Consider the following 57,671-nt stretch of genomic DNA (forward strand, 5'->3'; position numbering starts at 1 on the left):
GGATAGACCCGGGCACCACGGTCAACGTGGCTCAGGAACGTGACGGCGTCACCATCGACGTCTCCGGCGACAAGATCCGCCTGCCGCGCGAGGTGGCGTCGCGGGTGTTCGTCGCCGCGCGCTGACTCAGCCGTCGGTGGTGTTCATCTGCTGAGCGAGGGCGAAGAGCTTTCCGTTCATGGCCTTCACGGTCGCCGCGTCGGCGCCCTTCTCGAAGGTGTATTTGAGCGTCTGGAGCTGCTTCGCCTCGCTCAGCCAGCCGATTTCCACGGTCGGGCCGTGCCCGTCCTTGGCCTTGCCGGTGAGCCGATAGGCGGCCTTGCCCAGTTTCTTGAGCTTGGTCGCCTTCGCCGGCATTCGTTCCTCGGTGAAGATCTCCGCGTCCGCCTTTGTCGTTTCGACCACGGAGAGTGACAGGTCGGGCCACTCTTGGTCGACGTTCTGCACGACGCACGTCGACGTCTCGTCGACCTGGTCGGAGGCGGCCACCGAGAACTTGACGCCGAGGGTGCCCTCGATGAACTCCCAGTCCCAGAGGATGCAGGCACCGCCGGCCGATGCGGCGGGCGGCGCGACGACCTCGACCGGGGGCAGCGTGGACGCGGAGGCTTCGTCGTCGCGTGGGCCGCAGCCGGAGACGGCGAGCAGCAGAGCGACAGCAGGCACGGCGAAACGCGTACGCACTAGTGATCCTCCCGGGTCCGCGCACACCTTATTGGGCGCGGGGCGCGAGCGGAAGGGTCGGGTCGATGGTTACCGTCCGTTCAACTTGACGACCGATGTCAAGTGGCGGGAGGATGGCCGTATGAACGCCCTGGCCGAGCAGCTGCTCCGCCTCGTCGACGTGCGCCTGCTCGACCCGCTGGAGATCCTGCTCGAGGACGACGAGATTCCTGGCGGGCTGCGTACCGTCCTGCGCCGCCGTGCGGAGCTCTGGGCCGACAGCATCGAAAACAGCGACCACGCGACCGCCGTGCGCACGATCGCCCGGATCATCGCGACGCTCTACCCGGACGAGCACGCCTTCACCCCGCCCGCCGACTGGTGGCGCACCCCGCTCGGCCAGGCGGTGATCCGCCGGGTCGGCCATCCGTACGCGGAATCGGTGACCTACGCGACCGCCGGCGCGATGCTCGGCATCAGTCGTCAGGGAGTGCACGACCTGGTGCGCCGCGGCCGCCTGCCCCGCCACCCGGACGGCGGCGTCCCGGTCACCGCCGTTCGCGACCGTCTGCTGACCCAGCCGTCCGACGACCCAGCCATCTGACAAGACCTACCTGCCTCCTGATGGGGAGATCCGATGATCAACGACCGTCTCATCGACGCCGGGGACCTGCCCCTTGCCGTGCGCGACTTCGGCGGCGACCAGCCTCCGCTGCTGCTCCTGCACGGCGCCGGTGGCAACCTGGCGCACCTGACCACGCTGGCCCGCGAGCTGCGCCCCCGGCACCGGGTGATCACCGTCGACCTGCGCTGCCACGGCCGCTCCGGCGACGGGCCGTGGACCTGGGACGCCGTGCTGGGTGACCTGGCCGCGGTGTGCGTACAGATGGAGTTGAATCGACCGGCGGTGGCCGGTCATTCCCTGGGCGGGATGATCGCCGCTCTCTGGGCGCAACGGCACCCGGAGACGCCCGGCGTGGTGAGCCTGGACGGCAACCCACCGCCCACGAGGCCCGAGCACCTGCCCGGCCTCGACCCGGAGAAGGCAGCGGGCGAGCTGGCCCGGCTGCACACGGTCTTCGACGCGATCGAGGCCTCCGCCGGCCAGGTCATCCCCGCCGACCAGCTGCCCGACCTGGTGGAACGCCAGCAGATGGCGGCCCGTGACATGGGCGCCAACGAGAAGGTGTGGATCGAGGGATTCCGGCGCAACCTGGCACATGTGAACGGCGAGACATCGATCCGGCCGTCCGCGGGGACCACGTCCGAGCTGCGCGCCCTGATGAACTCGCTGGACCTCGGCCCGGTCTACGCGGCGACCACCTGCCCCGAGCTGGTGGTCCTGCCGACCCGCAGCGTGCCCGAGCAGGAGCCGTTCGCCGAGCTGTACGAGGCGCACCGGCGCTATCTGGTGGAGCAGGCGAAGTCCGTGCCGCACCTGCGGTACCTGACGCTTGCCGACGCCTCGCACGCCATGGTGGTCGAGCAGCCGGTCGCCCTCGCCCAGATCATCGGCGACTTCCTGGCCGAGCAGCGCTGACGCTTGCCGGCCGCCGTCACTCGAAGTCGGACAGCGACATCGAGACGACGTTGATCAGGATGATCGCCAGGCCGATCAGAATCGGCCACAGCACCGCCCCGGTGAAGGCGCCGGCGGCGGTGTCGCGGCGCGCGTGCCGGCTGTGCCACTGACCGAGAACGATCACTGACAGCAGCCCGGCGCCGAAGAGCGCCCCAGCGACCGCGATCTGCCGCGTGAAGGCCAGGGCGACAACGACGGCCACCCACACCACCAGCGACTGCCCAAGGCCGCCCTTGACCGCATCAGCTCTCAGCATGGCCAAACCATAGATCGCCCGCGCGATCAGACGTCGACCACGGCGATCCTTTGGTTCTTGGGCCGGGCCGGCTCCTCGACGAGTCTCGTCAGGTCGTGGGGATCGCTGGTCAGCAGCACCAGCGGGCGCGGAAGCCCCAGTGCCATCGCCGCGACCACGGCGTCGATGGCACACCGGTGGCCGGACAACTCGGTCACACCGAGAAGTTCCCCCGCCTGCCGGCCGAGCTCCGCGCTCACCGGCAGCACCACGATCCGGGACAGCACACGATGGACCGAAGCATCTCGAGAGCCGCCCCGCAACACCTCGGTCAGCGTGATGGCGCTGACAACGACCCTGGCGCCGCGCTCCCGTGCCGTCTCCAGAAAAGCTCGAGCCCGGTCGTCGCCCGCAGCGAGCTTCGTCTGACCCGCACTGGCCAGGACGAGGGTTCCGCCTCCACTCAGCGGGCGTCGGGCCACGAATGCCGCGCTTCGTCCAGTGCCGCGTCGGAGACCCGTCCGTGTTTCGTCTCCAGGACGGCAGCGAGCTCTCCGAGCAGGTCGAGCTCCAGCTGCCTGGTCACCGCCTCGGTCACGTACTGGCTGAACTCGCCGCGCCCCACGCGTTGCTGGACGGCAGCCGCGAGGTCTTCCGGCATGGACACGCTGACCTTGCGGGCCCGGCCGACCAGCCGGAGCCGGCCGGAATCCGACAGCAACTCGTCGGGGGGTGGCGCATCCGGCAGTGATTCCGCAGTCATGAGCCCTGTACTCACCGTCGGTAGCAAGACGGCGGCAGGCCTCGCCCTTCATAGGACAAGACCCGCCGCCGGCTTTGGAACGTCAGCTGCAGCCGGAGGTCGAGCCGCAGCCCTCGCACACGTAGCAGCTGCCGGCGCGGCGCATCTTGGTGCCGCAGGTGAAGCAGAGCGGCGCGTCGGAGGCGTGGCCCGTGACGACCTCGAGGAGCTCGGTGGAGGAGCCGGCCTTCACCGGCACCGGCACCACGGGCTTCACCTCGGCGATCTCGGCCACCGTGACCGTGGAGGAGGAAACCGGGGCCGAGGAGGCCATGCCGGTCACGGCCACGTCCACAGCGGCAGCCTCGGCGGCGGCCTCGGCCTGCGCCTGGAGGGTCCGCTCCTTCGCCGTGAAGATGCCGAGCTCGGCACGGGTCTCGTACGGCAGGAAGTCCAGCGCCAGGCGACGGAAGATGTAGTCCATCACCGAGGACGCCATGCGCACGTCCGGGTCGTCGGTCATACCGGCCGGCTCGAAGCGCATGTTGGTGAACTTGGCGACGTACGTCTCCAGCGGGACGCCGTACTGCAAGCCTATCGAGATGGCCACCGAGAAGGCGTCCATCACACCGGCCAGAGTGGAGCCCTGCTTCGACATCTTGAGGAAGACCTCGCCGAGGCCGTCGTCCGGGTAGGACGACGCGGTGAGGTAGCCCTCGGCGCCGGCCACCGAGAAGGACACCGTCTCCGACGAGCGCTTCTTCGGCAGGCGCTTGCGGACCGGGCGGTACTCGATGATCTTCTCGACGACCTTTTCGACCGCCTTGGTGACCTCGGCCTCGGCAACGGCCTTCTCGGTCGCCTTGGCGCCCTTGCCGGCCGAGAGAGGCTGGCCGACCTTGCAGTTGTCGCGGTAGATCGCGAGCGCCTTCAGGCCGAGCTTCCAGCCCTGGTAGTGGATCTCCTCGATCTCCTCGACGGTCGCCGTCTCCGGCATGTTGACCGTCTTCGAGATCGCGCCGGAGATGAACGGCTGCACGGCCGCCATCATCCGCACGTGGCCGAGCGGCGCGATGACCCGCTCGCCCATGGCGCAGTCGAAGACCGCGTAGTGCTCCGGCTTGAGGCCGGGCGCGTCGACGACGTTGCCGTGGTCGGAGATGTGCTCGACGATCGCCTCGACCTGCTCCTCGGGGTATCCGAGGGTACGCAGGGCGCGCGGCACCGTCTGGTTGACGATCTGCATGGAGCCGCCGCCGACAAGCTTCTTGAACTTGACCAGAGCCAGGTCGGGCTCGATGCCGGTGGTGTCGCAGTCCATCATCAGGCCGATGGTGCCGGTTGGGGCGAGCACCGACGCCTGGGCGTTGCGCCAGCCGTTCTTCTCACCGAGCTTGTTGCCGTTCTTCCACTGCTTGGTGGCCTCACGGACGATCTCGGTGGCGACCAGGCCGACCGGACGGATCTCGTCGTTGGCCGCGGCGTGCTTGCGCATGACGCGCTGGTGCGCCTCGGCGTTGCGGGCGTAGCCCTCGTACGGGCCGACGACGCCGGCCAGCTCGGCGGAGCGGCGGTACGCCGTGCCGTTCATCAGCGACGTGATGGCGGCGGCGACGTTACGGCCGGCGTCCGAGTCGTACGGCAGGCCGGAGGCCATCAGCAGGGCGCCGATGTTTGCGTACCCGATGCCGAGCTGGCGGTAGGCGCGGGTGGTGATCCCGATCTTCTCGGTCGGGAAGTCCGCGAAGCAGATCGAGATGTCCATCGCGGTGATGATGAACTCGACGCTCTTGACGAACTTCTCCACCTCGAAGCCACCGTCGGCCTTGAGGAACTTCATCAGGTTCAGCGAGGCCAGGTTGCAGGACGAGTCGTCCAGCGACATGTACTCCGAGCAGGGGTTGGACGCGGTGATCCGGCCCGTCTCGGGGTTGGTGTGCCAGTCGTTGATCGTGTCGTCGTACTGCAGACCCGGGTCGGCGCACTCCCACGCCGCCTTGGCGATGTCACGGAAGAGCTTCCGCGCGTCGATGGTCTCGATGACCTCGCCGTTGAGCCGGCCACGGAGGCCGAACTCGGTGCCCTCCTCGTACGCCCGCATGAACTCGTCGGTGACCCGGACCGAGTTGTTGGCGTTCTGGTACTGGACGCTGACGATGTCGTCGCCGCCCAGGTCCATGTCGAAGCCGGCGTCCCGCAGCGCGCGGATCTTGTCTTCCTCGCGCGCCTTGGTCCGGACGAACTCCTCGATGTCCGGGTGGTCCACGTCGAGGATGACCATCTTCGCGGCGCGCCGGGTGGCGCCGCCGGACTTGATGGTTCCGGCGCTGGCGTCGGCGCCGCGCATGAAGCTGACCGGGCCGCTCGCCGTGCCGCCGGAGGAGAGCAGCTCCTTGGAGGAACGGATCCGGGAGAGGTTGACTCCGGAGCCGGAGCCACCCTTGAAGATCAGGCCCTCTTCCTTGTACCAGTCGAGGATCGAGTCCATCGAGTCGTCGACGGACAGGATGAAGCAGGCGCTGACCTGCTGCGGCGACTGGGTGCCGACGTTGAACCAGACCGGCGAGTTGAAACTGAAAACCTGGTGCAGCAGCATCCAGGTCAGCTCGTGGTCGAAGAGCTCGGCGTCCGCCGGGGTGGCGAAGTAACCGTTCTCCTCGCCCGCCTTGCGGTACGTCTTCACCACGCGGTCGATGAGCTGCTTCAGCGACTGCTCACGCACCGTGGTGCCGACCGCACCCCGGAAGTACTTGGTCGTGACGATGTTCGCGGCGTTCACGCTCCAGAACGCCGGGAACTCCACGCCACGCTGTTCGAAGTTGATCGAGCCGTCACGCCAGTTGGTCATGACGACGTCGCGGCGTTCCCACTCCACCTCGTCGTACGGGTGGACGCCCTCGGTCGTCCACACCCGTTCCACTCGCAGCCCCCCGGCCGCCGCGCCGGTGCCGCCGCTCGTCCGGCTGCGCTGGCGACCTGCAGTGATGCCGTCTCCGGCCATAAGGATGTGCTCCCCCTCGTAGTACCACGGAAAGGTGTAGCTGAATTGCCGGCTGAATCAGTCGTCGAACTGATCAGCTGTTGAGCTTGGGCGCCCGTGAGCCGGACCGCGGCGCGACGGCATGTCGCGTCCCGGGTTCCCTGACGGCGGGCGCGTCGCGCAGTGCGGCGATCTCCTTCTCGAATTCGTCCAGAGAGTCGAACGCCTTGTACACACTCGCGAACCGCAGATAGGCCACCTGGTCCAGCTCACGCAGAGGCGTGAGGATCGCCAGGCCCACATCGTGGCTGGGGATCTCAGCGGCGCCCTTGGCCCGGACGGTCTCCTCCACCCGCTGCGCGAGCAGCGCGATCGAGTCCTCGTCGACGGGACGGCCCTGACAGGCCTTCCGGACACCACTCATGATCTTGGTACGGCTGAAGGGCTCGGTGACACCGCTGCGCTTGACCACCGCGAGGACCGCCTCCTCGACCGTGGTGAAACGTTTGCCGCACTCGGGACACGATCGGCGGCGACGGATCAGTTGACCGTCGTCGGCCTCTCGCGAGTCGACCACGCGCGAATCGGCGTGACGGCAGTACGGGCAACGCACCGCTGACCCCCTCCGGCCCCCTCCCGACGGGATCCGGACACACAGAAGCACAGCTTCGCCATGGTCAGGACCAACGCGAGGCTGTGGACGGTATGTGGATAACCGGGGAGAGAAAACCCAACCTGTGGATGACTTACATCCGTGTAACCACTAGATGTTGGGGTAGACGCTAGGCCCCGGCGGACGCCGGCGCAAGTTCAGCAACGTGCCGACGCGCCGGGTTTTTCAACATCACCACCAGGGGTGATGTCACAATCACTGGCCGCAGCGGCCAGGGGCGACACGACGCGCCGACGAAACGGACGACCCACTCGTCCGGCGACCACCAAGGGACACCGAAGATCGCTGGTCAACCTTGCGAAGCGCCAGTGAACAACACGACACTCGCGAGAACCGCCAGAAGGAAATAGGCGCCGAGCAGAACCGCCCGGCCACGCCTGGTGAGCCGCACCGGCTGCGGCGCGTGTCGCATCCCACTGGAAACCATCACGACTCCCCTTCTCGGACACCCGTTCGATAGAACGCCCGTACGACGGTCTATCAGAACAGGAGTACGGAAGTCGAGTCCCGAGGCGCGACACGCCGGAGAAAACTCGTACAGATGTTTGAATAAGTCGCATCTCCCTATTACGGTTTTCCGTCAAGAGGGTCAGCCGGGCCGGACGTCATCCCCACAACGTCGGTCCGGGTCCGCGACGCACCACGTGCCGGGAGGCACTGGCCGACAGGGAGGGCGGGGACGTGCCTACCGACGACCGCACGAGCCAACAGCAACCACCGAGCCCGGGGGCCATCCGCCGCCGCAGCACACCGAGCCGCGGCCGCAGCGGTGACGCGCCTCAGCTGCGCTCGGTCACCCCGGTCGGCAACGTGCCCGAGGCCGTCGCCACGGACTTGACCGCACGCCAGCGCCGGATCCTGGAGTTCATCCGCGACTGGGTGGAGAAATACGGTTACCCGCCGAGCGTGCGCGAGATCGGTGAGGCCGTCGGCCTGGTCTCCCCGTCCAGCGTGGCGTACCAGCTGAAGGCTCTGGAGACCAAGGGATACCTGCGCCGCGACCCGAACCGGCCGCGCGCCGTGGACGTCCGCGTGCCCGGTGAGCTGGTCGACGACGAGGCCCTGCGTGCCGCCCGCCCCCAGCCTGCGTACGTTCCGCTGGTCGGCCGGATCGCGGCCGGTGGCCCGATCCTCGCCGAGCAGTCCGTCGAGGAGTTCTTCCCGCTGCCGCGCGAGCTGGTCGGCGAGGGCGAGGTCTTCATGCTCGAGGTCAAGGGCGACTCGATGATCGACGCGGCGATCTGCAACGGCGACTGGGTGGTGGTCCGCCAGCAGCCCACCGCCGAGGCGGGTGACATCGTGGCTGCCATGATCGACGGCGAGGCCACGGTGAAGAGTTACCGCCAGCGGGACGGGCACGTCTGGCTCATGCCGGCCAACCCCGCCTTCGACCCGATCCCCGGTGACGACGCCACCATCATGGGCCGGGTCGTGGCGGTCCTGCGCCGCGTCTAACCCCTTCTTGGGTACGCGAGAAGGGCCGGTCCCCGCGGGACCGGCCCTTCCTCGTGAAGCTCTATCGGCGCTGATCCTGATCGTCAGGACGACCGTAGACACCGCCGCCACCACCACGGCCGGGCGGCGGCTGCTGGCCGCGGCCCGGAGGCTGCTGCGGTCCCCGCGGCGGTTGCTGCTGCGGACCCCGGGGAGGTTGGTGCGGCCCCCGCGGCGGCTGCTGCTGAGGGCCACGCGAAGCGCCCTGCTGCGGGTTACGCGGCGGAACCTGCTGGGGACCACGATGCGGAGGCCCGCCCTGCTGCGGTCCACGCGGCGGTTGCGGACCCCGCGGCTGCTGCGGTCCACCCTGTGCGGGGCCACCCTGCTGGGGGCCGCGCGGGGGCTGCTGCTGAGGGGAACGCCCGCCCTGCTGCGGTCCACGGGGAGGCTGCTGACCGCCGGGCCGGCCGTACTGGCCGCCGCCGGCCGGAGCGCCCGCCGGGGCACCAGCGGGAGCACCGCTGTAGACGCCGGGACCGCCCCGCTGCGGGCCGGGGCCACCGGCCGGAGGACCGGACTGAGCGCCGTAAACCGGGCCACCGCCGCCGCCACCGCCGGGCCGCCCGTACGCCGGTGCGCGCGGCGGCAGGCCGCCGACCCCGATCAGCTCGGTTTCCGGGTCGTCGGTGTTCAGCCCGCCGGGCAGGTCGTCGGCCTCGGAGGCCGCGGTCGCCTGCGGGGACTTGCGGAAACGCACGATGCCGAAGACACCGGCCGCCACCAGCAGCAGGCCAAGACCACCGATGCCGGCGACCATGTAGGTCACGTCGTCGACGGTCAGGTTCGAGTACCAGGAGCCGCCCGAGGCGCTCTGCCCGGATTTCTCGGAGATCTCGGCGATCTCGGTGGCCGGCGTGTACTCCCGGAGGTAGCTGACGGTCTCGGTGTCGCCGTTCATGTCCGAGACGGTGAGGAACGTCTTGCCGTCCGCGCTGTACGAGATGGCCTCGCCGAAGGGCTCGTTCGGCAGGCCGGTGGTCCGCGGCTCCTTATTCAGCGCGGCCAGCACGTCGCCGTTCGTGACGTCCCATTCGAGCGCGTCGGTGTAGGTGCGGAGCGCGACCTTGGCCCCACCGGGGGCCATCGCTCCGCCGGTGATCGTCTTGTTGCCGATCCGGGCCACCGCGTTGCCGGCCGTCTCGGTGGCGTTGACCGTGAGGTCGGCCACCCGCGTCATCGGCACGCCATCGGTGCTTTTCGCCACCAGCGGCGCGGAAGGCTTGTAGACCCCGGCCGCCCCGCCGATCTCCTTGGTGACGACCAGCGGAAGGCCGTCCTTGTCGATCAGGATGGCCTCGGCGTCGTGGGCGTCACCGTCCGGGTACGTCATCCGGTAGATCTGGGCCTTCTTGGAACCGTCGGCCGACATCTTCCAGATCGAGATGGTCGGACGCGGTTTCGGGTCCTCGTCGCGGACGCCGTTGTCACCGATGTCGGCGATCCAGAGCGTCTTGCCGTCCGCCGACAGGACCATGTCCTCGGTGTCGAGCGGGCCGTCGCCGCTGTATTCCTGCTCCTTGGTGACGGCGCACTTCTTGCTCAGGAAGAAGATCTTTTCCTTGGCGGACTCCTCGGTGCCGTCGTCGATCACGACGTAACCGGTCTTCGTCGCCACCAGCCCGGAGATCTCATCGAGCCGTTTGTCGGTGATCTTGCAGAGCTTCTTCCCCGGGGTCGCCTTGGCGCTCACCGTCGGCGCGGGTGTCGGGTCCTCCGCCGACGCACTGGAGGAACCGACCATCACGAAGCCCATAGCCACGATGATCGAGAAGACGAGACGCCGCATCCGCACAGTGTCGCATGCGGCGTCGCCCGTTGGTATTACGTGTGGATCAACGCTGGTGGGAGCACCTGTGAAGCCATCGTCTCACAGCCGGAAAGCATCCAGGTCGGAGGCGAGATGTTCGTCCACCCGTACGCGCAGCTCAGTACCGTCGTCCAGGTGTCGCGACTGGATCACCTGACCGGACCGGTGCACCCTGGCCACCAGGTCACCCCGGTCGTACGGCAGCAGGATCGTCAGGTCGACGGCCGGCCGGGGCAGCCGGTCGGCGATGGCCGTGTGCAGCTCGTCGATGCCCGCTCCGGATCTCGCCGACACGAAGATGGCGTCCGGCCATGTCCGCTTGAGCCGCAGCTTGGTCTCTTCGTCGGCCGCGTCGACCTTGTTGACCACGAGCAGCTCGGGAATCCGGTCGGCGCCGACCTCACCGAGCACCTCACGGACCGCGCTGACCTGACCCTCGGGGTCCGGGTGGGCGCCGTCCACGACGTGCAGCACCAGGTCGGCCTGTGCGACCTCCTCGAGCGTGGAGCGGAACGCCTCCACGATCTGGTGCGGCAGGTGCCGGACGAAACCGACAGTGTCGGAGAGCGTGTAGAGACGCCCGTCCTCCGCGGCGGTCTGCCGGGTCGTCGTGTCGAGGGTGGCGAACAGCGCGTCCTCCACCAGCAGACCGGCCTGGGTCAGCCGATTGATCAGGCTCGACTTGCCCGCGTTCGTGTAACCGGCGATGGCCACGGCCGGGACGCCGCTGGCGGCACGACGGGACCGCTTGGTCTCGCGTACCGTCTTCATGGCTTTGATCTCGCGCCGCAGCTTCGAGATGCGGGTGTTGATCCGCCGCTTGTCGGTCTCGAGCTTGGTCTCACCGGGACCACGCGTGCCGACACCGCCGCCACCCGAACCGCCACCGGCGCCACCGCCCTGGCGGGACAGCGAGTCACCCCAGCCACGCAGACGCGGCAAGAGGTATTGCAGCTGGGCAAGCTCGACCTGGGCCTTGCCCTCACGGCTCTTGGCGTGCTGGGCGAAAATGTCGAGGATCAGCGCGGTCCGGTCGACCACCTTGACCTTGACCTGCTCCTCCAGCTTGCGCAGCTGCGACGGTGACAGCTCACCGTCACAGATGACGGTGTCGGCGCCGGTCATGATGACCACGTCGCGCAGCTCGTCGACCTTGCCGCGACCGATGAACGTGGCCGCGTCGGGTTGCTTGCGCCGCTGGATCAGGCCCTCGAGCACCTGTGATCCGGCGGTCTCGGCGAGGGCGGCCAGCTCGGCCAGCGAGTTTTCCGCGTCGGCGACGCTGCCTTCGGTCCAGACGCCGACCAGAACGACCCGTTCGAGTCGCAGTTGTCGGTACTCGACCTCGGTGACGTCGGTCAGCTCCGTGGAGAGACCCGCCACACGCCTCAGCGAGTGCCGCTCTTCCAGCTCCAGCTCACCGGTGGTCAGGTCGGGCTCGTCCAGCACGGGTGCCTGGTAGGTGTTTCGCAAAAGTGACCTCCTCCGGCCCGATCGTGGCACGTCCCGGCGACGGGCGCATCCACATAACCGACCCGGACGTTCTGGCTGTCGGAAACTGACTACTCAGTAACCACCGCAGCAGCGGTCGTTATTCCGCAAGAGCGACAATGCGGAGACTCACCCACCAACGTCGGAGGGAACACCGTGGTGACCACCCGCCTGCCGAGCGCAGGATTCTCGATCACGATTCGCATTGCCGTTACCGCGGATGCCTCGTCCATCGGCCGCCTCACCACCTGTGTGGGTGAGGCCGGGGCGATCGTGACGGCACTGGACGTGGTGGACTCCGACCCCACCCACGTGATCGTCGACCTGACCTGCGACACCGCGGACGCGGCGCACGCCGACCAGGTCGTCAAGCAACTCGAGGACCAGGACGGCGTCGACGTCCGCAAGGTCTCCGACCGGACCTTCCTGCTGCACCTGGGCGGGAAGATCGAAGTCAGCTCCAAGGTCGCGCTCCGGAACCGCGACGAGCTGTCCCGGGCGTACACGCCGGGTGTGGCCAGGGTCTGCATGGCGATCGCCGAGAACCCGGCCGACGCCCGCCGCCTCACCATCAAGCGCAACACCGTTGCCGTGGTCAGTGACGGCTCGGCCGTGCTCGGCCTCGGCAACATCGGGCCGGCCGCGGCGATGCCGGTCATGGAGGGCAAGGCCGCCCTGTTCAAGCGGTTCGGCGGCGTGGACGCCTGGCCCGTGGTGCTGGACACCCAGGACACCGACGAGATCGTGGCGATCGTGAAGGCGATCGCTCCGGCGTACGGCGGGATCAACCTGGAGGACATCGCGGCGCCGCGATGCTTCGAGATCGAGGCCCGGCTGCGTGAGCTGCTGGACATCCCGGTCTTCCACGACGACCAGCACGGCACCGCGATCTGCGTGCTGGCCGCCCTGACCAACGCGCTGCGGGTGGTCGGCAAGCGGCTCGAGGACGTCCGGGTCGTGGTCTCCGGCGCCGGCGCGGCCGGCACCGCGATCATGAAGCTCCTGCTCCGCCAGGGTGTGGGCGACATCATCGCGTACGACCGGAAGGGCGCCCTGCACCGCGGGATGCCCGACATGTCGGAGACCTGGCAGTGGCTCGCCGACAACACGAACAAGGCGAACTACTCGGGGGATCTGCCCGGCGCGATCGCCGGAGCGGACGTCTTCATCGGCGTCAGCGCCCCGAACCTGCTCACCGGCGACGACATCGCCAAGATGGCCGACAAGTCGATCGTGTTCGCGCTGGCCAACCCGGACCCCGAGGTCGACCCGCGCGAGGCTCGCAAGCACGCGGCCATCGTGGCCACCGGGCGTTCCGACCAGCCGAATCAGATCAACAACGTGCTGGCTTTCCCCGGCGTCTTCCGCGGCATGCTCGACGTGAGCGCCGAGGCGTTCACCGAGGAGATGGCGCTCGCGGCGGCCCGGGCGATCGCCGACGTGGTGGGCGAGGACAAGCTCAACCCCACGGTGATCGTGCCGAGCGTCTTCGACCAGCGGGTGACCCCGGCGGTGGCAGCGGCGATCCGCGCGGTGGTCCGGGGCACCCCGGCGCCGCAGAACCCCGCGGCGGTCCCGGACTCCGAGCTGGACAAGGCCCCGGAGGGCATCTTCTAAACCGCGCCGGCCCCAGGCGATCTTGGGCGATTTTCGACCCTTTGGAGTGGAAAATCGCTCAAGATCGCGGCGAGGGCGGGGCCGGGGACCAGCCGGTGAGTTCGCCGATGTGGTCGGTGATCAGGCCGGCCACGCCGGCCTCCACCAGCTCCGGCCAGCGGGAACTGTCGTTGGCGGTCCACGGCATCACGCCGACGCCCGCCTCCGCCAGCTCGGCGGTCACCTCACGCAGGCGCAGCGCGTCGTCGACCGGCGGGTTGCAGAGGACCACGCCGAGCTCGCGGGCCAGCGGCACCGTCTCCGCGTCGAAGCGGAACAACAACAAACCCCGGCGCACGTCAGGGGCGACGTCACGGACCTTGCGCACCACGTCCGGGTCGAAGCTCTGCACCACCGTGCGGCCCAGCAGGTCCCGTTCGGCCAGCTGGGCGATGATGGTTTTCACCTCGTCAAGCGTGGCCGGCGGCTTGATCTCGACGAGCAGCTCGGCGGCCGCCGGTGCGAGCAGGTCCAGCACCGCGGCCAGCGACGGCACCCGGACACCCGTGAACGCCGGGCTGAACCGCACACCGGCGTCCAGCGCGGCGATCTCGGCCCAGCTCAGGTCCCAGACGCGACCCCGGCCGGTGGTGGTGCGGTCGACGGTCCGGTCGTGGATCACCACGGGCACGCCGTCGGCGGTGACCCGCACGTCGAACTCCACGAACGTGGCGCCGGCCCGGACCGCGGCCTCGAAGGCGGGCAGCGTGTTCTCCGGCGCTGCCGCCGCGTAACCCCGGTGGGCCACGCGATGGAGCGTCACCACACCGAACCGGTGGCGACCAGGACGGCCGGGCCCTCCAGCCACCAGCCGTCCGCCTCGTCGTGGGTCACGACGAGGCGGCCGCCGGGAACGTCGACGGCGATCGAGCCGGCGGACAGGCCCCGGTCGCGCAGGGCGACCGCACCGACCGCGAGCGCGCCGGTGCCGCAGGACAGGGTCTCGCCGGAGCCGCGCTCGTGCACCCGCATCCGGACGTGGCCGTCGATGCCGTCGACCGGCTCGGCCTGCTCGACGAACTCGACGTTCACCCCGTGCGGGAAGACGCCGGCGTCGAAGGCCGGCTCCCGATGCAGGTCCAGCCCGGCCAGCGACACGCCGTCGTGCAGGCCGCAGACCAGATGCGGGTTGCCGACATCGACAGCAACGCCCGGAAGGGTCAGCGAGCCGACTGTCGCTGTGCTTCCGGCGTACACACGCGGGGTTGTCATCCGCACCTTGATCGAGTCCGCGCTGACCAGGGCGACCATGATCCCGGCTCGCGTCGCCACCGGGAGGCCCGCAGGGACTGCCGTGGCGAGATCGTTGTCCAGGAGGTAGCGGACGAAGACGCGAACGCCGTTGCCGCACATCTCGGCGATCGAGCCGTCGCTGTTCCAGTAATCCATGAACCACTCGGCCTCGCCGGCGAGATCGGCGGCCTCGGGGTGTTTGGCGCTGCGCACCACCCGCAGGACGCCGTCACCGCCGATCCCCCGGCGGCGATCGCAGAGCGACGCCACGATCTCGGGCGTGAGCGCGAGCTCCCCGTCCGGATCGGGAAGGATCACGAAGTCGTTGCCGGTCCCATGACCTTTGGTGAAAAGCACGCCGCCCATCATCGCGCAACAGCGAGGGCGTCGGCCACCAGCGTCGGCGAAGCGCCGTCCAGCCAGGTGATCGAGGGATCGCGGCGGAACCAGGACCGCTGGCGGCGGACGAAGCGCCGGGTGCCGCGAACCGTGTCGTCCTTCGCCTGGTCCTCGGTGAGCTCGCCGTCGATCTGGGCGAGAGCCTGCTGGTATCCGAGCGCGCGGGACGCGGTCCGGCCGTCCCGGATCCCGGTCAGGCCCCGGACCTCGTCGATCAGCCCGGCTTCCCACATGAGGTCGACCCGCAGGGCGATCCGCTCGTCGAGGCCGGCGGTGTCGCGGTCGACGCCGATCTGCAGGGAGTCGTAGACCGGCGTGGGATCCGGCAGAGATGCGGTGAACGGCTGGCCGGTCAGTTCGATCACTTCGAGCGCGCGGACGATGCGACGACCGTTGGAGGGAAGGATCTTCGCTGCGGCAATCGGGTCTTTATCCCTTAAAACGTCATACAGCGGGGCACCATCCGCCAGCTCTGCCTCGAGACGCGCCCGAATCGCGGGATCCGTCCCGGGAAACTCGAAATCTTCCAGCACGGCCCGCACGTACAGACCGGAACCCCCGACGAGCAGCGGAACCTTGCCTCGCCCGAGGATGTCGTCGATCGCCGCGCGGGCCAGCCGCTGATATTCGGCGACCGCCGCCGGCTCGGTCACGTCCCAGATGTCGAGCAGATGATGGGGCACGCCGTCACGCTCGGCCACGCTCAGCTTGGCGGTGCCGATGTCCATGCCCCGGTAGAGCTGCATCGAGTCCGCATTGACCACCTCACCACCTGTTTCGCAGGCGAGAGCGATGCTCAGGGCGGACTTGCCGGCCGCCGTCGGGCCGACGACGGTGACCACTCGATGAGCTGCTGGGGACGGCACTTGACAACGGTAGGACACCGTTGTGTCACGGTCGTTGGCGGGAGCTTTCCCCTAACCGGGTTGGACCTGTGACAATGCGCGAGAAAGAATGCCGGTGGGAAGGTTGGCATTCACTGCGCTGTGGCGGTGGCCGCGGGCCGGTTCAAGGTCCGACGGCGCCGGGAGAACGAGGATGAGCTGATGAACGACTGGACGGCCTTCGGGCGCGTGGATGCCGACGGCACCGTGTACGTGAAGACCGCCGAGGGCGACCGGGTGGTCGGCTCCTGGCAGGCGGGTACGCCGGAAGAGGGTCTTGCACACTTCGCCCGCCGATTCGCCGACCTGGTGACCGAGGTCGACCTCGTCGAGGCTCGCCTCAAGTCGGGCGCGGCGGACGCGGCCCACTCCCTGAGCAGCGTGAAACGGATTCGCACCACGCTCGACGAGGCTCACGTGGTCGGCGACATCGACGGCCTCGTGGCCCGGCTGGAGCGCCTCACCACCCTCGCCGAGGAGAAAGCCGGCGAGGCCCGTGCGGCCCGCGAGGTGGCCCGGACCGAGGCCCTCGCGCGCAAGACCGCCCTCGTCGAGGAGGCGGAGAAGATCGCCGCCGACGCCACCGGCTGGAAAACGGCCGGCGACCGGCTCAAGGAGATCCTCGACGAGTGGAAGACGATCCGCGGCGTCGACAAGAAGACCGACGGTGAGCTGTGGAAGCGGTTCGCGACCGCGCGGGACGGCTTCACCCGTCGCCGCGGCGCGCACTTCGCCACCCTCGACGGGCAGCGCAAGCAGGCCCAGACCGCCAAGGAAGACCTGGTCAAGGAAGCGGAGACGCTCGCCGAGTCGACCGAGTGGTCGTCGACAGCAAACCGTCTCAAGGAGCTGATGACCGAGTGGAAATCGGCGCCCCGCGCCGCCAAGGAGGCCGAGCAGCGCCTCTGGGAACGCTTCCGTGCCGCTCAGGACGCGTTCTTCACCCGGCGTAGCGAGGTCTTCTCCGCCCGCGACGCCGAGTACCAGGGCAACCTGGAACGCAAGCAGGCCATCCTCGCCGAGGTGGAGGCGCTCGACGTCGACTCCGACGCCCGCGCCGCGCAGAACAAGCTCCGCGACGCCCAGGCCGCTTGGCACGAGGCCGGCCGGGTGCCGCGCGAGGCGTCCGCCTCGCTCGACCGTCGCTGGCGGGCCGCCGAGGAGCGCATCCGCGTCGCGATGGACTCGGCCTGGCGCAAGACCAGCCCGCAGGACAACCCGCTGCTGCGCCAGATGCGTGACCAGGTCGCCGAGGCCGAGCAGCGCCTCACCCGCGCCCAGGCAGCCGGCGACAACCGCCGGATCAAGGAGGCCGAGCAGGCTCTGGCTTCCAAGCGCCAGTTCCTCGCTCTCGCCGAGCAGGCGAACTAACTCCATCTGCGTAATCAGGCGGCAGGCCGTTGGCCTGCCGCCTTCGCGCTTTTGGTACGCGTTCGCAGGACGCCCGTGGCACCCACCGCGACGACCCTGCGGCGCAAGGCCGCTGCGCGCCTTTCGCTACCGGCGGATGGCTGAGGGCGCCAGGTTCGACATCTCGGTGACGTCGGCGTTGCCGCCGGTGCAGACGACGGCCACCCGCCGCTCGGCGAAGAGCTTCGGGTGGGTCAGCACGGCTGCCAGAGCGGCCGCGCCGGCGCCCTCGGCGAGGGTGTGCGCCGCCGTCGCCAGCAGGCGGCGTGCCTCGCTGATCTCCTCGTCGGTGACCAGCAGGAAATCGCTCAGCCGACCGGCGATCATGCGCTGCGGCAGGGCGTATCCCCTGCCGGTGGCCAGCCCGGCCACGGCGGTCCGGTTCGGGCGCTCGACAAGCGTCCCCGCCCGCCAGGAGTCGTGGGCGGCAGGTGACGCCGACGATTGCACACCGATCACCTCGCAGCCCGGCGCCAGCCCGGCCGCGACCAGGCAGGCGGCCGCCGCGCCGGTGCCGCTGCCGATCGGCACCACGATGGCGTCCAGGTTTGGGTGCGCTTCGAGGATCTCCAGGTACAGCGTGCCGACCCCGGCGATCAGCTCCGGCGTGTCCCCTGGGCTGATCAGGCGGGCGCCGGTCTCGGCAGCGAGTTCACGGGCATGCCGCTCGGCCGCCTCCAGCGAGTCCCCGGTCCGGACGGCCCGTGCTCCCCACGCTTCGACCTTTTTCGTGGAGTGTTCCGAGGCACTCGCCGGCATGACGACAGTGCACGGCGCTCCGAAGACGCGGCTGGCGTACGCGATCGACTGCGCATGGTTGCCGGTGGAGTAGGTGACAACACCATGACAGCGCTCGGCCTCTGTCATGTTCGACAAAAGGGTCAATCCGCCGCGTACCTTGAACGCTCCGACCGGCTGGGTGTTCTCGTGCTTGACCAGCGCGTTCGCCCCGGCGACCCGGTCGACGAGCGGGTAGGACCAGATCGGCGTGGGCGGCAGGTGACCGGCGAGCAGGGTCCGGGCGGCGCGCACGTCGGCGAGTGTCGGTTCCATGGTTCGATCGTCGGCCTACCCCTGTCATAGGTCCAATGTCAAAGTTCTCGGATACCCATAGATCTCATTGATAGGTTGGCGCGATGCTCGACGTCACCCGGCTCACCGTCCTGGTCGCGGTGGCCCGGCACGGCTCGGTCACCGCGGCCGCCCGCGCCCTGCACTACGCCCAGCCGTCGGTCAGCCACCACCTGGCCCGGCTGGAGGCGGAGACCGGCAGCCGGCTGATCCAGCGGGTCGGCCGGGGCATCCGCCTCACCGAAGCAGGCCGCCTCCTGGCCGCCCGGGCCGAGGAGATCCTGGGCCGGCTGGCCGCAGCGGAATCCGAGCTGGCCGCACACACCGGACTGCGAAGCGGGCGGGTACGGCTGGCGGCGTTCCCGTCGGCGCTCGGCACGTTCGTACCGGTGGCGGCGGCGTCGTTCGCCACGGCGTTCCCCGGGGTGGACCTGCGTTTCACCGAGGCCGAGCCGCCGGAGGCGGTGCGCTTGCTGCGAAGCGGCGAGGTCGAGGCAGCGGTGGTCTTCGAGCACCTGTCCGAGTCGCCGGGCAGTGGCGCTCCGGGCTTCGCCGGGCTCCGGATGGTAAACCTGATGGAGGAGGCGGCGAACCTCGTGGTTCCGGCAAACTGGGCCGGTGACCGGCTCACCGACCACCGGGACCGGCCGTGGATCGGCGGTTGCGAACGCTGCCAGGACCGGCTGAGAATCGCGTGTGCGGCCGACGGGTTCACACCGGACATCCGGTTCACCACTGATGACTACGTGGCCGTACAGGCGCTGGTGGCCGCCGGGATGGGCGCCACCACACTGCCCGCGCTGGCGCTCGCCGCCCACCGCAACCCGCAGGTCCGGGTCGTGCCGCTGCCCGGCCCGGGCCGCCGCATCTCGGTATCCGTAGCCGGCGACCCACCCGATCCACCGGGAACGGCGGCCCTGGTGGACCACCTGGTGACAGCCGCCCGCACGGCGGTTTGCTGAGCGAGATCCAGGTGAGTCCCGCCTGCGTGACGACCGCGAGTTGCCCAGAGGCCTCTTGTGATCGGAGGTCGAGCCGCCAATCGCCGGCCACACGTCGTAGCGCCCAGCTCTCGCTTCGGCTTCGGCTTCGGCTTCCGCTCCGTTTCCGTTTCGGCTTCCGCTTCGGCTTCCACTTCCGCTTCCGCTTCGGCTTCGGCTTCCGCTTCCGCATCGGCTTCGGCTTCCGCTTCCGCATCGGCTTCGGCTTCCGCTTCCGGTTCGGGTTCGGGTTCGGGTTCGGGTTCGGGTTCGGGTTCGGGTTCGGTTCGGGTTCGGGTTCGGGTTCGGGTTCGGGTTCGGGTTCGGGTTCGGGTTCGGGTTCGGGTTCGGGTTCGGGTTCGGGTTCGGGTTCGGGTTCCGATCTTGTGGACTTCCGCGAACCGTTTGCGGGGAGTTCCACAAGATCGGGAGGCCTCTTGCCGATCTTGTGGACTTGAGCGGCAACGGGTTCGGGAAACTCAACAAGATCGAGGAAAGCCAGCCAGCCAGCCAGCCAGCACCGACCCGGAACGAGCGTCGCCCAGCGATCGACGGGCGCCGCCGGGAGCTCGACGGGCAGCACTCGGCGATCGACGGGTGACGCTTGACGCTCGACGGGTGACGCTTGACGCTCGACGGGTGGCGCTCGGCACTCGACACTCGACTGGCGGCGCTCGACGGCGGCAGGCGACGGGCGGCACTCGACATTCGACTGGCGGCGCTCGACGGCGGCAGGCGACGGGCGGCACTCGACGCTTGACTTGCGGCGCTCGACGGCGGCAGGCGACGGGCGGCACTCGACGCTTGACTTGCGGCGGGTGGCGGCGGCGGGTGGCGGCCGTTCCGGGCCAGTGGTCGGCGACATGCATACCCGTCCGTCGATCTTGTTGAATCCCGCGACGCCCGGTCTGATGCTAGTCAACAAGATCGTTGGGGTGTCGCGAGATAAAGGTAGGCCGGGAGGCGGTGGCCCGCGGCCGGCTTGTGCTTGTGGTCGCTGGTTCGGGCTCTCCGCGACCGTAAGCGCAAGCCCGCTCCGCGGACGGGTGGGCCGTGGTCTGGGCAAGATGCGTCGTCGCCACGTGCGGTGCGGTGTGCACCGGAAGCGGCCCGGCGTCCCGCGTGCGGGGGCGCCCGGGCCGAGGGGCGTGCGGGGGCGCCCGGCCCGGTGGGGCGTGCGGGGGCGCCCGGCCCGGTGGGGCGTGCGGGGGCGCCGGGGCCGGTGGGGCGTGCGGGGGGGCCGGGGCCGGTGGGGTGGGCGCCGGGGGGAGGGGCGTCAGGGGCTCGGGGTGCGGTACGGGTTGCGGCTTTGTGGTGAGCCCCGCTGGGCGTACGCGAAGGGGGTGGTGGGTTAGAGGGCGCAGCCCTCTGTTGCGGCGGGGAGGGGGGCTGGGACGCCGAGGGTGGGGAGGCCCAGGGAGACGCCTTTGAGTTTGGGGGTGCGGCCGGCCTCGTGGGCGTCGCCGGCGCGGGTGCGGCGGTGCGAGAGCGGGTCGCCGTCGGCGTTGAGGTGGTGCGGGGCCGCGTAGGTCACGACGGTCTCGACGATGTCGCCGGGGCGCGGGGTGAGCGGGCCGGTGAGGGTGCCTGTCGCGAAGTGGACGAGGCGGCCGTCGCGGGCACGGCCTGACATCCGGCCGGTGTGCGCGTCCTTGCGGCCCTCGCCGACCGCGACCAGGACCTCGACCTTCTCGCCGACCAGCTTCTTGTTCTCCGACCAGGAGATGTCCTCCAGCTCGGCGATCAGGCGCTCGTAACGCTCCTGGACGACCGCCTTGGGCAGCTGGTCCTCCATGGTCGCGGCGGGTGTGCCGGGGCGCTTCGAGTACTGGAAGGTGAACGCGCTGGAGAAGCGGGCCTGGCGGACCACCTCGAGGGTCTGCTCGAAGTCCTCGTCGGTCTCGCCGGGGAAGCCGATGATGATGTCCGTGGTGATCGCGGCGTCCGGCATGGCGGCGCGGACCTTCTCGATGATGCCGAGGTATTTCTCCTGGCGGTAACTGCGGCGCATGGCCTTGAGCACGCGGTCCGAGCCGGACTGCAGCGGCATGTGCAGCGAATGGCAGACGTTCGGCGTCTCGGCCATCGCGGCGATCACGTCGTCGGTGAAGTCTTTCGGGTGCGGGCTGGTGAAGCGGACCCGCTCCAGGCCCTCGATCTCGCCGGTGGCGCGCAGCAGCTTGCCGAACGCGAGGCGGTCGCCGAACTCGACGCCGTAGGAGTTCACGTTCTGGCCGAGCAGGGTCACTTCGAGGACGCCCTCGGCGACCAGCGCACGGACCTCGGAGAGGACGTCGCCGGGGCGGCGGTCCTTCTCCTTGCCGCGCAGCGACGGGACGATGCAGAACGTGCAGGTGTTGTTGCAGCCCACCGAGATGGAGACCCAGCCGGCGTAGGTCGACTCGCGCTTCGTCGGCAGGGTCGACGGGAAGACCTCGAGCGACTCGAGGAGCTCGACCTGGGCTTCCTCGTTGTGCCGGGCCCGTTCCAGCAGGGCCGGCAGCGAACCGATGTTGTGGGTGCCGAAGACCACGTCGACCCAGGGGGCCTTCTTGACGATGTCGCCCTGGTCCTTCTGCGCGAGGCAGCCGCCGACCGCGATCTGCATGCCGGGATTCGCGAGCTTCGTCGGGCGCAGCCGGCCGAGGTTGCCGTAGAGGCGGTTGTCGGCGTTCTCGCGTACCGCGCAGGTGTTGAAGACCACGATGTCAGCCGCGTCGGCGTCCGCTGCGCGGACGTAACCCGCGTCCTCCATCAGCCCGGAGATCCGCTCGCTGTCGTGGACGTTCATCTGGCAGCCATAGGTACGCACGTCGTAGGTGCGTGTGCTGCCCTGCATCTCGGTAGTCATGGCAATTGACCAGGCTACCCGTTACCTGAGCGCGGGCCGCTCCGGCGTCGGGTCCGGTTTGAAGCGCGAACGGTCACATCCGCCCGGCGAGGCGCAGGCCGGGTCGGAGCCGGTGCAGGGGCGGACATGCCGCCGCTCCGGGCCGTCGTCGGTCTCCACCTCGGCCACGTGCACGGCCCGGAGTGTCCCGTCCGGCTCGGCGAGTACGTACCGTGACGGGTTGAGCGTGTCGTCGGGGAGCAGGACGGCGGCACCCAGCCGGACCGCGACGGCGCTCGCGATGGTTTCCTCGGCCACGTCCGAGGGCGCCAGGTAGACATCGACGACTGTCGGAAAGTCGCCACCGACCCGATAGACGTCCGCCATCAAGGCGCCGGGCAGGGCGTTCTCGATCCCGCCGGCACGGCGCTCCAGAGCACCGGCCAAGGCGCCTTCCACGCGGTCAGCGTCGACTTCCTGGGCGACACACCAGTTCCAGAGGCCGTCCGCCATGTCCACCATGCTCTACACCCCTAACGCCCGGCGTGGGCTGTGTTACCGCTCCGTGACCATTCTCGACACGATCCGATACGGACGGCCCCCTAGGGTGTGTCCATTCGAGTGAACCGACTACGAGTGGATGGACCAGGGGTGACAGACGAAGCACTCATCGTGCTGGAGAGCGTAAACAAGTGGTTCGGACCCTTGCACGTGCTGCAGGACGTGTCTCTGTCTGTCGCGCGCGGCGAGGTCGTGGTCGTGATCGGACCGTCCGGTTCCGGTAAGTCCACCCTGTGCCGCGCCATCAACCGGCTGGAGCCGATCAACTCCGGCACGATCACTTTCGACGGACAGCCTCTCGCCGCGGAGGGCCGGGCGCTCGCCAAGCTGCGCAGCGAGGTCGGCATGGTCTTCCAGTCCTTCAACCTCTTCGCGCACAAGACGATCCTGCAGAACGTGATGCTGGGACCGCTCAAGGTGCGCAGGGAGAAGCAGGCGGTGGTCCGCGACCGGGCCATGGGCCTGCTCGAGCGGGTCGGCATCGCCAACCAGGCCGACAAATACCCGGCCCAGCTCTCCGGCGGCCAGCAGCAGCGTGTCGCGATCGCCCGTGCGCTCGCCATGCAGCCCAAGGCCCTGCTTTTCGACGAGCCGACAAGCGCGCTCGACCCCGAGATGGTCGGCGAGGTCCTGGACGTGATGACCTCGCTCGCCCGTGAGGGCATGACCATGGTCGTGGTCACCCACGAGATGGGCTTCGCCCGGCACGCGGCGAACCGTGTGGTGTTCATGGCCGACGGCCAGCTGGTCGAGCAGGCGCCGCCGGAAGAGTTCTTTGCGAACCCGAAGAGTGAACGCGCGCGCGATTTCCTCTCCAAGATCCTGACGCACTAAACCAGAACCCCTGTTTCGAGGAGCGTAAACATGCGCATCACCCGACTGGCAGCCACCTTCGGCGCGCTCACCATGGCGTTCGCCGTTGCGGCGTGCGGTGGCAGCGACGACGAGAGCGGTAGCTCCGGCAGCGCCTCCGGCATTGTCGGCAAGGCCTCCAGCGACAAGAAGCTGGTGATCGGTGTCAAGGCCGACCAGCCCGGCCTCGGTCTGCAGACCGGCAGCACCTACACCGGCTTCGACATCGAGATCGGCAAGATCATTGCCAAGGGTCTCGGCGTCGAGGAGAGCGGCATCGAGTGGAAGACCACCGTCTCCGCGAACCGTGAGCCGTACATCCAGCAGGGCCAGGTCGACCTCGTGGTCGCCACCTACACGATCAACGACGAGCGCAAGAAGGTCGTCAACTTCGGCGGGCCGTACTACATCGCCGGACAGGACCTGCTCGTGCCGGTCGACTCGACGATCACCGGACCGGAGTCCCTCGCGGGCAAGAAGGTCTGCTCGGTCAGCGGCTCGACCCCGGCCAAGCGGATCCAGACCGATTACAAGGACGCTCAGCTCCAGCAGTTCGACTCGTACTCCAAGTGCGTGACGGCGCTGGCCGGCGGCCAGGTGGACGCGGTCACCACTGACGACATCATCCTCGCCGGGTACGCCTCGCAGGAGCAGTACGCCGGCAAGTTCAAGGTTGTCGGCAAGCCGTTCAGCGAGGAGCCGTACGGCATCGGCCTGAAGAAGGACGACAGCGAGGGCTGCAAGAAGATCAACGAGATCCTCACCGCTGCTGCCTCCGACGGCTCGTACAAGAAGGCCTGGGACGACACGCTCGGCAAGAGCGGCACCGCGGCGCCGGAGCTGGACACCACCAAGCTCACCAACTGCGCCTGACCTGTCTGACCTGAGCGGAGCCGGGGCGACCCGGCTCCGCTCACCTGTTGCCGAAAGGTGACGATGGACGTCTTCTCCGACCCCTACAACGTCGACGTGTACGTGACGGGTTTCCTCTGGATCCTCAAGCTCACGGCTGCCTCCACGGTGGGCGCTCTCGTGCTCGGCGTACTGCTGTCCGCGATGCGGGTCTCGCCGGTGCCGGTGCTGCGTGGCTTCGGCGCGGCCTGGGTGAACGTCTTCCGGAACACGCCGCTCACGTTGATCATCTTCTTCTGCTACTTCGGCCTCTTCTCGACACTCGGCTTCTCGGTGTCGGACGAGATCGACCTGAACAACTACTGGCTCGGTGTCATCGGGCTCTCGGTCTACACCGCCGCGTTCGTGTGCGAGGCGATCCGCTCCGGCATCAACACGGTGCCGGCCGGGCAGGCCGAGGCGGCCCGGGCGATCGGCATGTCCTTCCGGCAGACCCTCACGATGATCGTCCTGCCGCAGGCCGGCCGGGCGGTGATCGCGCCGCTGGGCAGCATCTTCATCGCGTTGTCGAAGAACGCGACAATCGTCGGCACGATCGGGCTCATGGAGTCGTCAAACGCCATGAAGGAACTCATCAACGCGAACGGTGACGCCGTCATCCCGATCTTCCTGGTCTTCGCCGGCACGTTCGCGGTCGTCCTGATCCCGGCCGGGTACGGCTTCGGCTGGCTCGCCAACCGGCTGGCGGTGAAACGGTGAGGAGCGAAGCGATCGAACCCAGGCAGCTCAGTATGGAAAATGGCGACTCGGAGCGAAGCGGAGAGTCGGCATGAGCACTGACGCTGTTCTGTATGACCATCCAGGGCCCCGCGCGAAGATCCGGAACCTGGTTCTGACAGTGGTGTTCGGCGTCGCCCTGCTGGGGCTGGCGTACTGGGTCTACGCGAAGTTCGACGAGAAGGGCCAGTGGGCGGGATCCCTCTGGAAACCGTTCACCGCGGCCAGCACCTGGGCCGACTACATCCTGCCGGGCCTGGGCCACACGCTCGGCGCGGCTGCGGTCGCGATGGTCCTCGCGCTGACCTTCGGCATCGTGTTCGCGGTCGGGCGGCTCTCCGACCACTGGTGGGTCCGGCTCCCGGCCGGGGCCGTCGTGGAGTTCTTCCGTGCCGTGCCGCTGCTGCTGCTGATGTTCTTCATCTTCTTCGGTGTCCCGTTCATCACCGAGCAGCCCATGTCGATCTTCTGGGCAGTCGTGCTCGGCCTGACCCTGTACAACGGGTCGGTGCTGGCCGAGGCGTTCCGGGCCGGCATCTACGCGGTGCCGCGCGGGCAGAGCGAGGCGGCGTACGCGATCGGCATGCGCAAGAGCCAGGTGATGCGGGAGATCCTCGTCCCGCAGGCCGCCCGCTCGATGCTGCCGGTGATCGTCAGCCAGATGGTGGTGCTGGTGAAGGACACGGCGCTCGGGTACATCATCTCCTACAGCGAGCTGCTGCAGATGGGCGTCAACAACGTCGCGGCGAACTTCGGCAACGTGGTTCAGGCCGCGATCGTGGTCGCGATCATCTTCATCCTGGTGAACTCGTCGCTGACCGCCTTGGCCGGGTGGCTGGAGCGGCGGACCCGCCGGGTTGGTAAAGCACCGCGGACGGCCGCTCTCGTCGAGGCCGGCGACGCTGTCTGATCGTGAGGCTTACCGGGCCAGTTCTGTGACACGGGACTCTCGCACGACCGTGACGCGGATCTGGCCCGGATAGGTCAGCTCCTCCTCGATCTGCTTCGCCACGTCGCGGGCCAGCACCGCCGCCCCGATGTCGTCGATGTCGTCCGGCCTCACCATCACCCGGATCTCCCGGCCGGCCTGCATGGCGAAGACCTTCTCCACCCCGACCTTGCCCCCGGCGATCTCTTCGATCCGCTCCAGGCGTTTCACGTACGCCTCCAGGCTCTCCCGCCGGGCGCCCGGGCGTCCGCCGGAACACGCGTCGGCGGCCTGGGTGAGCACCGCCTCGATCGTCTGCGGCGGAACCTCGTTGTGATGCGCTTCGATGGCGTGCACCACGTCCTCGTGCTCGCCGTACTTGCGGGCCAGGTCGGCGCCGATCAGCGCGTGGCTGCCCTCCACCTCATGGGTGAGCGCCTTGCCGATGTCGTGCAGGAACGCGGACCGCTTCATCGTCGGGACGTCCAGGCCCAGCTCAGCAGCCATTATCCCGGCGATGTGCGCGGTCTCCACCAGGTGCTTCAGTACGTTCTGACCGTAGCTGGTGCGGTATCGCAGCCGGCCCAGCAGTTTCACCAGCTCCGGGTGGATGTTCGTGATGCCGACGTCGACCAGAGCCTCCTCAGCGGCCCGGTCGCAGAGGATCTCCACCTCGTTCTTGGCGCTGTCGAAGACCTCCTCGATCCGGTGCGGGTGGATCCGGCCGTCCAGCACCAGTTTCTCCAGCGTGAGGCGGCCGACCTCCCGGCGTACCGGGTCGAAGCAGGAGAGCAACACCGCTTCCGGGGTGTCGTCGATGATCAGGTTCACCCCGGTGGTCGACTCGAACGCCCGGATGTTGCGGCCCTCGCGGCCGATGATCCGGCCCTTCATCTCGTCGCTCGGCAGGTGCAGCACGCTGACCACGCTCTCCGCGGTCTGCTCGCTGGCGATCCGCTGAATCGCGTCGACCACGATGTGCCGGGCCCGGGTGTCGGCGGTGTTCTTCGCCTCGGTCTCGATGTCGCGGATCAGGATCGCGGCCTCGCGCTTCGCCTGGCCCTCGATCGACTCGATCAGCTCGGTCCGGGCGGTGTCAGCGGTGAGCGCGGCGATCCGCTCCAGCTCGCGGCGCTTCGTCTCCTCGACCTTGGCGATCTCCGCCTCGCGCTTGGCGAGTGCGCCCTCCCGTTTCGCCAGGTCCGACTCCACGCCGCCGAGCCGGCGCTCACGCTCGACGAGTCGCTCCAGTTCCTCGGCGTGCAGCCGTTCCCGCTCGTCGATCCGGGCAGCGCGGCGCTCGACCTCGGCGGAATGCTCCTTCGCGGTGGCGTTGAGCAGCGCGATCTCCCGCTCCCCCGAGCGGCGTGCGGCAGCGCGGACCTGTTCGGCGTCGGACTCGGCCTGGCGGTGAGCGTGTTCCAGAATCGTGTCGGCTTCGCTGTGCGCGGCTTCCAGCACCCGGCGGGCCTCGGCCCGGGCGGCGCCGGCCTCGGCTTTCGCAGCGGCGGTCTCGGCTTTGACGGACGCCGCCTTGGCGTTGGCGTCAGCGACCTTCGCCTGCGCCTCGCCGACCTCCAGCTCCTGACGCTCGTGGGCGTCGTGACGCTCGGTCTGCATCTGGCGCAGCGCGCGCGCCCCGAGGACCAGCCCGGCTATCACCGACACGGCGAGCACGATGACAGCAATCACGAGCACCCAGTCCAGGGGCTTCATCTCGCCGCGTCTCCCTTCGCCGCCGGCGCGGTGTGCACGCGCGCGGGCCATCCTGCGGATGCCCGACCAAGGCAGTGATCACGGACGGCACCGGGGTTCCGGGGTTTACCGGGTTCCGGGCTTCTTCACGCTTTGCCGCAGGCCGACCCAGGCCTTCCATCTCTGAATCCGCACCTTTTTACCGGTGCGTCACACACCCGTGCGGGCCGTTTGGCCTTCACGGGCGCCGGACCTCGCGAGTGCTCGCGCCTCGCGAGTGCTCGCGCCTCGCGAGTGCTCGCGCCTCGCGAGTGCTCGCGCCTCGCGAGTGCGTGCACGTTCTCAGGTGCTCGCATGTTCTCAGGTGCTCGCACCTTTTCAGGTGCGTGCGCCCCAGCGACTGGCCCGGCGGGTGTGCTTCGGCGCCGGTGGGCCCTCAATGGGCCTCCGGATTTCAGGTCTTGCGGGTGACGTCAGCGTTCCGAGGCGCTGGCGCTCCCCTCCGACCTGCTGCGATCGGCGATCGATGCGACCTTCGCGATCGGCAGAGCGGCAGTCGGCTCGGTCAGCCGCTGCCAGTCTTTCGCCGTCGTTGCCGGGCTCTCGCCGTCGTTGTCGGCCTGGAACCGCGAAGGCGTCACTCCCGGCTCGACGTCACCCCGAGTGATCAATTCACTCGGGCCGTCGCGGCCTGTCGGATGCCTTCCCCGCTCCGAGCCGGCAGTCCGCCGTTCGAATCAGAGTGTGTGGAGTTGTGGGGTCGACTACCGATATGTCGCTCCGCCGGCCGCGTGGCTCGCAGCTGACGATCGCATCGGTGAGTACGGGTAAAGCGCTCAAGTGATGCCGTAATGTAATGCGATCTATGTTGTGACTGTTGCTTGCGATGGTCGAACAAACCTTGTGTAACGCGAGGCTAGGTCGCGAGCACTGCTTCGGTCAAGGACTCATGATTCGGCAGCGGATAGGACGTACGGCACAGACGTGCTTACGCCCAGCTCACGATCTCGCCAGGACATTTCCGACGTACCGTGTGATGACGGCAACGGTAGCGTTATCAACCCGCAACCAAGGCCTCGCCCATTATGGCCCTCATCACCACCGAGAGTAGCTGTGACACTCGGCGCCGTCCCACCCTCATGCCGGATGAGGGGCCGGGAGCGGGGGTCGAGGCGATCCAGGAGCCGGGGTTGAGGCAATCCCGGAGCCGTCGGCCAGGGTGATCCCGGAGCCGACGGCTGGGGTGATTTAAGAGCCGAGGGCTGGGTGATCCAGGAGCCGAGGGCTGGGTGATCCAGGAGCCGAGGGCTGGGTGATCTAGGAGAGCGGGTCGGCGTCGGTCGCCAGGGCATCCGGGTCGATCGCGTCGGCGAACTCGGCGGCTTCCTCGTCACGGGCGGCCAAGGCGTCCTTGACCGTGCGGATCGCCACGCCGGCCGGGTAGCCCTTGCGGGCAAGCATCGCCACGAGACGGCGGAACACAGCGTCCGGAGCGCCGGTGGCGGTCCGCAGCTTGCGGTCCACCAGCGCTCGCGCCGTCTCGGCCTCGGACTCGTCGTCGACGGACTCGAGAGCCTCGCTCGCCTCCTCGGCGCTCACCCCGCGCTGGCGCAGCTCGTTGGCGAGCGCGCGGCGGGCCAGGCCCCGGCCCTGATGCCGGCTGGTGACCCAGGCTCGGGCGAACGCGGCGTCGTCGATGATGCCGACCTCGTCGTAACGATCGAGGACCTCGGCGATCACCTCTTCCGAGATGCCCTTGCGGACCAGCACCTTCGACAGCTCGGCACGCGTCCGCGGACGGGCGGCGAGCTGTCGGAGGCAGATCTCGCGGGCGATCTCCGACTCGCTCCGCGGATCAGCGGAACGAGCCGGTTTCTCGGTTCCGGGCGTGCCGGTTCCGGGCGTGTCGGTGGCGGCCCGGGGCGGGATGGCATCCCACCCGCGCCCGGCCCGCGCACCACGTCGTCCTGGCATTACAGCTCACCGCGCCGTCGCCGCGTTGGCATGACGGCCAACCCCGCTGTCGCCGCGTTGGCGTGACGGCTCACCCCGCTGTCGCCGCGTTGGGGTGAAGACTCACCGCGCCGTTGTCGGGCTGACATGACGGCTCGCCGGATCAGAAGTCGACCGGCGGCAGTTCCGGGCCGCCGGCGGCGTCGGTGGCGGCGCCCTGGCCGACGCCGAGCTTCTCCAGGATCTTCTTCTCGATCTCAGCGGCGACGTCCGGGTTTTCCTTCAGGAACTCCCGCGCCTTCTCCTTGCCCTGGCCGAGCTGGTCGCCGTCGTACGTGTACCAAGCGCCGGACTTGCGGATGATGCTCTGCTCGACGCCGACGTCGATGAGCGAGCCTTCCCGCGAGATGCCCTTGCCGTACATGATGTCGAACTCGGCCTGCTTGAACGGCGCGGCCACCTTGTTTTTCACGACCTTGACCCGGGTCCGGTTACCGATCACGTCGGTGCCGTCTTTCAGGCTCTCGATGCGGCGCACGTCGAGGCGCACGGACGAGTAGAACTTCAGCGCGCGGCCACCGGTCGTGGTCTCGGGCGAGCCGAACATGACACCGATCTTCTCGCGGAGCTGGTTGATGAAGATCGCGGTGGTCTGCGTGTTGCTCAGCACACCGGTGATTTTCCGCAGCGCCTGGCTCATCAGGCGGGCCTGCAGACCGACGTGGCTGTCACCCATCTCACCCTCGATCTCGGCACGCGGCACGAGGGCGGCCACCGAGTCGATGACGATGATGTCGAGCGCGCCGGAGCGGATCAGCATGTCCGCGATCTCGAGCGCCTGCTCACCGGTGTCGGGCTGGGAGATGAGCAGAGCGTCGGTGTCGACGCCGAGGGCCCGCGCGTAATCCGGGTCGAGGGCGTGCTCCGCGTCGATGAAGGCGGCGATGCCGCCGGCTTTCTGCGCGTTCGCCACGGCGTGCAGGGCGACCGTGGTCTTACCGCTCGACTCCGGTCCGTAGATCTCGATGACCCGGCCACGCGGCAGGCCGCCGACGCCGAGCGCCACGTCGAGAGCGATGGAGCTCGTCGGGATGACGGCGGTCTGGACGACCGGCCGCTCCCCGAGCCGCATCACGGAACCCTTGCCGAACTGCTTGTCGATCTGAGCCAGCGCTAGCTCGAGCGCCTTTTCCCTGTCCGGACCTGCCATTGCCGCCACCCCTGTAATCGACTTCGCGTTCGCGGTCTTCGCCGAAGAGCTTCTGTTCACCACGGCCGACACGGTATGCGGTGGGTATGACAAAAACATCCACCCCACCCCGGCCTGTGGATGGCCGAGCCGCTGTGGACAATAGCCGAACACTTGTACTACGAACGAGCGACACGCCAGAACAAGCGTACGAAAATCGCGTCATTGCAGGCGGGAAGGCACCCGATCGGGGTAAGCGCCGACAACAGCACGCCAGATAGTGGCCGTTTCAACACCCTGAGTAATAGCTTGGTCGATGGTTCGGTCGCCGAGTGCCGAAAATGCTTGGTCTGCCGCGATGCTCTTGGCATACGAGGCCCCGAACGACTCCTCGAGCCGTCCCCAGAATTCTGTCAGCCGCACCGTCCGAGCGTACTCAGACTGTTATCCGACAGCCTCGGCCGCCACTTTGAGATCCTCGACAAGACCTCGGTACGCCGCGTCGCGATCGTCGGCCCGCAGCACCGCCGACGGGTGAATCGTGGCAAGCGCCTGGATCTCGGCGACCGGGAAGTCCGCCGGGTGCTGGGCCGAGGCCGGCCACGGCAGCAGCTGCCCGCGGGACCGGGTCACCCGGAACGACGGACCGAGCAGCGCCTTGGCCGCGGTGGCGCCCAGCACGACCACCATTTCCGGCTTGAGCAGCGAGAACTCGGCCACCAGCCAGGGGCGGCAGGCGGTGATGTGCGCCGGGCCGGGCGTCTGATGGATGCGGCGGCGGCCGCGCAACTCGAAACGGAAGTGCTTCACCGAGTTCGTGATGTAGAGCTCGGCGGGGTTGATGCCGGCGTCGTCGACGGCCTCGCGCAGCAGCCGGCCGGCCGGCCCCACGAAGGGCAGGCCGTGCTGGTCCTCGATGTCGCCGGGCTGCTCGCCGACGAAGACGATCCTCGCGTCCTCCGCGCCCCGGCCGAAGACGGTCTGGGTCGCGGGCTCGTGCAGCTCACAGCCCTGACAGCCGGCTGCGGCCTCTTTCAGCTCGGCGATGCTCCGGGAATGCGGCGGCACCCACTGCTGCGCGCCGGGCGGCGCGTCGTTCGATGACATCGCTCCGTTTTACCCGCAGGGCCGGACAGGACGCTGCCCGCATCGACACTCCCGGTGGACACCGTCAGCGGATCGGGGGGCCGAAACCGGCGGCGTGGACGGCCGCCGCGACCGCCCGGGCCAGGATCGGCAGCTCCTCGTCGGTCAGGGTGCTGACGGTTATCCGGATTCCGGGCTCCGATCGGATGCGGAACAACGAGCCGGGCGCTACCGCGTACCCAAGGTCTCGCAATGCGGCGACGGCCCGGGCCTCGTCGGGGACCGGGACCCAGACGTTGATCCCGGTCTCGCCGAAGGCGAGGACGCCCTGCGCCTGCAGGGCGGCGCGCAAGCCGTCGCGGCGGCGAGCGTAGGCGCGTGCTGCTTCCGCGACCAGGTCGGTGACCTGCGGGTCCTGCCAGAGTCGCAACAGCAGCCGCTGAGCTGTGGTGGAGACCCAGCCCATGCCGATCCGCATCCGGCCGACCACCCGGGACACTGTCGTCTCGTCGCCGGCCAGCACGGCGATCCGCAGGTCGGGGCCGAACGGTTTCGACGCGGAGCGGACGAATGCCCAGGAGCGGGTGACCGGGCCGATGCAGTGCGGTGGGCGGTCGGCCAGCTCGGCGGCGTGATCGTCCTCGATGACCAGCACGTCGGGATGCCCGCGGAGCAGCTCACGCAGCGCGGCGGCGCGGGACTCGGAGACGGCGGCGCCGGTCGGGTTCTGTGCGCGGACCGTGACGACCGCGGCTCGCGCGCCGGATCGCAAAGCGTCGGCCAGCGCGCCGGGGTCCATGCCCTGCTCGTCGACGGCGACCGGGATCGGGCGCAGGTCGAGAGCGGCGAGCAGGTCGATCAGGTTGGCCCAGCCGGGATCCTCGACGGCGACCGCGTCACCGGGACGCAGATGTGTGTTGAGCAGGCGCTCGATCGAGTCGAGCGCGCCGGCCGTCACCGTGATCGCGGCGTCGGCGACCGGGACGCCCTCGGCGAGCAGGCGGGGACGAGCGGCGTCGATCAACTCGGGCATGGTGACCGCAGTCGCGTACCCCAGGGGGTTGCCTGTCTCGGCGGCGACGGCCGCGAGAGAGGGACCGAGAGCGGGGAGAAGGCGCACGTCAGGCTCTCCGGAGGAGAGATCGCGGACGCCGGGCGGGACCGGCGGCGCGAGGTCGGCCCGGAGGACGGCCACCGACGGGCGGGAGCGGACCCGGGTGCCCTTGCGGCCCTCGGTCTCCAGCACGCCGCGATGGCGCAGCTCCTGATAAGCCTTCGCCACCGTGGCCGGACTGACATGCAGCGCGCCCGCGAGGACGCGCACCGAGGGCAGAGCCGCGCCGGTCACCCAGTCACCGCGCAGGACGCCGGCCTCGATGCTCGCCGAAATCTCAGCGGCGTTGTCCCCACTGACCTGATACTGTGCTGCCACAGATGCGATTGTGTACTAGCACAGGGATCCACGCAAGGAGGATCACCCATGACCGACATTTATCCGCCGACCGAGCGCACCACAGCCACGCGTAATCGGAAGAAGATGGCCTACGACCGGGTGAAGGCTCACGCCGTCCTCGACGAGGCGTTCGACTGCGCGGTCGCCTTCGTCGTCGACGGCGAGCCCCGGGTGCTTCCCAACCTGCACGTCCGGCTGGACGACACGCTTTATCTGCACGGTTCCAGCGGTGGGCGGATGGGCCTGTCGGCCCGAGGTGGGGGCATCCCGCTCTGCGTGTCCGTCACGCTGCTGGACGGGCTGGTCTACGCGCGGTCCCAGTTCAACCACAGCGCCAACTACCGCTCGGTCGTGGTGCACGGCGAGGCCCGGCTGGTGACCGACGAGGCGGAGAAGGCGCGAGTGCTGACCGCCCTGGCCGAGAAGATCGGCCCGGGCCGGGCCGCCGACAGCCGGCCCGGCGATCGGCGCGAGCTGGCGCAGACCAGCGTGCTGGCCCTCCCGCTCGTCGAGGTGTCGGTCCGGGAGCGGACCGGTGGCGTCATCGACGAGCCGGAGGACATGGACCTGCCCTACTGGGCGGGTGTGCTGCCGCTGCGCACCGTGGCCGGCCCGCCGGTGACCGAGCCGGGGGTCACCCAGGCGCCACCGGCTTATCTGCCGGGCTCGCCGTCGGCCTGGCAGACGCCTGTCGTGCTGGAGGGCCGGCACGTGCGGCTGGAGCCGCTGACGCCCGGTCACGCGCCGGCGCTGTTCGAGGCGCTCGACGACGAAGAGGTCTGGCGGCACATCCCGTTCCCGCGCCCGAGCAACCCGGACTTCCTCGCGGCGGACATCGCCGGGGTGCTGCGCGGTCAGTGGCTGGGCAGCCGGTCCGGCTGGGCTCAGGTCGACCCGGTCACCGGCGAGGTGATGGGCATGACGACCTATCACGACATCGACACCGATCTGAAAGCGGTCGGCATCGGCCACACCATGCTCGGCCGCCGCTGGTGGCGCACCGGGGTGAACACCGAGGCCAAGCTGCTGCTGCTGGAGCGGGCGTTCGACGTGCTCGGCGCCGAGCGCGTCTTCTGGTACACCGACATTCGCAACGAGCGTTCCCAGCGGGCCATCGCCCGTCTCGGCGCGAGCCGGGACGGCGTGATCCGCCGGCAGCGCCTGCGACCGGACGGCACGTGGCGCGACACCGTGCTGTTCGCGATGACGGCTGACGAGTGGCCGGCCGCGGCGCAGCGGCTGCGGGCCCGGCTGGAGGCCTGATCGCGTTCCTGGGGCGGGTGTGGCGACTGGGGGGCGGGCGCGCTCTTCGCCGGCTGACCGTCAGCCCTTGCGGGCCTGCGCGCCGGTGTTCGCCCGGTTGGCGTAAAAGGTGCTGCGGACCATCTGGAGGCGGCTGTGTGTGCCTGTCCAGGCGGTGTCCGGAGTGGCCCAGCCGAGGGCGTACGCCTTGCCGTCGATGGCGACCCACCGGGTGCTGGCGCGCCGGAGTTCACCGCCGGCACCCTGGTACCGGACGTCCCAGTCGGCCGCCTTGTGCAGCAACGGGACGACAGCGACCGCGACCAGGGCGTAACCGGGGATCCTGCCCTCCTCCCGGAGGCGGCGGTCCTCGGCCTGGCAGGCCTTCACCGGGTCGTCGTCCGGGTCACGTCCGAAGTCGAGGCTCATCACCTGGGAGTTCTTCGGGTCGCGGAAGCAGTACGTGGTCCCGATCCGCTGATAGCTCCATCCGTCCGGGACGGCCAGGTGGAAACCCGAGCCGTCGGTGAAGTACGACCAGCCGGAGGGCAGGGTCCAGCCGTTGACGCCTCTGGCCGCGTCCTTTTTCGGGGTGACCGGCAAGCTCGCGGGCGGGGTCGCGTCGCAGATGATCGGGGAGAAACCGCCCAGGCGAGCGGCGAGTTTCGAGGGGGTGGGCGGGGACGAGCCAGGTGGGTGGCTTGAGGTCATCACCTCGGTTGTCACGGTGGTGGGCAGCGGCGTGGCCGGGGTGGTTGTCGGCTTTGCCGGTGTGGACTTCACCGGCGTGGGTTGTGCGGTTGCCGGATTGGTCGGGTTTGCTGCGGTCGTGGTGGGTGTCTGCTGAGGTCGCTCTGATGTGCTGGCCGGTAACACCGTGCCTACCGGAGGAAGCACCACATGCGGGCCGGGCCCGTTGTTCTGGGCCAGGTAACCGGCCAGGACACCGCTTCCCAGCAGGACGAACAGGACTCCGGCGATGGCGAGTCGTGCTTGGGCCCGGCCGGTTCTGGCCCTGGGTCCAGGGGGTTTCGGGTTGGCTTCGCCGTCCAGGACCTCGCCGGTGAAGACGGTTCGCGGGGCTGGGATCGTGCGGACGATGGCCCGGCCGGTGCTGCGCGGGGCGGCCGGTGGCGGCTTGGGGAGTTCAGCTTCTGTTGCCGCTGGTTGGGCTTTCGCAGGCGGCTTTTCGACGGGGGTGGCTGTGGTGGGAGCGGCAACGGTGCCTTCTTGGCCGACGCTGTCATACAGGGCTATCACGCCGGTCAGATAGGGATCATTTCCGGTCTCGGGGATGTCCTTCCATTTCTTCTTGGCCGGCCCGCTCGCCATTGGCTCCGCCCCCGATCCAGACCCCGGCTCCGGCGGTTCGGACCAGCTCGCCGCCTCGTCCGGCCCCGGCCGGACCGCTGCCTCGTCCGGCCCCGGCCTGGCCGCTGCCTCGTCTGGCGAATCCTCCGCCGGCGGCGGTACGAACACCTGCCGCAAAGAAGATCCGGACCACAGGGGCCCGGAGTCCTCGGAGTGCCAGTTCCCGACACTCAGCGGACCGTCGTCCCACGGTGCTTCGGCCTCGGCGGCGTACCAGATGTCCCCGGACGGATCGTCGAACGACGATGCCGCCGGGCCGGTGCCGTCGACCGTCCTGCGGGCTCCCCTCTGCCCCGGGACCAGCGGCGCGTCCCGATGATCGGTCGCCACGATCGCGAGCAACCGGCGCTCCACCTCGGCGGCAGTGAACCGGTCGCCGGGCTCGTACCGCAGCAACCCCTCCAGGACCGGCGCCAGCGGGCCGGCCCGGACCGGTGGGTCGGGTGGCTGGGTGGCGAGCGCCGCGAGGGTGGCCATCGCGGTCTCCCGGGCGTACGGCGACTGGCCCTCGACGGCCGCGAACAGCGTCGCGCCGAACGACCACAGGTCCGACTCGGGAGTGGAGGCGCCGTCACGGGCGCGTTCCGGTGAGACGTACTGCGGGGAGCCGACGATCAGCCCAGGCATCGTGACGGAGCCGTCGTCCACGAAAGTGGCGAGACCAAAATCGGTCAGCACGACCCTGCCGTCGGTGGCGATCAGCACGTTGTGCGGTTTCACGTCGCGGTGCAGGACGCCGGCCTGGTGCGCGGCGTCGAGCGCGTCCAGCACGGCAAGTCCGATCCGGGCGGCGCCGGCCGGGTCGTACGGGCCCTCGTCGCCGAGGACCTGGTGCAGCGATCGGGACGGGATGTATTCCATGACGATCCAGGACAGATCGTCGGCGTGCACCACGTCGTAGATCCGGACCACGTGCGGATGGTTGAGCCGTGCCGCGCTGCGGGCCTCGCGCAGGGTCCGCTCACGAAGCCGGTCCTGCTCAGCACCGTTCATCCAGTCAGGGGGGACGATCTCTTTGATCGCGATGTCCCGGTGAAGCATCTCGTCGTGGGCCAGCCACACGCGTCCCATTCCACCGGCGCCGACCGGCTCCAGAAGACGGTACCGACCAGCGACGAGCATCTGCCTGACCGCCATCGGCACCCACCCATCAAGTCGGGTATCAGGATAATCAGCCACAGACCGGCCAAGGAATGACGATCACCCGGTCTCCGCGCGAAGCAGACTTCGGCTTGACACCATCACGGCAGCGAAGAGCAACAAACGGCAAAAGCGACAGCCCCTCTTGGGTACGCCGGAGCCAGGTTTTCTGTCGTACCCCCGAGGCAGGATGGTCCGCATGCGAGAGGTGCTCGAAACGTTCGGTCCGGCCACACGTGAGTGGTTCACGGCCGCTTTCGCCGCGCCCACCGCTGCTCAGGCGGGCGCGTGGCAAGCGATCGGCGCGGGGCGCAACGCGCTGGTGGTCGCGCCCACCGGTTCCGGCAAGACGCTCGCAGCCTTCCTCTGGTCGCTCGACAAGCTGGCCCACGAGCCGGTGCCGGAGGAGGCACGCAAGCGGTGCCGGGTGCTTTACATCAGCCCCCTCAAGGCGCTCGCTGTCGACGTCGAGCGCAACCTGCGGGCGCCGCTGACCGGCATCCGCCAGGCGTCCGGCCGGCTCGGCCTGCCGCCACCGGAGATCACCGTCGGGATGCGTACCGGTGACACCCCGGCCGACGAGCGGCGGCTCTTCGCCCGCACCCCGCCGGACATTCTGATCACCACGCCGGAGTCGCTGTTCCTGCTGCTCACGTCGGCGGCGCGAGATTCGCTGCGCGGCGTCGAGACAGTGATCATCGACGAGGTGCACGCGGTCGCGGCGACCAAGCGCGGAGCACATCTGGCGCTCTCCCTGGAGCGGCTGGACGCGCTTCTGGAGCGCCCGGCGCAGCGGGTCGGGCTCTCCGCGACGGTCCGGCCGATCGACGAGACCGCCCGGTTCCTCGGCGGCGCCCAGCACGTCGAGATCGTGCAGCCACCGAGCGCCAAGACCATCGAGGTGGTGGTCGAGGTCCCGGTGGAGGACATGACCCGCCTCGACGAGGTCACCGACACCGATGCCGACGACCCGGGCAGCGGGCGCAACACACCGTCGATCTGGCCGGCGGTCGAGGAGCGGGTGCTCGAGCTGATCGAGGCACATCGGTCGACGATCGTCTTCACCAACTCGCGACGCGGTGCCGAGCGGCTCTGTGCCCGGCTCAACGAGCTGGTCGCCGAGCGCGCCGGGGACCCCGCTCCGGCGATGACGAAAATGCCCGCCGCGGTGATGGCGCAGGCCGGCGCCACCCAAGGCGCGCCGCCTCTGGTGGCCCGCGCCCACCACGGCAGCGTCTCCCGCGAGGAGCGCAAACAGATCGAGGAAGCGCTGAAATCCGGCACCCTGCCGGCCGTGGTCGCCACCTCCAGCCTCGAGCTCGGCATCGACATGGGCGCGGTCGACCTGGTGGTGCAGATCGAGGCGCCGCCGTCGGTCGCGGCCGGCCTGCAGCGCATCGGCCGCGCCGGGCACCAGGTGGGCGCCGTCTCGCGCGGTGTGGTCTTCCCGAAACACCGCGGTGACCTGCTCTCCTGCGCGGTCGTCGCGGAACGGATGAGCGCCGGCGCGATCGAGGAGCTGCGTTACCCGCGCAATCCGCTCGACGTGCTGGCCCAGCAGATCGTCGCGATGGTCGCGCTCGACACCTGGCAGGTCGACGAGCTGGCCGCGCTGGTCCGCCGGTGCGCGCCCTTCGCCGAGCTGCCCGACTCCGCGCTGCACGCGGTGCTCGACATGCTCTCCGGCCGATACCCGTCGACCGCCTTCGCCGAGCTGCGCCCCCGCCTCGTCTGGGACCGGAGCACCGACGAGCTCACCGGCCGGCCCGGCGCCCAGCGGCTCGCCGTGACCAGCGGCGGCACCATTCCCGACCGAGGGACCTTCGGGGTCTTTCTCGCCGGTTCGGAGAAAGCCTCGCGGGTGGGCGAGCTCGACGAGGAGATGGTGTACGAGTCCCGCGTGGGCGACGTCTTCCTCCTGGGGTCCACGTCCTGGCGCATCGAAGACATCACCCCCGACCGGGTGCTGGTCTCCCCCGCCCCCGGCGCACCGGCCCGCATGCCGTTCTGGAAAGGCGACTCACCCGGCCGCCCGATCGAGCTGGGCCGCGCCATCGGCGCCCGGCTGCGCGGCCTGACCCGGGCCGGTGACGACAAGGCCACCACGACGCTGCGCGAGTCCGGTCTGGACGAGTGGGCCGCCGGCAACCTGGTGGCTTACCTGCGTGAGCAGCGCGAGGCCACCCGCCACCTGCCGGACGACCGGACCATCGTGGTGGAACGGTTCCGCGACGAGCTCGGTGACTGGCGGATGACCGTGCACTGTGTGCTCGGGGCGAAAGTCAACGCGCCCTGGGCCCTCGCGATCGCCCGCCGGCTCTCCGAGCGGTACGGGGTGGACGGCCAGGTCATGCCCTCCGACGACGGCATCGTGGTCCGCCTGCCGGACACCGCCGACGAACCGCCCGGCGCCGAGCTGGTCGCGTTCGACCCCGAGGAGATCTCGCAGATCGTCGAGGAGGCGGTCGGCACGTCGGCCCTCTTCGCGTCCCGGTTCCGCGAGTGCGCCGCCCGGTCGCTGCTGCTGCCCCGGCGTGATCCGCGCCGCCGCCAGCCGCTCTGGCAGCAGCGCCAGCGGTCCGCGCAGCTGCTCGACGTGGCCCGCGAGTTCGCCGACTTCCCGGTCACCCTGGAAGCCGCCCGCGAGTGCCTGCGCGACGTCTTCGACGTCCCCGGCCTGGTCGGCCTGATGCGGGAGATCTCCGGCCGCAAGGTTCGCCTCGTCGAGTCCGAGACCAGCCGTCCCTCGCCCTTCGCCAGGTCGCTGCTCTTCGGATACGTCGGCGCTTTTCTGTACGAGGGGGACGCCCCGCTGGCCGAGCGCCGCGCCGCCGCCCTCGCTCTCGACTCGACCCTGCTCGGCGAGCTGCTCGGCCGGGTCGACCTGCGGGAGCTGCTCGACCCGGGTGTGGTCACCGAGACCGAGGCCCACCTGCAGTGGCTGACCGAGCAGCGCACACCCCGTGACGCCGAGGACACCGCCGAGCTGCTGCGCCTGCTCGGTGACCTCTCGGCGGCCGAGCTGGCGTTACGAGGGGCGCCGGAGGAGTGGGCGCTCAGCCTCGAGAGCAGCCGCCGGGCGATCCGGATCCGGGTCGCCGGCGAGGAGCGGTGGATCGGCATCGACGACGCCGGGCGCTATCGGGACGCCCTCGGGGTGGCGTTGCCCGTCGGGATTCCTGAGGCCTACCTGGAACCCGTGGCGGATCCGCTCGGTGACCTGGTGGCGCGCTTCGCGCGTACCCATGGGCCGTTTTTGGCCGCGACCTGCGCGGCGAGATTCGGGCTCGGGGTTTTCGTCGTGGAGCAGGCGCTCAAGCGGCTGAGCGCGACCGGCCGGCTGGCGACCGGCGAGTTCTCCCCCGGCGGCGCCGGGACCGAGTGGTGCGACGCCGAGGTGCTGCGGATGCTGCGGCGCCGGTCGCTCGCCGCGCTGCGCCGCGAGATCGAGCCGGTGCCGCCGCGGGTGCTGGCCGCGTTCCTGCCGCGCTGGCAGCAGGTGGGCGGCAACACGCGCGGGGTGGACGCGGTGGCCGCCGCGATCGAGCAGATCCAGGGCATCGCGGTGCCGGCGTCGGCGTGGGAGCGCCTGGTGCTGCCGGCCCGGGTGGCCGATTACGCGCCGCCGATGCTCGACGAGCTGTGCGCCGGCGGTGACGTGCTGTGGGCCGGTTCCGGATCGATCAGCGGCGGGGACGGGTGGGTGACGCTGGCGTACGCGGACAGCGCGCCGCTGCTGCTGCCCCCGCCCGACGACGAGTTCGCGGCCACGCCGCTGCACCAGAGTGTCCTGGAGGCGCTCGGTGACGGGCAGGCGCTGTTCTTCCGGTCGCTCGCCGAGCGGGTCAGCTCGGGCGACGACACCGATCTGGCGGCAGCCGTGTGGGACCTGGTGTGGGCCGGCCATCTCACCAACGACACCCTCGCCCCGCTGCGGGCGCTGCTCGGCGGCAGCGGCGCCCACCGGGCGAAAGCCGCGCCGGCCCGGTCCCGCTACCGGCGTCCCGGCCGGCCGAACATGCCGTCGCGCACCGGTCCGCTCAACATGGTGGGCCGCTGGTCCCGGCTGCCGGACCGCGATCTCGACCCGACCCGCCGCGCGGCCGCGCTCGCCGACCTCCTGCTGGAACGCCACGGCGTGGTGACCCGGGGCGCGGTGATGTCCGAGGGGGTGACCGGCGGTTTCTCGGCCGTCTACCCGGTGCTGGCCGCGTTGGAGGAGCGCGGTGCGGCCCGCCGGGGCTACTTCGTCGAGGGGCTCGGGGCGGCGCAGTTCGCCGTGCCGGGAGCCGTCGACCGGCTGCGGGCCCTCGCCGAGCCGGCCGAGCTGGCGAAACGGACGGGTGCCACAGCGGTGGTGCTGGCCTCCACCGACCCGGCGAACCCCTATGGCGCGGCACTGCCCTGGCCGGACCGGGTGGTCGACAGCGGCGACGGCGAGCTGACCGCGAAAGCCGGGCACCGCGCCGGCCGCAAAGCGGGCGCTCTGGTCGTGCTGGTCGGCGGAGACCTGGTGATCTACGTCGAGCGGGGCGGGCGGACGCTGCTGTCCTTCAGCGACGACGGCGACTCCCTGACCGCAGCCGGCCAGGCCCTCGCGGCGGCGGTGCGATCGGGCGCCCTGGGGACGATGTCGGTCGAACGCGCCGACGGCGAGTCGGTGAACGCGTCACCACTGCGCGACGCTCTGACGGCGGCCGGGTTCCGAGCGACGCCGAGGGGGCTGCGCTTACGAGCCTGACGGCGGAACTCGCCCAGCGCGACGAACGTGCACGCCCGACCCGCGACCAAACCTGCAATCGCCCGGCATCAGGGACCCCCGACCGTGACACCCGCTCACCGTTTCGGGCTCCTGCACGGGTGATTCCGTGCCCGCTCAACGCGAGCGCCTCCGATGACCTCAGATCTTGGCAGGTTCCGGCCGGTTGGGTTTCGCCATTCTGCGGGCTGACTTCGGGTTCGGGTGGGGCGGCAGCTCTCGCTGCGAAGTGTTGCCGCAGATCTTGTGCGGTTCAGCCGTCCCGTCGACCGCAAACTCACAACTTCCCGGTGGCCGGGCGTTGGGGGCCTGTCGTTTTAGGGTGGTTCGTGAGGTTCCGGTAAGGGGTTGTCGGGTTGTGCTGCCATTTGTGGAGACCGGAGGGGGTCGGAGCGCCCACCGGTCTCCAAGATCGAGCCTGGATGCGGGCGGAATCCCGCCTGGCCCTCACCGACCGTGAAAATTCGGCGGGACGAGTGTTCCGGCACCCCACAGATACGTGCTCGTCTGAGATCGTGGCGAGGCCGGCCTCAACCCGCCGTCGGGAATTCGTGGACATCGCCCCCGCCGCCGAGGCACAAGATCCGCATAGAGACGGTCTTGGCTTGTGAGACACCGGCTATTCAATGGCGAAGTCGGTCGCTCGGCCGGCCTGTCGCTCGGCCGCTCAAGCTGGTTTGCGGGTTGAGGTCGCCGAAAGTGCGAACGCACGTAAAACCGGGACGCGGGCGCACGGAAGAGCCGTCCAGCGGTGATGGGCGCTCACGTAGTCGGTGTGTGTGCCCGCGTCTCGGCTATGGCGTGGATGAAGGCGCACGGAGCGGTTAGGTGCGACCTCATTCACGCCGCTGGGGCTGGACTTCGCAGCATCCCCGAGGGCTGTGCCCGGCCGGGCCAACGGCGACCAGAGCACACAGACGATTCACGCGGCGGCCAGCTGCACGAACAAGTCGCGCGGAGGCGACCTGCGCACAGGAACAGCTCGTGCAGGGGCGACCTGCGCACACGAACAGCTCGTGCAGGGGCGACCTGCGCACACGAACAGCTCGTGCAGGGGCGGCCTGCGCACACGAACAGCTCGTGCAAGGACGACCAGCCCAGGAGGCGACCAGCCGCACGCGCAACGTGTTCGTGTGCGCTCACCGCCGTCCCGGGGGCGGTCAACGCGCACAAAACCCGTGCGCCCGCCGCCCAAGGCCTGGCAGCATCAGCCTCTTGCGCCCTGCCGCCTAAGACCACCAATGACGAAAGCCGGGCGGCCTCAGGCGTTGCCGACCCACCCCTTGTCACGAACAGTGACGGACCGGCACGAAGCACGGCGGATCTTGCAGACCTGACGACCGCGGCGCACGGACGGGCGGCGAGTAGCGGCCGACAAGCGGGGCGGACAACCCCCGACACGCCTACAGCTGCGGTGCCACCTCGGACGCCACCAACTCGATGTGGTCGATGTCCGAGAGATCAAGCGCCTGCAAGAACAAACGCGACGCCCCGGCCTCTCCGTACTTCTTGATGATCTCCACCGCCTCAGCGGGCGTCCCGACAACCCCGCCGTTCTCGCGCATCTCCTCGACCTCGCGACCGATCGCCGCGGCCCGGCGACGCACCTCGGCGTCATCGCGGCCCACGCACAGCACCGACGCGGCCGAGAACGCCGGCGGCTTTTCGCGGCCGATCGCGGCACTCGCCGCACGGACCCGCTCATACTGCGCCGGCAGGTCCGCGATCTTGGAGAACGGCACGTTGAACTCGGCGGCGTACTTCGCCGCGAGCGCGGGGGTGCGCTTCTTGCCGTGGCCGCCGACGATGACCGGCAGCGAGGACTGGACCGGCTTCGGCAGCGCCGGGGAGTCGACCAGCTGGTAGTGCTTGCCGTCGAAGGAGAACGGCGAACCGGCCGGCGTCTTCCACAGCCCGGTGATGATCTCGAGCTGCTCCTCGAGCCGGTCGAAGCGTTCGCCGAGCGCCGGGAACGGGATGCCGTACGCCTGGTGCTCGGCTTCGAACCAGCCGCCACCCAGGCCGAACTCGATCCGGCCGCCGCTCATCGCGTCCACCTGGGCCACGGCGATCGCCAGCGGGCCGGGGAGGCGGAACGTGGCCGAGCTGACAAGCGTGCCGAGCCGGATCCGGGACGTCTGCACGGCCAGCGCGGCCAGGGTGATCCAGGCGTCGGTCGGGCCGGGCAGGCCGGAGCCATCGCCCATCTTCAGATAGTGATCGGAGCGGAAGAATCCATCGAAGCCGCCATCCTCCGCGGCCTTGGCCACCCGCAGGAGATCGTCGTGGCTGGCGCCCTGCTGGGGTTCGGTGAAGATCACGAGACGCATGGATCCACACTGCCACGGAGGCGCGGCGCGCCTGCCCCGCACCCCGAAACAACAGGCAGTAACGTCAGTCACCATGGCCGGTTATGAATGGATCAGTTTTACGACCGATTACGGCACGTTCGACGGGTTCGTCGCGGCGTGCCACGGATCGATCGCCCGAGTCACGCCGCAGGCCAGAGTGATCGACGTCACTCATCACGTTCCGCCGGCCGACGTGATCCGAGGCGCCGCCGTCCTGGCGCAGACCGCGCCCTACCTGCCGCCCTCGGTGCACCTCGCGGTCGTCGACCCGGGCGTCGGCACGGCCCGCCGCGGCGTGGTGCTGACCACCCCGAACGGCGTGCTCGTCGGCCCCGACAACGGCCTGCTGATCTGGGCGGCCGAGGCGCTCGGCGGCATCGAGACCGCCCACGAGCTCAGCAACAAGGACTGGACGCTCGGCGACGTCTCCCGCACGTTCCACGGACGCGACCTCTTCGCGCCTGCCGCGGCCCGGCTCGCCGCCGGCTCTGCCGCCTCCGACGCCGGGCCGCTGGTCGATCCCACCACTTTGGTACGCCTACCCGACCCGCTCGTGACAGTCGGAGACGGCTGGATCGAAGCCGAGGTGCTGACCGTCGACAGGTTCGGCAACGTGCAGCTGGCAGCCGGTGGTTCGGTGCTGACCGGGCTCGGCCCGGAGCTGACCGTGAACGGCAACGTCCGGGCCCGACGTGGCGCGACCTTCGCCGACGTGGGAGCGGGCGAACTGCTCGTCTTCACCGACTCGGCCGACCGGGTGGCGATCGCCGTCAACAACGGCCGAGCCGTGGTGGTCCTGTCGGTCCGCTCCGGCGACACGATCCGCATCACCGAACGCTAGATGCGGTGGTGGATCCAGACGTTCGGCTCCGCGTAGGGGTGTGGTGATCTGAGCTGTCTTGGCACTCGGCCGGACGGGCGCGATGAGATCGGTGAATCCCAGCCGGGCCGTGTTGTCGCGCATGGCGCGCAGCATGATGCCGGAGAGGCCGGCCGGAAATCGGTCCACCGCCAGCAGGGTGAACTCCGGCCAGAATTCCTCGAAGTGGCGGTAGTAGAAGGCGCCGGTCGGGTCTTTCGACATGAAGACCAGCCAGCCGCCGTTGAGTTCCTCGAACAGGGCGGTCCTGCCCGCCAACGGGGCGATGTCCAGGCCCATGCGGCCATGATCTCAATCGGGTCAAGCACAATAAGGACATGCCGGAAGGTGACACCGTTTGGAACACGGCTCGCGTGGTGGAGAAGGCGCTCGCCGGTGAGGTGCTGACCGGGTCCGACTTCCGGGTGCCGCAGCTGGCCACCACCGACCTGACCGGCTGGACCGTGGCCGAGTCGGCGAGCCGTGGCAAACACCTCCTGCTGCGCCTTACACGCGAGGGCCGTGAACCGCACACCCTGCACTCGCATCTGCGGATGGAGGGGGCCTGGCGCGCCTACACACCCGGCGAACGCTGGACCGGGCGCCCGGCGCACCTGATCCGCGTGGCGCTGAAGACCGCCCGGTCGGTGGCGGTCGGGTACCACCTGCACGAGCTGGCGCTGATCCCCACCGCCGACGAGGAGAAGCTTGTCGGCCACCTCGGACCGGACCTGCTCGGTGCCGACTGGGACCCGGCCGAGGCGGTACGCCGGATCAGCGGGAAACCGTCCGCCTCGATCGCCGAGGCGCTGCTGGACCAGCGGAACCTGGCCGGCGTGGGCAACCTGTACAAGGCGGAGACGCTGTTCCTGCGTGGCCTCTGGCCGTGGACGCCGGTCGAGAAGGTCAAGGACCTGATGGGCACGGTCGTGCTCGCCCAGAAACTCGTCGCGTCCAACCGGGGCCGATGGACGCAGACCACCACCGGATCGCTGCGCCGTGGACAGACGAGTTATGTCTACGGCAGACGCGCCCAGCCCTGCCGCCGGTGTGCCGGCCCGATTCAGAAGGCCGAACAGGACGACCGAGTCACCTACTGGTGTCCGCGCTGCCAGCCCGATCGGACGGGATCCTGATCTCGGTGGTCCGCAGCTCGGCGAGACCCTCAGCGAAACCACGCAGCCGGTCGGTCGCTTCGATCAGGCCGAAGTACGCCGGGTGGCGGGTGTCCGCGACCGGATGCCCGTCCTCCGCGACGTAGCTCGCTGCGGCCGCCACGAGTTTCTCGTACTCCGTGACGCCCTCGGTGAACTGGACGGTCAGCCCGGCGTGCGCCTGCTCCAGCCCGTCCCGCTGGTCGGGCTGGGTCAGCGGGATGGCTCGCTCCACACTGGCCACCCGCTGGCCCAGGTCGCGCAGCCACTCCTCGGCGGTCGCCGCTTCCAGCAGCGCGGCCTTGCCGGGGCCGGTCATCCGGCCGGCCAGGCCCACCATGGTCTGCGCGGCCCGGTCGAGCCGGTCCCACGCGTCGACGATCCCGGAGCCGCGCAACGCGTAACGGCTGCGCTGCCGGCGGACCTCCTGCATGACAGTGCGGCCGGCCGGGAAGCTCTCCAGGGCGGCGGTGAGTTTCGGCGAGCCCACCGACGGCGGTGGCGCGGGAATGGCGGCGAGCACCCGATGGTCGCTCCAGCGGAACCAGGCGAGCACGACCGAGCCACCGGCGGCGGCCGCCCACGCGGCGTCGGCGATGCCGATCCCCGCGTACGGCGTCAGGACCACCGCGGCGCCGGTCAGGCCGCCACCCAGAACACTCCATCGGCGGGCAGCGCCACGCACTCGCTTGAGCCGCCGGAAGTGTTTGGCTCGCTCGTCCATCCCGCTGCCCTCCTCAAGAAAAACTCAGCCGGCAGCGGAGGTGTCGCCCCGCTTCTGGTTCATGCTGGCCCTGATCTCGTCGAGCCGGGCCACGCTGGCCGGGTCGGCGGCCGGCGCGGTCTGCTCCACGGCCGGCTGTGCCGCGGCGCCACCCAGTTTCTCGCCAGCCATGCTCGCCCGGATCTGCTCCAGACGCGACGAACCGGCCAGGTCCAGACTGGATTTCTGCACCTCCAGCATCCGCCCCTCGACGGAGTTGGAGGCCAGCTCGGCACGGCCCATGGCGTTCGCGTACCGCTCCTCGATCTTGTCGCGCACCTGGTCCAGCGACGGGGTGTTGCCCGGCGCGGCGAGCTGCGACATCGACTCGAGCGATTTCGCCACGGTCTCCTGCATCTTGGCCTGCTCCAGCTGGCTGAGCAGGCGGGAGCGCTCGGCGATGCGCTGCTGGAGCACCATCGCGTTGTTCTCCACGGCCTTGCGAGCCTGGCCGGCCGCGCCGAGAGCCTGGTCGTGCAGCGTCTTCAGGTCTTCCATCGACTGCTCGCCGGAGACCAGCTGGGTCGCCAGGGTCTGGGCGGTCGCCTCGTATTTCTGGGCCTCGGCCTCGTCGCCCGCGGCACGGGCCCGATCGGCCAGGACCAGCGCCTGACGCGCCATCCCCTGCAGTTTCTCGACCTCGGACATCTGCCGGGACAGCTTCATCTCGAGCTGCCGCTGGTTGCCGATGACGGCCGCGGCCTGCTGAACGAGCGCCTGGTGCTGTCGCTGCGCGTCCTCGATGGCCTGCTGGATCTGGACCTTCGGGTCGGCGTATTCGTCGATTTTCGCGCCGAAGAGCGCCATCACGTAGTGCCAGCCCTTGACGAACGGATTCGCCATCTCGTGGTGTCCCCTCAAATGTCGCTCCGCCGGACGCGCCCCCGGAATCGTCGTGAAACCCCGGTGGCGCGAAACCCATCGTGTCAGCTCGACGCCAGTGACGTCACGTGACCTCGGGGGGATCTCAGGGTTCTCCCCCGGCTTCGAGGCTACGCTCCCCTGAGCGGAGACGACACGGACCAGAAGACACAGATGCGCGCCGGGCCGTCCCATGCGGGAGCCCGGAGCGCATCGACCTGATCATGCTGCGTAAACGACGTCCCGCTTCTTACGGGTCGCGTGCAGCGTTGCTTTCAGCGGCGAATCCTGGCGCACCGAGACGGAGACGTCGCCGGACATCGTCTGGTCCTCGACCGGGACGAGCACGCCTTCCATGTTCTCCGCGAGGGACAACGTGCTGCTGACCTCACTGAGCAACTCGGAGAGCCGGGCGCCGAGCGCATCGCAGATCGCCGCGAGCAGCTCGCTGGACGCCTCTTTCTGCCCGCGCTCGATCTCGGACAGGTAGCCCAGGCTGACGTTCGCGGCGGTCGACACCTCGCGCAGCGTGCGGTGCTGCCCCTGCCGGCGCGCCCGAAGTGCATCGCCTATAACGCGGCGTAGCAGGACCATGGCACCTCCTCCTGCGGGTCGGCCGCCGGCATACGCCGGAGGCTTCCCGCAACCGTACCTGGCGTGAGCCATGCCGACATCCCGCCCCGCCGAATTCCCGAGACCCTCGGGCGGCGGCCATTGCGGACAACGATCACTGCGACTGCCGAATTCCCAGTTCAGGCCGGGGCCGGCGCGGCGTGGAGCGTGTCGGTGAGCAATTGCAGGACGGCCGTCACACTTTCGGTGCGGATGGCCGCCCGATTTCCGGCGAGTTGCAGCTCGCGCACCCGGGTTCCACCAGGGCCGGCGACCGCCACGTAGACCAGTCCTACCGGCTTGCCGTCCTGCGGTTCCGGGCCCGCGACGCCGGTGGTCGCCAGGCCCCAATCCGCGCCGCAGCGCTCCCGCGCTCCGGACGCCAGCGCCGCGGCCACGTCACCGTCCACCGGGCCTCGCTCATCGAGCAACTTCTCGGGTACGCCCGCCAGGCGCGCCTTGAGCTCGGTGGCGTAAACGATCAGCCCGCCGCGGAACACCGCACTGACACCGGGAATCTCCACGATCGTCGCGGCGACCAGGCCACCGGTGAGGGACTCGGCGGTCGCGAGCGTCTCCCGTCGTTCGACGAGCGCGTGCACCACCGCCGCTGCGGCAACCGGCATCTCCACGTGGTGCTCCTATTTCTGGGCGTTGGCGCGCATCCGCAAGGCCTCCACCACGTACGCCACACCGGTGACCACGGTGACCACCAGCGCGGCGCCCATCAGGACCACGCCGATCCACTGGAAGGACTCCGGAACCGGCCACAGGTACCAGGCGATCGCCACGATCTGCAGGCCGGTCTTGAGCTTGCCACCCCGGGAGGCCGGAATGATGCCGTATCGGATCACCCAGAACCGCAGGGCGGTAACACCCCACTCCCGGATGAGGATCGCGATCGTCACCCACCAGGGCAGATGATCGTACGCGGACAGCAGCACCAGCGCCGTGCCGGTCAGAGCCTTGTCCGCGATCGGGTCGGCGACCTTGCCGAACGAGGTGACCAGGGACCACCGGCGGGCGATCCAGCCGTCCACGAAGTCGGTCGCCGAGGCCACGCAGAACGCGAGGCAAGCGGCGATCCGCCAGTCCGTGTCGGTCATTTCGGAGGCGACCACGAAGGCCAGGAAAACGGGGACGAGCACGATCCGGATCACGGTCAACGCGTTGGCAGCGTTGTAGAGCGACACCACGCGCGGGGCGGGCACCGGAGCGGGCTCGTTGGTCACCGCTGCACCGGAGCAGCCGAGATCATCTCCACCGGCACCGCGATCAGGTCGACGCCCTCGGTGCCGGTGACCCGGGCCCGGACCAGGTCGCCGGGGCGCAGCGCGCTGACATCGACACCCTGGTCACCGGCCACCAGCGTGGTGGAGCCGTCGACCTCGGGGGCCTGGTGCTCGGCACGGCCCTCGATCTCGTCGTCGGAGATCGAGTCGACGAGCACGTCGACGGTGCTGCCGATCCGCTCCTCGGCGCGCTGGCCACAGATCTCCTCGACCAGCGAGGTGATCCGGTCGTACCGCTTCTGGACGGTGGCCTCGCTGACCTTGCCGGTCATCCCGGCCGCCTCGGTGCCGTCCTCGTCGCTGTAGTCGAAGATGCCGATCGCGTCGAGCCGGGCCTCGTTGAGGAACCGGACCAGCTCTTCGTACTCCTGCTTGGTCTCGCCCGGGAAGCCGACGATGAAGTTGCTCCGGGCGCCGGCCGCCGGGGCCAGCTTGCGGGCCGACTCGAGCAGATCGAGGAAGCGCTCGGTGGAGCCGAAACGCCGCATCCGGCGCAGCACCGTCTCACTGGAGTGCTGGAAGGAGAGGTCGTAGTACGCCGCCACGCCGGGCGTCGTCGCGATCGTCTCGACCAGGCCAGGCCGGGTCTCGGCCGGCTGGAGGTAACTGGCACGCACCCGCACGATGCCGTCGACCGCGGCCAGCTGCGGCAGCAGTTTCTCCAGCAGGCGCGGGTCGCCCAGGTCCTTGCCGTACGACGTGCTGTTCTCGCTGACCAGGACGAGCTCGCGGACGCCGGTCTTGGCCAGCCACTCCGCCTCGGCGAGCAGCTCCTGCGGGTCGCGGGAGACGAACGCGCCGCGGAACGCCGGGATCGCGCAGAACGAGCAGCGCCGGTCGCAGCCGCTCGCCAGCTTGAGCGAGGCCACCGGGCCGGTGTCCAGCCGGCGGCGCAGCACCTTGCGCAGGTGAGCCGGGGTGTGCTCGTCGACGGTCGCGTGACCGGGGACGACCACCTTGGCGGTGTGCCGCTGCACCGGGGTGATCGGGAGCAGCTCGCGACGGTCCCGCGGGGTGTGCGCGTCGAGGCTCTCGCCACGCAGCACGCTGTCGAGGCGGGCCCCGATGTCGGTGTAGTCGTCGAAGCCGAGCACCGCGTTGGCCTCGGGGAGGCTCTCGGCGAGCTCCTTGCCGTACCGCTCGGCCATGCAGCCGGCGGCCACCACCTTGGCGCCGGTGTCGGCGGCCGCGAGCAGCGTGTCGATGGAGTCCTGTTTCGCCTTCTCGACGAAGCCGCAGGTGTTCACGACGACCACGTCAGCGCCCTCGGCGTCGGTACCCACTTCCCAGCCGTCGGCGTCGAGGCGGGCGGCGAGCTCTTCCGAGTCGACCTCGTTGCGGGCACAGCCCAGGGTCAGGAGGGCGACGCGGCGATGAGGAGAAGGGGTTACAGACACTCAGCTAGGTTACCGGGCTGTGGTGGCCATGCCGTCGTCCGCTCGGCCGGTAACCCGTACGCCGCTCCGCGTTCAGATCAAGCGGGACAACCGGCCACATTGACTCCCTACGATCCCGACCCTGTGACGAGATTCATTGCACGGGGGAAGAATCCCGAAACGCTCCTTCTGCTGGCTCTTGTCGGTTTGGCGATCGCCATCCGATGGGTGGGCTTCGACATCGCCACGCCGGATTTCCGGAGCTTCGTGCTGCCGTGGAGCCAGTACATCGCCGAGCACGGCTTCGCGGCGCTCGGGGACGACTTCGCCAACTACAACGTTCCGTACCTCTATCTGCTGGCCGGGCTCACCTGGCTGGAACCGCACGTGCCGTGGTCGATCCTGGAGCTCGTCAAGCTCTCCTCGGTCGCCTTCGACGTGATGCTCGCCTACTACGCCGCACGGATCGTCGGGCTGCGCGGCAACCCGCGAACCGCCCTGCTCGCCGGCTTGGTGGTCCTGCTGCTGCCCACCGTCATGCTGAACGGCTCCTGGTGGGCCCAGTGCGACACCGTCTACAGCGCGTTCACCGTCGCGGGGATCTACTACCTGCTGCGCGAGAACCCGTGGGTGGCGGCGGTTCTCTTCGGTGTGGCCATCTCGATCAAGCTCCAAGCGGTATTCCTCTTCCCGGTTCTCTTCGTGCTGCTGCTGGCCGGCCGGATCGTCAAGGTCCGCCATCTGCTCGTGGTGCCGGCGATCTACGTCGCACTGGCCGTGCCCGCCTGGCTGGCCGGCCGCCCGTTCAGCGACCTGATGCTGATCTATGTCCACCAGAGCGGCCAGTACGGCGCGCTGACACTCGGCTCACCCACGATCTACACGTTCATCCATCCGGGGAACGCCATCCTCGACAGTGTGCGCACCGCCGGCACGCTGTTCGCGGTCGCGGCCGTCCTGGTCTTCACGTACGTGCTGCTGCTTCGCAAGATCACTTTCGACGCCAGGCGCATCGTCCTGCTCGCCGCCACGTTCAGCCTTCTGGTTCCGTTCCTGCTGCCCGGGATGCACGAGCGGTACTTCATGCAGGCCGACGCGCTCACCGTGATCGCGGCGTTCTGGCTGCCGGCCCAGCTCTGGTTCCTTCCGATCCTGGAACAGATCACCTCGTTCGCGAGCTACGTGCCGTACCTCTTCCTGGCGAACGGCAACCGGCCGGTGGATCTGCGGGTCCTGTCGGTGATGATGTTCGCGGCGCTGGTCATCCTCGCGGCGCACCTGCTGCGCCGCGATCCGGCGCCGGCACCGCCGCCCGCCGGCGAGGTACGGAACGAGTCCCTGCCGAAGCAGCGAGAACCCGCACTCATCTAGGTGAGACCTAGCTCTCGCGGGACGGCTCGAAACGGGCGGCACCGGTATCTTTCCGTCATCTGTGTCGACCGCGCGGACGGGGAGCGACGTTGGACGGAGACCGTGCGCCTGCCGGATCACGCGTCGCACCGGAGTTGCTGCTGACCGCCGCCCTCATCGCGGTGGCCGTCGCCGTACGCTTTCTCGGTTTCGGACTCGAGACCATCGACTACGACTGGTACCTGGGGCCGTGGAGCCGCTTCATCGCGGCACACGGCGGTTTCGCGGCCCTGGCGCATCCGTTCTCCGACTACAACGTCGCGTACCTCTACCTGCTCACCGGCTTCACCTGGCTGTCCCAGCACACCCCGCTGCCCGTGCTCTTCTGGATCAAGCTGGGTTCGGCGCTCTTCGACGGCGTGCTCGCGGTCTACGCGGCCCGGATCGTGGCGCTGCGCGGCCCGGGCTGGCGGATGCCGCTGCTCGCCGGCCTCAGCGTGCTGCTGCTGCCGACCGTGGTGCTGAACGGCTCGTACTGGGGGCAGTGCGACACGATCTACAGCGCCTTCGCCGTGGCCGGGCTCTACCACCTGCTCCGCGGCCGGCAGTGGGCCGGCACCGCGCTGATCGCGGTGGCGTTCGCGTTCAAGGTCCAGACGATCTTCCTCTTCCCGGCACTCGCGGCGCTGCTGCTGACCCGGCGCCTGCGGTGGCGGTGCATGATCACGATTCCGGTGATCTACGTGCTGTTCGCGGTGCCGGCCTGGCTGACCGGGCGGCCGTTCGGCGACCTCATGCTGATCTACGTGGGCCAGACCGATCGGTTCCCGGCGCTCACCCTCAACGCGCCGAACATCTACGCCTTCCTGCGCCCGGCCGAGAGTCACCTGGACATGGTCCGCACCGCCGGCATCCTCTTCGCGATCGCCGCGATCCTGGGGCTGATCTTCCTGATCGTCGCCCGCGAGGTGGTCCTCGACACCGAGCACATCGTGGTCCTGGCCGCCGCCTCCGCGCTGCTGGCGCCGTTCCTGCTGCCCGGCATGCACGAGCGGTACTTCATGCTGGCCGAGGTGCTGACCGTGGTGGCCGCGTTCTGGGTGCCGCGCCGGCTCTGGTTCGTGCCGGTGCTGGTGCAGGCCGCGTCGATCATCACCTACGAGACGTACCTGGTGCAGGCCAAGCCGGCGCCGGTCGACCTGCGGATTCTGACGCTGCTGGTCTTCACCGCGCTCGCCACCACGATCGGATACCTGTTCCGGGTGCGGAAACCAGCCCGTCTAGCGCCAACTCCGGTTGGTAATACGATTGCCGGGTGACAACCCCGGAAGACCTCACCCACCTCACGGCCGTCGCCGCTCTCTCCGATGCGGTACGCCGGAACGCGTACCGCATCGTGTCGGAAGCGAAACCGGGGCCGATCGGCCGGGACGAGGTGGCCGAGGCGCTGGGCGTCGGCCGCACCCTGGCGGCGTTCCATCTCGACAAACTGGTGGCGGCGGGGCTGCTCGACGTCTCGTACGCTCGCCTGTCGGGACGGACCGGCCCGGGCGCTGGGCGTCCCGCGAAGCTGTACCACCTCGCCGCGGCGGAGCACGCGGTGAGCGTGCCGCCGCGCGCCTATCGCGGCGCCGCCGAGCTGCTGGCCGAGGCGCTGGAGCGGGTCGGCGCCGAGGAGACGCTGAACGAGGTGGCGCGGGCGCACGGACGCGGCCTGCGCAGCCCGGACGTGGTCACCCGGTTGACCGAGCAGGGTTACCAGCCCGAGCTGACCGGCGATACCGCGATATTTCGGAACTGTCCTTTCCACCGGCTCGCGGAACAGTTCCCGCCGCTGGTCTGCGGGATGAACCTCGCCCTGATCAACGGCCTCCTGGAGGGCAGCGAGTGGTCGGCGCGCATGGACGCCGCCCCGGGCCGATGCTGCGTGACTCTGTCTAAATTCAAATCTGATTGACAATAGAAAGCCGGGCTGATGAGCTGGATGGCATGACCGGCTTCCACCTGGCCCAGATGAACACCGCCCGCCTCCGAGCCCCGCTGGACGACCCGTCGATGGCCGAGTTCGTCACCGGGCTCACCCTGATGAACGCGCTGGCCGACCGCTCGCCCGGCTTCGTGTGGCGGCTCGCCGGAGAGGGCGGCGACGGCACCATCGCCGCGCCCGCCGACCCGCTGCGGATCTACACGCTCTCGGTCTGGGAGTCGGTTGAGCACCTGCGGGTGTTCGCGTACCAGAGCGAGCACCTCGACTATCTGCGCCGCCGCCGGGAGTGGTTCCTCCCGCACGGGACCGAGGCCTCGCTGGTGCTCTGGTGGGTCCCGGCCGGCCACACCCCGACGATGCGCGAGGCGCTGATCCGGCTGGATCGGCTCGCCGCCGACGGGCCGGGTCAGGAGGCGTTCACGTTCCGGCAGCCGTTCCCGGCGCCCGCCCTTCAGCAAGTTCATAACTGACTCACAGCGAGCCACACCTCACCGAAAGCTCACATCAGTACTGTCGCAAGATGTGCCGTTGACCCGCCTTCGCGCCAATCCCGCCGCCACGCTTCTGGTCGGCGCCCTGCTCGTGATCGCCGTCGGCGTGCGCTGGGCCGGCCGTGATCAGCTGACCTACGACATGCTGGTGTTCATCCGCTGGTACCACCAGCTGGAGGCGGCCGGCGGCATCCACGGCATGGACCGGCAGATCGGCAACTACAACGCGCCGTACCTGTACCTGCTCCTGCTGACCACGTACCTTCCCGGGCCGTTGATCTTGAAAATCAAGGCCGTGTACGTGGTCTTCGACCTGCTGCTCGCCTGGTTCGCCTATCGGACTGTCGCGCTGCGCCGCCCGGGGCACCCGGCGGTGGCCGCCGGACTGATCGTCCTGATGCTGCCGACTGTCACGATCAACGCGGCCTTCTGGGGCCAGATCGACTCGATGTGGGCGTCGTTCGCGGCCGGTGGTCTCTATTTCCTGCTGCGCGGCAAGCCGGTCTGGGCCGTCTCGTTCTGCGCGATCGCGTTCGCCTTCAAACCGCAGGGCGTCTTCATCTTCCCGCTGCTGCTGGTCTGCGTGCTGGCCGGGCGGATCCGATGGCGGGCCCTGCTGGCCGGACCGATCGTGTTCGTACTGCTGGACGTGCCGGCCATGCTGCTCGGCCGCAACCCGTTCGAGCTGCTCACCCTCTACGAACCCAGCCGGCAGGCCAAGTACACGACCACCGCGCTGAACGCGCACGCGCCGAACATCTTCGCCTTCTTCGGCGTCGATCAGCTCTCCTCCACCTGGTACGACCAGGAGAGCCGGGTCGAGGCGCTGCGGCTGCTCGGGTACGGCTTCACCGCGGCGCTCGTCCTCGGCGTCTGCTACCTGATCGTGGCCCGCCGGGTCCGGCTGGACGCGGTCCGGCTGGTCACCCTCGCCGCGTTCTTCGCGATTCTGGTGCCGTACACGCTGCCGAGCATGCACGAGCGCTACTTCTACCTGGGCGACGTGCTCACCGTCGTGCTGGTGTTCTACCGGCCCCGGCTCTGGTACGTCCCGCTGCTGGTCCAGACGGCGTCGCTCGGCTCATACACGCCGTCGCTGCTCGGTTTCCACTCGCTCTCGATGGTCCCGCTCGCCGTGATCATGGGCGCCGCCGTACTCGTCCTCGGGCACACCGTGATCACCGACGCGCTGCGTGCCCAGCCGCCGGTGGATTGGTTCCGCAGCGGGCACGCCGAGCCGGTCAGCCGTCGACACGAAGATCGGCGAGAGCCTCTTCCAGCTCATCAGGCTTGACCAGCACGTCGCGGGCCTTCGAGCCCTCGGACGGGCCGACGATGTTCCGGTTCTCCATCAGGTCCATCAGGCGGCCCGCCTTGGCGAAACCGACCCGCAGCTTGCGCTGAAGCATCGAGGTCGAGCCGAACTGACTGGTCACGACAAGTTCGATGGCCTGGATCAGCAGCGCCAGGTCGTCGCCGATCTCCTCGTCGATCTCTTTCTTCTTGGTCGGCGGGGCGTCGGTGACACCCTCGGCGAACTCCGGCTCGCGCTGGTCCTTGCAGAACTTGACGACCGCGTGGATCTCTTTTTCGTCGACCCAGGCGCCCTGGATGCGTACCGGCTTGGACGCGCCCATCGGCAGGAAGAGACCGTCACCGCGGCCGAGCAGTTTCTCCGCGCCCGGCTGGTCCAGGATGACCCGCGAGTCGGCCAGGCTGGACGTGGCGAACGCCAGCCGGGACGGCACGTTCGCCTTGATCAGGCCGGTCACCACGTCGACCGACGGGCGCTGGGTGGCGAGCACCAGGTGAATACCGGCGGCCCGGGCCAGCTGGGTGATCCGGACGACCGAGTCCTCCACGTCGCGCGGCGCCACCATCATCAGGTCGGCCAGCTCGTCGATGATCACCAACAGGTACGGGTACGGCTTCATCTCCCGCTCGACACCCGGCGGGGCGGTGATCTCGCCGCTGCGCACCTTGCGGTTGAAGTCGTCGATGTGGCGTACGCCGTTCGCGGCCAGGTCGTCGTACCGCTTGTCCATCTCGGCGACCACCCACTCCAGGGCGTCGGCGGCCTTCTTCGGGTTCGTGATGATCGGCGAGACGAGGTGCGGAATGCCCTCGTACGCCGTCAGCTCCACCCGTTTCGGGTCGACGAGCAGCAGCCGCACCTCGTCCGGCGTGGCCCGGGACAGCAGGCTCACCAGGATCGAGTTGAGGCAGCTCGACTTGCCCGCGCCGGTGGCGCCGGCGATCAGGATGTGCGGCATCTTCGCCAGGTTCGCGACGACGAACCCGCCCTCGATATCCTTGCCGAGCGCCACCAGCATCGGGTGGTGATCGGCGGCCGACGCCCGGGAGCGCAGCACGTCACCGAGCGACACGTTCTCCGGGTCGGTGTTCGGGATCTCCACGCCGACGGCGCTCTTGCCCGGGATCGGGCTGAGGATCCGCACGTCCGGGGACTTCACCGCGTACGCGATGTTGCGGGAGAGCTGGGTGATCCGCTCGACCTTGGTGCCCGGGCCGATCTCCACCTCGTAGCGCGTGACGGTCGGGCCTCGGGTGAAGCCGGTGACCA

50 protein-coding genes (2 of these 50 cut by a window edge) are annotated in these 57,671 nt (G+C 69.5%); 20 read left to right on the plus strand and 30 right to left on the minus strand.

Annotated features, from left to right (window positions below):
- Positions 1-125 carry the 3' portion of a metal-dependent transcriptional regulator gene (locus ACQP2E_RS32530; protein ID WP_433834130.1) on the plus strand. 538 nt of this gene lie to the left of the window's left edge, so only the last 125 of its 663 coding nucleotides appear in the window; its start codon lies beyond the left edge, outside the window; its stop codon occupies positions 123-125.
- Between the two features lies 1 nt (position 126).
- Here ACQP2E_RS32530 and ACQP2E_RS32535 read toward each other — a convergent pair whose 3' ends face one another.
- A complete protein-coding gene (locus tag ACQP2E_RS32535; RefSeq protein WP_433826802.1) occupies positions 127-684 on the minus strand; it encodes a hypothetical protein in 558 nt (185 codons plus the stop codon).
- 121 nt (positions 685-805) lie between these two features.
- Here ACQP2E_RS32535 and ACQP2E_RS32540 point away from each other — a divergent pair, with 121 nt between their 5' ends.
- Positions 806-1,267, plus strand: a complete 462-nt coding sequence (locus ACQP2E_RS32540) for a hypothetical protein (protein ID WP_433826803.1) — start codon at positions 806-808, stop codon at positions 1,265-1,267.
- A gap of 33 nt (positions 1,268-1,300) precedes the next feature.
- Complete coding sequence (locus ACQP2E_RS32545) at positions 1,301-2,203, plus strand: alpha/beta fold hydrolase (RefSeq protein WP_433826804.1); 903 nt, start codon at positions 1,301-1,303, stop codon at positions 2,201-2,203.
- A gap of 16 nt (positions 2,204-2,219) precedes the next feature.
- Here ACQP2E_RS32545 and ACQP2E_RS32550 read toward each other — a convergent pair whose 3' ends face one another.
- The 5 genes from ACQP2E_RS32550 to nrdR all read right to left on the minus strand — a co-directional run bounded on the left by ACQP2E_RS32550 (position 2,220) and on the right by nrdR (position 6,815).
- Positions 2,220-2,501, minus strand: a complete 282-nt coding sequence (locus tag ACQP2E_RS32550; RefSeq protein WP_433826805.1) for a hypothetical protein — start codon at positions 2,499-2,501, stop codon at positions 2,220-2,222.
- Between the two features lie 26 nt (positions 2,502-2,527).
- Complete coding sequence (locus tag ACQP2E_RS32555; protein WP_433826806.1) at positions 2,528-2,962, minus strand: type II toxin-antitoxin system VapC family toxin; 435 nt, start codon at positions 2,960-2,962, stop codon at positions 2,528-2,530.
- Complete coding sequence (locus ACQP2E_RS32560; RefSeq protein ID WP_433826807.1) at positions 2,944-3,243, minus strand: hypothetical protein; 300 nt, start codon at positions 3,241-3,243, stop codon at positions 2,944-2,946. Before ACQP2E_RS32560 ends, ACQP2E_RS32555 begins: the two co-directional genes overlap by 19 nt.
- Positions 3,244-3,325: 82 nt before the next feature.
- Complete coding sequence (locus tag ACQP2E_RS32565; RefSeq protein WP_433826808.1) at positions 3,326-6,223, minus strand: vitamin B12-dependent ribonucleotide reductase; 2,898 nt, start codon at positions 6,221-6,223, stop codon at positions 3,326-3,328.
- Positions 6,224-6,296: 73 nt separating this feature from the next.
- The gene (gene nrdR, locus ACQP2E_RS32570; RefSeq protein ID WP_111651470.1) at positions 6,297-6,815 is read right to left on the minus strand and encodes a transcriptional regulator NrdR; all 519 of its coding nucleotides are present in this window, start codon (positions 6,813-6,815) and stop codon (positions 6,297-6,299) included.
- 741 nt (positions 6,816-7,556) lie between these two features.
- Here nrdR and lexA point away from each other — a divergent pair.
- Positions 7,557-8,330 (plus strand): transcriptional repressor LexA, encoded by a 774-nt coding sequence (lexA, locus tag ACQP2E_RS32575; RefSeq protein ID WP_111651469.1) that lies wholly within the window; start codon positions 7,557-7,559, stop codon positions 8,328-8,330.
- Between the two features lie 61 nt (positions 8,331-8,391).
- Here lexA and ACQP2E_RS32580 read toward each other — a convergent pair whose 3' ends face one another.
- Both ACQP2E_RS32580 and hflX read right to left on the minus strand, forming a co-directional pair.
- Complete coding sequence (locus tag ACQP2E_RS32580) at positions 8,392-10,158, minus strand: hypothetical protein (RefSeq protein ID WP_433826809.1); 1,767 nt, start codon at positions 10,156-10,158, stop codon at positions 8,392-8,394.
- Between the two features lie 81 nt (positions 10,159-10,239).
- The gene (gene hflX, locus ACQP2E_RS32585; protein WP_433826810.1) at positions 10,240-11,652 is read right to left on the minus strand and encodes a GTPase HflX; all 1,413 of its coding nucleotides are present in this window, start codon (positions 11,650-11,652) and stop codon (positions 10,240-10,242) included.
- A 174-nt stretch (positions 11,653-11,826) separates the two neighbouring features.
- Between hflX and ACQP2E_RS32590 the strand changes: the two genes are divergently transcribed.
- Positions 11,827-13,287: an NAD-dependent malic enzyme gene (locus ACQP2E_RS32590; RefSeq protein ID WP_433826811.1), complete on the plus strand. Its 1,461-nt coding sequence runs from the start codon at positions 11,827-11,829 to the stop codon at positions 13,285-13,287.
- 58 nt (positions 13,288-13,345) lie between these two features.
- Here ACQP2E_RS32590 and ACQP2E_RS32595 read toward each other — a convergent pair whose 3' ends face one another.
- The 3 genes from ACQP2E_RS32595 to miaA are packed head-to-tail and all read right to left on the minus strand — an operon-like array spanning position 13,346 to position 15,842.
- Positions 13,346-14,089, minus strand: a complete 744-nt coding sequence (locus ACQP2E_RS32595; protein ID WP_433826812.1) for a glycerophosphodiester phosphodiesterase — start codon at positions 14,087-14,089, stop codon at positions 13,346-13,348.
- On the minus strand, positions 14,086-14,916 hold the full coding sequence (dapF, locus tag ACQP2E_RS32600; RefSeq protein ID WP_433826813.1) for a diaminopimelate epimerase: 831 nt from the start codon (positions 14,914-14,916) through the stop codon (positions 14,086-14,088). The genes ACQP2E_RS32595 and dapF overlap by 4 nt, the downstream gene beginning before the upstream one ends.
- An 8-nt stretch (positions 14,917-14,924) precedes the next feature.
- Positions 14,925-15,842 (minus strand): tRNA (adenosine(37)-N6)-dimethylallyltransferase MiaA, encoded by a 918-nt coding sequence (miaA, locus tag ACQP2E_RS32605; RefSeq protein WP_433826814.1) that lies wholly within the window; start codon positions 15,840-15,842, stop codon positions 14,925-14,927.
- Between the two features lie 162 nt (positions 15,843-16,004).
- Here miaA and ACQP2E_RS32610 point away from each other — a divergent pair, with 162 nt between their 5' ends.
- Positions 16,005-17,213 carry a DUF349 domain-containing protein gene (locus ACQP2E_RS32610; RefSeq protein WP_433826815.1) on the plus strand — a complete coding sequence of 403 codons (1,209 nt, stop codon included), beginning with the start codon at positions 16,005-16,007 and terminating at the stop codon, positions 17,211-17,213.
- Positions 17,214-17,339: 126 nt separating this feature from the next.
- Here the strand turns inward: ACQP2E_RS32610 and ACQP2E_RS32615 are convergent, their stop codons facing one another.
- Positions 17,340-18,305 carry a threonine ammonia-lyase gene (locus ACQP2E_RS32615; protein WP_433826816.1) on the minus strand — a complete coding sequence of 322 codons (966 nt, stop codon included), beginning with the start codon at positions 18,303-18,305 and terminating at the stop codon, positions 17,340-17,342.
- 83 nt (positions 18,306-18,388) lie between these two features.
- On the opposite strand from ACQP2E_RS32615, the gene ACQP2E_RS32620 reads away from it, so the two are divergent.
- Complete coding sequence (locus ACQP2E_RS32620) at positions 18,389-19,285, plus strand: LysR family transcriptional regulator (RefSeq protein WP_433826817.1); 897 nt, start codon at positions 18,389-18,391, stop codon at positions 19,283-19,285.
- A gap of 1,369 nt (positions 19,286-20,654) precedes the next feature.
- On the opposite strand, the gene miaB is transcribed toward ACQP2E_RS32620, so the two are convergent.
- The gene (gene miaB / locus ACQP2E_RS32625; RefSeq protein ID WP_433826818.1) at positions 20,655-22,154 is read right to left on the minus strand and encodes a tRNA (N6-isopentenyl adenosine(37)-C2)-methylthiotransferase MiaB; all 1,500 of its coding nucleotides are present in this window, start codon (positions 22,152-22,154) and stop codon (positions 20,655-20,657) included.
- Positions 22,155-22,175: 21 nt separating this feature from the next.
- Complete coding sequence (locus ACQP2E_RS32630) at positions 22,176-22,655, minus strand: hypothetical protein (RefSeq protein ID WP_433826819.1); 480 nt, start codon at positions 22,653-22,655, stop codon at positions 22,176-22,178.
- Between the two features lie 129 nt (positions 22,656-22,784).
- Between ACQP2E_RS32630 and ACQP2E_RS32635 the strand changes: the two genes are divergently transcribed.
- From ACQP2E_RS32635 to ACQP2E_RS32650, 4 genes are all read left to right on the plus strand, one after another.
- Positions 22,785-23,528 carry an amino acid ABC transporter ATP-binding protein gene (locus tag ACQP2E_RS32635; protein WP_433826820.1) on the plus strand — a complete coding sequence of 248 codons (744 nt, stop codon included), beginning with the start codon at positions 22,785-22,787 and terminating at the stop codon, positions 23,526-23,528.
- 30 nt (positions 23,529-23,558) lie between these two features.
- Entirely contained in the window at positions 23,559-24,419 is an 861-nt protein-coding gene (locus tag ACQP2E_RS32640) for a glutamate ABC transporter substrate-binding protein (protein ID WP_433826821.1), read from the plus strand.
- Between the two features lie 63 nt (positions 24,420-24,482).
- The gene (locus tag ACQP2E_RS32645) at positions 24,483-25,157 is read left to right on the plus strand and encodes an amino acid ABC transporter permease (RefSeq protein ID WP_111651456.1); all 675 of its coding nucleotides are present in this window, start codon (positions 24,483-24,485) and stop codon (positions 25,155-25,157) included.
- 70 nt (positions 25,158-25,227) lie between these two features.
- A complete protein-coding gene (locus ACQP2E_RS32650) occupies positions 25,228-26,085 on the plus strand; it encodes an amino acid ABC transporter permease (protein WP_433826822.1) in 858 nt (285 codons plus the stop codon).
- A 9-nt stretch (positions 26,086-26,094) separates the two neighbouring features.
- On the opposite strand, the gene rny is transcribed toward ACQP2E_RS32650, so the two are convergent.
- The 7 genes from rny to ACQP2E_RS32685 form a co-directional block, all read right to left on the minus strand.
- Entirely contained in the window at positions 26,095-27,819 is a 1,725-nt protein-coding gene (gene rny, locus ACQP2E_RS32655) for a ribonuclease Y (protein WP_433826823.1), read from the minus strand.
- Positions 27,820-28,271: 452 nt separating this feature from the next.
- On the minus strand, positions 28,272-28,439 hold the full coding sequence (locus tag ACQP2E_RS32660) for a hypothetical protein (RefSeq protein WP_433826824.1): 168 nt from the start codon (positions 28,437-28,439) through the stop codon (positions 28,272-28,274).
- Positions 28,440-29,115: 676 nt separating this feature from the next.
- Positions 29,116-29,772: a regulatory protein RecX gene (locus tag ACQP2E_RS32665; protein ID WP_433826825.1), complete on the minus strand. Its 657-nt coding sequence runs from the start codon at positions 29,770-29,772 to the stop codon at positions 29,116-29,118.
- A gap of 142 nt (positions 29,773-29,914) precedes the next feature.
- Positions 29,915-30,961: a recombinase RecA gene (gene recA / locus ACQP2E_RS32670; RefSeq protein ID WP_433826826.1), complete on the minus strand. Its 1,047-nt coding sequence runs from the start codon at positions 30,959-30,961 to the stop codon at positions 29,915-29,917.
- 201 nt (positions 30,962-31,162) lie between these two features.
- Entirely contained in the window at positions 31,163-31,363 is a 201-nt protein-coding gene (locus tag ACQP2E_RS32675) for a DUF3046 domain-containing protein (protein ID WP_433826827.1), read from the minus strand.
- 21 nt (positions 31,364-31,384) lie between these two features.
- A complete protein-coding gene (locus tag ACQP2E_RS32680) occupies positions 31,385-32,047 on the minus strand; it encodes a UdgX family uracil-DNA binding protein (protein WP_433826828.1) in 663 nt (220 codons plus the stop codon).
- A gap of 64 nt (positions 32,048-32,111) precedes the next feature.
- On the minus strand, positions 32,112-33,458 hold the full coding sequence (locus tag ACQP2E_RS32685; protein WP_433826829.1) for an aminotransferase class I/II-fold pyridoxal phosphate-dependent enzyme: 1,347 nt from the start codon (positions 33,456-33,458) through the stop codon (positions 32,112-32,114).
- A gap of 48 nt (positions 33,459-33,506) precedes the next feature.
- On the opposite strand from ACQP2E_RS32685, the gene ACQP2E_RS32690 reads away from it, so the two are divergent.
- Positions 33,507-34,742, plus strand: a complete 1,236-nt coding sequence (locus tag ACQP2E_RS32690) for a bifunctional pyridoxamine 5'-phosphate oxidase family protein/GNAT family N-acetyltransferase (protein WP_433826830.1) — start codon at positions 33,507-33,509, stop codon at positions 34,740-34,742.
- Positions 34,743-34,802: 60 nt separating this feature from the next.
- Here ACQP2E_RS32690 and ACQP2E_RS32695 read toward each other — a convergent pair whose 3' ends face one another.
- The gene (locus ACQP2E_RS32695; protein WP_433826832.1) at positions 34,803-37,229 is read right to left on the minus strand and encodes a protein kinase domain-containing protein; all 2,427 of its coding nucleotides are present in this window, start codon (positions 37,227-37,229) and stop codon (positions 34,803-34,805) included.
- Positions 37,230-37,422: 193 nt separating this feature from the next.
- Between ACQP2E_RS32695 and ACQP2E_RS32700 the strand changes: the two genes are divergently transcribed.
- Complete coding sequence (locus tag ACQP2E_RS32700; RefSeq protein WP_433826833.1) at positions 37,423-41,973, plus strand: ATP-dependent helicase; 4,551 nt, start codon at positions 37,423-37,425, stop codon at positions 41,971-41,973.
- Positions 41,974-43,394: 1,421 nt separating this feature from the next.
- Here the strand turns inward: ACQP2E_RS32700 and ACQP2E_RS32705 are convergent.
- On the minus strand, positions 43,395-44,321 hold the full coding sequence (locus ACQP2E_RS32705) for a TIGR03560 family F420-dependent LLM class oxidoreductase (RefSeq protein ID WP_433826834.1): 927 nt from the start codon (positions 44,319-44,321) through the stop codon (positions 43,395-43,397).
- Positions 44,322-44,394: 73 nt separating this feature from the next.
- On the opposite strand from ACQP2E_RS32705, the gene ACQP2E_RS32710 reads away from it, so the two are divergent.
- Positions 44,395-45,183 carry an SAM hydrolase/SAM-dependent halogenase family protein gene (locus tag ACQP2E_RS32710; protein WP_433826835.1) on the plus strand — a complete coding sequence of 263 codons (789 nt, stop codon included), beginning with the start codon at positions 44,395-44,397 and terminating at the stop codon, positions 45,181-45,183.
- Positions 45,184-45,539: 356 nt separating this feature from the next.
- Positions 45,540-46,337: a DNA-formamidopyrimidine glycosylase family protein gene (locus ACQP2E_RS32715; RefSeq protein WP_433826836.1), complete on the plus strand. Its 798-nt coding sequence runs from the start codon at positions 45,540-45,542 to the stop codon at positions 46,335-46,337.
- Here the strand turns inward: ACQP2E_RS32715 and pspM are convergent.
- From pspM to rimO, 6 genes are all read right to left on the minus strand, one after another.
- On the minus strand, positions 46,291-47,079 hold the full coding sequence (gene pspM, locus ACQP2E_RS32720; protein ID WP_433826837.1) for a phage shock envelope stress response protein PspM: 789 nt from the start codon (positions 47,077-47,079) through the stop codon (positions 46,291-46,293). The genes ACQP2E_RS32715 and pspM overlap by 47 nt on opposite strands.
- A 24-nt stretch (positions 47,080-47,103) precedes the next feature.
- Entirely contained in the window at positions 47,104-47,961 is an 858-nt protein-coding gene (locus ACQP2E_RS32725; protein ID WP_433826838.1) for a PspA/IM30 family protein, read from the minus strand.
- A gap of 240 nt (positions 47,962-48,201) precedes the next feature.
- A complete protein-coding gene (locus tag ACQP2E_RS32730) occupies positions 48,202-48,573 on the minus strand; it encodes a helix-turn-helix domain-containing protein (protein WP_433826839.1) in 372 nt (123 codons plus the stop codon).
- 158 nt (positions 48,574-48,731) lie between these two features.
- Positions 48,732-49,217, minus strand: coding sequence for a CinA family protein (locus tag ACQP2E_RS32735; RefSeq protein WP_433834132.1), 486 nt, complete (start codon positions 49,215-49,217; stop codon positions 48,732-48,734).
- Between the two features lie 15 nt (positions 49,218-49,232).
- The gene (gene pgsA, locus ACQP2E_RS32740; RefSeq protein ID WP_433826840.1) at positions 49,233-49,823 is read right to left on the minus strand and encodes a CDP-diacylglycerol--glycerol-3-phosphate 3-phosphatidyltransferase; all 591 of its coding nucleotides are present in this window, start codon (positions 49,821-49,823) and stop codon (positions 49,233-49,235) included.
- On the minus strand, positions 49,820-51,280 hold the full coding sequence (gene rimO, locus ACQP2E_RS32745; protein ID WP_433826841.1) for a 30S ribosomal protein S12 methylthiotransferase RimO: 1,461 nt from the start codon (positions 51,278-51,280) through the stop codon (positions 49,820-49,822). The genes pgsA and rimO overlap by 4 nt, the downstream gene beginning before the upstream one ends.
- Before the next feature lie 123 nt (positions 51,281-51,403).
- Here rimO and ACQP2E_RS32750 point away from each other — a divergent pair, with 123 nt between their 5' ends.
- From ACQP2E_RS32750 to ACQP2E_RS32770, 5 genes are all read left to right on the plus strand, one after another.
- Positions 51,404-52,630 carry a glycosyltransferase 87 family protein gene (locus ACQP2E_RS32750; protein WP_433826842.1) on the plus strand — a complete coding sequence of 409 codons (1,227 nt, stop codon included), beginning with the start codon at positions 51,404-51,406 and terminating at the stop codon, positions 52,628-52,630.
- An 89-nt stretch (positions 52,631-52,719) separates the two neighbouring features.
- Positions 52,720-53,928: a glycosyltransferase 87 family protein gene (locus ACQP2E_RS32755; protein ID WP_433826843.1), complete on the plus strand. Its 1,209-nt coding sequence runs from the start codon at positions 52,720-52,722 to the stop codon at positions 53,926-53,928.
- Positions 53,925-54,566: a helix-turn-helix transcriptional regulator gene (locus tag ACQP2E_RS32760; RefSeq protein ID WP_433826844.1), complete on the plus strand. Its 642-nt coding sequence runs from the start codon at positions 53,925-53,927 to the stop codon at positions 54,564-54,566. The genes ACQP2E_RS32755 and ACQP2E_RS32760 overlap by 4 nt, the downstream gene beginning before the upstream one ends.
- A 32-nt stretch (positions 54,567-54,598) precedes the next feature.
- The gene (locus tag ACQP2E_RS32765) at positions 54,599-55,066 is read left to right on the plus strand and encodes a DUF3291 domain-containing protein (protein WP_433826845.1); all 468 of its coding nucleotides are present in this window, start codon (positions 54,599-54,601) and stop codon (positions 55,064-55,066) included.
- A gap of 58 nt (positions 55,067-55,124) precedes the next feature.
- Positions 55,125-56,381: a glycosyltransferase 87 family protein gene (locus tag ACQP2E_RS32770; protein WP_433826846.1), complete on the plus strand. Its 1,257-nt coding sequence runs from the start codon at positions 55,125-55,127 to the stop codon at positions 56,379-56,381.
- Here ACQP2E_RS32770 and ACQP2E_RS32775 read toward each other — a convergent pair.
- A protein-coding gene (locus ACQP2E_RS32775; protein WP_433826847.1) for a DNA translocase FtsK 4TM domain-containing protein crosses the window boundary here: on the minus strand, positions 56,329-57,671 show its 3' portion. Its footprint extends 1,201 nt past the window's final position; only the last 1,343 of its 2,544 coding nucleotides appear in the window; its start codon lies beyond the right edge, outside the window; it ends in the stop codon at positions 56,329-56,331. The genes ACQP2E_RS32770 and ACQP2E_RS32775 overlap by 53 nt on opposite strands.

The sequence above is a fragment of the Actinoplanes sp. CA-015351 genome (assembly GCF_050955685.1).
Taxonomy (GTDB): domain Bacteria; phylum Actinomycetota; class Actinomycetes; order Mycobacteriales; family Micromonosporaceae; genus Actinoplanes.

Bases quoted from the DNA above. Each gene is read 5' to 3' on its own strand.
- ACQP2E_RS32540 (WP_433826803.1), top strand. From the start codon at position 806: ATGAACGCCCTGGCCGAGCAGCTGCTCCGCCTCGTCGACGTGCGCCTG.
- ACQP2E_RS32545 (WP_433826804.1), top strand. From the start codon at position 1,301: ATGATCAACGACCGTCTCATCGACGCCGGGGACCTGCCCCTTGCCGTG.
- ACQP2E_RS32550 (WP_433826805.1), bottom strand. From the start codon at position 2,501: ATGCTGAGAGCTGATGCGGTCAAGGGCGGCCTTGGGCAGTCGCTGGTG.
- ACQP2E_RS32560 (WP_433826807.1), bottom strand. From the start codon at position 3,243: ATGACTGCGGAATCACTGCCGGATGCGCCACCCCCCGACGAGTTGCTG.
- ACQP2E_RS32565 (WP_433826808.1), bottom strand. From the start codon at position 6,223: ATGGCCGGAGACGGCATCACTGCAGGTCGCCAGCGCAGCCGGACGAGC.
- ACQP2E_RS32580 (WP_433826809.1), bottom strand. From the start codon at position 10,158: ATGCGGCGTCTCGTCTTCTCGATCATCGTGGCTATGGGCTTCGTGATG.
- ACQP2E_RS32610 (WP_433826815.1), top strand. From the start codon at position 16,005: ATGAACGACTGGACGGCCTTCGGGCGCGTGGATGCCGACGGCACCGTG.
- ACQP2E_RS32615 (WP_433826816.1), bottom strand. From the start codon at position 18,305: ATGGAACCGACACTCGCCGACGTGCGCGCCGCCCGGACCCTGCTCGCC.
- ACQP2E_RS32620 (WP_433826817.1), top strand. From the start codon at position 18,389: ATGCTCGACGTCACCCGGCTCACCGTCCTGGTCGCGGTGGCCCGGCAC.
- miaB (WP_433826818.1), bottom strand. From the start codon at position 22,154: ATGACTACCGAGATGCAGGGCAGCACACGCACCTACGACGTGCGTACC.
- ACQP2E_RS32630 (WP_433826819.1), bottom strand. From the start codon at position 22,655: ATGGTGGACATGGCGGACGGCCTCTGGAACTGGTGTGTCGCCCAGGAA.
- ACQP2E_RS32640 (WP_433826821.1), top strand. From the start codon at position 23,559: ATGCGCATCACCCGACTGGCAGCCACCTTCGGCGCGCTCACCATGGCG.
- ACQP2E_RS32645 (WP_111651456.1), top strand. From the start codon at position 24,483: ATGGACGTCTTCTCCGACCCCTACAACGTCGACGTGTACGTGACGGGT.
- ACQP2E_RS32650 (WP_433826822.1), top strand. From the start codon at position 25,228: ATGAGCACTGACGCTGTTCTGTATGACCATCCAGGGCCCCGCGCGAAG.
- rny (WP_433826823.1), bottom strand. From the start codon at position 27,819: ATGAAGCCCCTGGACTGGGTGCTCGTGATTGCTGTCATCGTGCTCGCC.
- ACQP2E_RS32665 (WP_433826825.1), bottom strand. From the start codon at position 29,772: ATGCCAGGACGACGTGGTGCGCGGGCCGGGCGCGGGTGGGATGCCATC.
- recA (WP_433826826.1), bottom strand. From the start codon at position 30,961: ATGGCAGGTCCGGACAGGGAAAAGGCGCTCGAGCTAGCGCTGGCTCAG.
- ACQP2E_RS32680 (WP_433826828.1), bottom strand. From the start codon at position 32,047: ATGTCATCGAACGACGCGCCGCCCGGCGCGCAGCAGTGGGTGCCGCCG.
- ACQP2E_RS32690 (WP_433826830.1), top strand. From the start codon at position 33,507: ATGACCGACATTTATCCGCCGACCGAGCGCACCACAGCCACGCGTAAT.
- ACQP2E_RS32695 (WP_433826832.1), bottom strand. From the start codon at position 37,229: ATGGCGGTCAGGCAGATGCTCGTCGCTGGTCGGTACCGTCTTCTGGAG.
- ACQP2E_RS32700 (WP_433826833.1), top strand. From the start codon at position 37,423: ATGGTCCGCATGCGAGAGGTGCTCGAAACGTTCGGTCCGGCCACACGT.
- ACQP2E_RS32705 (WP_433826834.1), bottom strand. From the start codon at position 44,321: ATGCGTCTCGTGATCTTCACCGAACCCCAGCAGGGCGCCAGCCACGAC.
- ACQP2E_RS32710 (WP_433826835.1), top strand. From the start codon at position 44,395: ATGGCCGGTTATGAATGGATCAGTTTTACGACCGATTACGGCACGTTC.
- ACQP2E_RS32715 (WP_433826836.1), top strand. From the start codon at position 45,540: ATGCCGGAAGGTGACACCGTTTGGAACACGGCTCGCGTGGTGGAGAAG.
- pspM (WP_433826837.1), bottom strand. From the start codon at position 47,079: ATGGACGAGCGAGCCAAACACTTCCGGCGGCTCAAGCGAGTGCGTGGC.
- ACQP2E_RS32725 (WP_433826838.1), bottom strand. From the start codon at position 47,961: ATGGCGAATCCGTTCGTCAAGGGCTGGCACTACGTGATGGCGCTCTTC.
- ACQP2E_RS32730 (WP_433826839.1), bottom strand. From the start codon at position 48,573: ATGGTCCTGCTACGCCGCGTTATAGGCGATGCACTTCGGGCGCGCCGG.
- ACQP2E_RS32735 (WP_433834132.1), bottom strand. From the start codon at position 49,217: ATGCCGGTTGCCGCAGCGGCGGTGGTGCACGCGCTCGTCGAACGACGG.
- ACQP2E_RS32765 (WP_433826845.1), top strand. From the start codon at position 54,599: ATGACCGGCTTCCACCTGGCCCAGATGAACACCGCCCGCCTCCGAGCC.